This window comes from Streptomyces boetiae (assembly GCF_031845405.1).
In the GTDB taxonomy this organism is placed as follows: domain Bacteria; phylum Actinomycetota; class Actinomycetes; order Streptomycetales; family Streptomycetaceae; genus Streptomyces; species Streptomyces boetiae.
Genome location: NZ_JAVREN010000008.1, coordinates 1 through 54171 on the forward strand (window position 1 = coordinate 1; position 54171 = coordinate 54171).

Annotated in this window: 66 protein-coding genes and 2 pseudogenes (1 of these 68 only partly in view); 46 read left to right on the forward strand and 22 right to left on the reverse strand. The window is 75.3% G+C overall.

Going from position 1 to position 54171, the window contains the following annotated elements:
- From RM780_RS07450 to RM780_RS07515, 14 genes and pseudogenes are all read right to left on the reverse strand, one after another.
- A pseudogene (locus RM780_RS07450) lies at positions 1-817 on the reverse strand (phosphodiesterase); the annotation flags it as partial.
- Between the two features lie 137 nt (positions 818-954).
- Positions 955-1911: a 2-hydroxyacid dehydrogenase gene (locus RM780_RS07455; protein ID WP_311629737.1), complete on the reverse strand. Its 957-nt coding sequence runs from the start codon at positions 1909-1911 to the stop codon at positions 955-957.
- A gap of 119 nt (positions 1912-2030) precedes the next feature.
- Entirely contained in the window at positions 2031-5081 is a 3051-nt protein-coding gene (locus RM780_RS07460) for an ATP-binding protein (RefSeq protein WP_311629738.1), read from the reverse strand.
- Positions 5082-5131: 50 nt separating this feature from the next.
- A complete protein-coding gene (locus tag RM780_RS07465) occupies positions 5132-5368 on the reverse strand; it encodes a hypothetical protein (protein WP_311629739.1) in 237 nt (78 codons plus the stop codon).
- 164 nt (positions 5369-5532) lie between these two features.
- The gene (locus RM780_RS07470; RefSeq protein WP_311629740.1) at positions 5533-8550 is read right to left on the reverse strand and encodes a helix-turn-helix transcriptional regulator; all 3018 of its coding nucleotides are present in this window, start codon (positions 8548-8550) and stop codon (positions 5533-5535) included.
- Between the two features lie 77 nt (positions 8551-8627).
- Complete coding sequence (locus RM780_RS07475) at positions 8628-8795, reverse strand: hypothetical protein (RefSeq protein ID WP_311629741.1); 168 nt, start codon at positions 8793-8795, stop codon at positions 8628-8630.
- 258 nt (positions 8796-9053) lie between these two features.
- Positions 9054-10562 (reverse strand): Asp-tRNA(Asn)/Glu-tRNA(Gln) amidotransferase subunit GatB, encoded by a 1509-nt coding sequence (gene gatB / locus RM780_RS07480; RefSeq protein WP_311629742.1) that lies wholly within the window; start codon positions 10560-10562, stop codon positions 9054-9056.
- A gap of 16 nt (positions 10563-10578) precedes the next feature.
- Positions 10579-10815, reverse strand: coding sequence for a hypothetical protein (locus RM780_RS07485; RefSeq protein ID WP_311629743.1), 237 nt, complete (start codon positions 10813-10815; stop codon positions 10579-10581).
- Complete coding sequence (gene gatA, locus RM780_RS07490; protein ID WP_311629744.1) at positions 10812-12305, reverse strand: Asp-tRNA(Asn)/Glu-tRNA(Gln) amidotransferase subunit GatA; 1494 nt, start codon at positions 12303-12305, stop codon at positions 10812-10814. Before gatA ends, RM780_RS07485 begins: the two co-directional genes overlap by 4 nt.
- Positions 12306-12310: 5 nt before the next feature.
- Positions 12311-12607 (reverse strand): Asp-tRNA(Asn)/Glu-tRNA(Gln) amidotransferase subunit GatC, encoded by a 297-nt coding sequence (gatC, locus tag RM780_RS07495; RefSeq protein WP_311629745.1) that lies wholly within the window; start codon positions 12605-12607, stop codon positions 12311-12313.
- A gap of 208 nt (positions 12608-12815) precedes the next feature.
- Positions 12816-14906: a putative bifunctional diguanylate cyclase/phosphodiesterase gene (locus RM780_RS07500; protein WP_394812911.1), complete on the reverse strand. Its 2091-nt coding sequence runs from the start codon at positions 14904-14906 to the stop codon at positions 12816-12818.
- Positions 14907-15081: 175 nt separating this feature from the next.
- Positions 15082-17316, reverse strand: coding sequence for an NAD-dependent DNA ligase LigA (gene ligA / locus RM780_RS07505; protein ID WP_311629746.1), 2235 nt, complete (start codon positions 17314-17316; stop codon positions 15082-15084).
- A 15-nt stretch (positions 17317-17331) separates the two neighbouring features.
- A complete protein-coding gene (locus RM780_RS07510; RefSeq protein ID WP_394812919.1) occupies positions 17332-18300 on the reverse strand; it encodes a methionine synthase in 969 nt (322 codons plus the stop codon).
- A 165-nt stretch (positions 18301-18465) separates the two neighbouring features.
- Complete coding sequence (locus RM780_RS07515) at positions 18466-19158, reverse strand: SDR family oxidoreductase (protein WP_311629748.1); 693 nt, start codon at positions 19156-19158, stop codon at positions 18466-18468.
- A gap of 68 nt (positions 19159-19226) precedes the next feature.
- On the opposite strand from RM780_RS07515, the gene RM780_RS07520 reads away from it, so the two are divergent.
- Positions 19227-20027, forward strand: coding sequence for a carbon-nitrogen hydrolase family protein (locus RM780_RS07520; protein ID WP_311629749.1), 801 nt, complete (start codon positions 19227-19229; stop codon positions 20025-20027).
- Between the two features lie 66 nt (positions 20028-20093).
- Here RM780_RS07520 and mnmA read toward each other — a convergent pair whose 3' ends face one another.
- Positions 20094-21236: a tRNA 2-thiouridine(34) synthase MnmA gene (mnmA, locus tag RM780_RS07525; RefSeq protein ID WP_311629750.1), complete on the reverse strand. Its 1143-nt coding sequence runs from the start codon at positions 21234-21236 to the stop codon at positions 20094-20096.
- 28 nt (positions 21237-21264) lie between these two features.
- Positions 21265-22434: a cysteine desulfurase family protein gene (locus RM780_RS07530; protein WP_311629751.1), complete on the reverse strand. Its 1170-nt coding sequence runs from the start codon at positions 22432-22434 to the stop codon at positions 21265-21267.
- 150 nt (positions 22435-22584) lie between these two features.
- Between RM780_RS07530 and RM780_RS07535 the strand changes: the two genes are divergently transcribed.
- Positions 22585-23283: an N-acetylmuramoyl-L-alanine amidase gene (locus RM780_RS07535; protein WP_311629752.1), complete on the forward strand. Its 699-nt coding sequence runs from the start codon at positions 22585-22587 to the stop codon at positions 23281-23283.
- Between the two features lie 118 nt (positions 23284-23401).
- On the opposite strand, the pseudogene RM780_RS07540 reads toward RM780_RS07535, so the two are convergent.
- Positions 23402-24019, reverse strand: a pseudogene (locus RM780_RS07540) (peptidoglycan recognition protein family protein); the annotation flags it as partial.
- A gap of 174 nt (positions 24020-24193) precedes the next feature.
- On the opposite strand from RM780_RS07540, the gene RM780_RS07545 reads away from it, so the two are divergent.
- From RM780_RS07545 to RM780_RS07590, 10 genes are all read left to right on the forward strand, one after another.
- Positions 24194-24586, forward strand: coding sequence for a small secreted hydrophilic protein (locus RM780_RS07545; protein WP_311629753.1), 393 nt, complete (start codon positions 24194-24196; stop codon positions 24584-24586).
- Between the two features lie 139 nt (positions 24587-24725).
- Entirely contained in the window at positions 24726-26156 is a 1431-nt protein-coding gene (locus RM780_RS07550) for a sensor histidine kinase (RefSeq protein ID WP_311629754.1), read from the forward strand.
- Positions 26153-26878 carry a response regulator transcription factor gene (locus RM780_RS07555; RefSeq protein WP_311629755.1) on the forward strand — a complete coding sequence of 242 codons (726 nt, stop codon included), beginning with the start codon at positions 26153-26155 and terminating at the stop codon, positions 26876-26878. The genes RM780_RS07550 and RM780_RS07555 overlap by 4 nt, the downstream gene beginning before the upstream one ends.
- A 56-nt stretch (positions 26879-26934) precedes the next feature.
- Complete coding sequence (locus tag RM780_RS07560) at positions 26935-28356, forward strand: SLC13 family permease (RefSeq protein ID WP_311629756.1); 1422 nt, start codon at positions 26935-26937, stop codon at positions 28354-28356.
- Between the two features lie 27 nt (positions 28357-28383).
- Positions 28384-29601 (forward strand): glycerate kinase family protein, encoded by a 1218-nt coding sequence (locus RM780_RS07565; protein ID WP_311629757.1) that lies wholly within the window; start codon positions 28384-28386, stop codon positions 29599-29601.
- 73 nt (positions 29602-29674) lie between these two features.
- Positions 29675-30925, forward strand: coding sequence for a helix-turn-helix domain-containing protein (locus RM780_RS07570; RefSeq protein ID WP_311629758.1), 1251 nt, complete (start codon positions 29675-29677; stop codon positions 30923-30925).
- A 96-nt stretch (positions 30926-31021) separates the two neighbouring features.
- The gene (locus RM780_RS07575) at positions 31022-31447 is read left to right on the forward strand and encodes a hypothetical protein (protein ID WP_311629759.1); all 426 of its coding nucleotides are present in this window, start codon (positions 31022-31024) and stop codon (positions 31445-31447) included.
- A gap of 46 nt (positions 31448-31493) precedes the next feature.
- Positions 31494-31730 carry a hypothetical protein gene (locus RM780_RS07580; RefSeq protein WP_311629760.1) on the forward strand — a complete coding sequence of 79 codons (237 nt, stop codon included), beginning with the start codon at positions 31494-31496 and terminating at the stop codon, positions 31728-31730.
- The gene (locus tag RM780_RS07585; protein WP_311629761.1) at positions 31727-31945 is read left to right on the forward strand and encodes a hypothetical protein; all 219 of its coding nucleotides are present in this window, start codon (positions 31727-31729) and stop codon (positions 31943-31945) included. Before RM780_RS07580 ends, RM780_RS07585 begins: the two co-directional genes overlap by 4 nt.
- Before the next feature lie 199 nt (positions 31946-32144).
- A complete protein-coding gene (locus RM780_RS07590; protein ID WP_120760366.1) occupies positions 32145-32489 on the forward strand; it encodes a hypothetical protein in 345 nt (114 codons plus the stop codon).
- A 95-nt stretch (positions 32490-32584) separates the two neighbouring features.
- Here RM780_RS07590 and RM780_RS07595 read toward each other — a convergent pair whose 3' ends face one another.
- The 5 genes from RM780_RS07595 to RM780_RS07615 form a co-directional block, all read right to left on the reverse strand.
- On the reverse strand, positions 32585-33184 hold the full coding sequence (locus tag RM780_RS07595) for a Uma2 family endonuclease (protein ID WP_311629763.1): 600 nt from the start codon (positions 33182-33184) through the stop codon (positions 32585-32587).
- 143 nt (positions 33185-33327) lie between these two features.
- A complete protein-coding gene (locus tag RM780_RS07600) occupies positions 33328-33621 on the reverse strand; it encodes a GntR family transcriptional regulator (RefSeq protein ID WP_311629764.1) in 294 nt (97 codons plus the stop codon).
- Between the two features lie 47 nt (positions 33622-33668).
- Positions 33669-34940 carry a tyrosine-type recombinase/integrase gene (locus tag RM780_RS07605; protein ID WP_311629765.1) on the reverse strand — a complete coding sequence of 424 codons (1272 nt, stop codon included), beginning with the start codon at positions 34938-34940 and terminating at the stop codon, positions 33669-33671.
- On the reverse strand, positions 34924-35136 hold the full coding sequence (locus tag RM780_RS07610) for a hypothetical protein (RefSeq protein WP_311629766.1): 213 nt from the start codon (positions 35134-35136) through the stop codon (positions 34924-34926). The genes RM780_RS07605 and RM780_RS07610 overlap by 17 nt, the downstream gene beginning before the upstream one ends.
- 77 nt (positions 35137-35213) lie before the next feature.
- Positions 35214-35651 carry a helix-turn-helix transcriptional regulator gene (locus RM780_RS07615; RefSeq protein WP_311629767.1) on the reverse strand — a complete coding sequence of 146 codons (438 nt, stop codon included), beginning with the start codon at positions 35649-35651 and terminating at the stop codon, positions 35214-35216.
- A 220-nt stretch (positions 35652-35871) separates the two neighbouring features.
- Between RM780_RS07615 and RM780_RS07620 the strand changes: the two genes are divergently transcribed.
- The 34 genes from RM780_RS07620 to RM780_RS07785 form a co-directional block, all read left to right on the forward strand.
- Positions 35872-36135, forward strand: coding sequence for a helix-turn-helix domain-containing protein (locus RM780_RS07620; protein WP_311629768.1), 264 nt, complete (start codon positions 35872-35874; stop codon positions 36133-36135).
- A gap of 254 nt (positions 36136-36389) precedes the next feature.
- Complete coding sequence (locus tag RM780_RS07625) at positions 36390-37046, forward strand: hypothetical protein (RefSeq protein ID WP_311629769.1); 657 nt, start codon at positions 36390-36392, stop codon at positions 37044-37046.
- Positions 37043-37681: a hypothetical protein gene (locus RM780_RS07630; protein WP_311629770.1), complete on the forward strand. Its 639-nt coding sequence runs from the start codon at positions 37043-37045 to the stop codon at positions 37679-37681. Before RM780_RS07625 ends, RM780_RS07630 begins: the two co-directional genes overlap by 4 nt.
- The gene (locus RM780_RS07635; RefSeq protein WP_311629771.1) at positions 37678-38082 is read left to right on the forward strand and encodes a hypothetical protein; all 405 of its coding nucleotides are present in this window, start codon (positions 37678-37680) and stop codon (positions 38080-38082) included. The genes RM780_RS07630 and RM780_RS07635 overlap by 4 nt, the downstream gene beginning before the upstream one ends.
- A 2-nt stretch (positions 38083-38084) precedes the next feature.
- Positions 38085-38744: a hypothetical protein gene (locus tag RM780_RS07640; RefSeq protein ID WP_311629772.1), complete on the forward strand. Its 660-nt coding sequence runs from the start codon at positions 38085-38087 to the stop codon at positions 38742-38744.
- Positions 38745-38937: 193 nt separating this feature from the next.
- Positions 38938-39390 carry a hypothetical protein gene (locus tag RM780_RS07645; protein ID WP_311629773.1) on the forward strand — a complete coding sequence of 151 codons (453 nt, stop codon included), beginning with the start codon at positions 38938-38940 and terminating at the stop codon, positions 39388-39390.
- On the forward strand, positions 39390-39596 hold the full coding sequence (locus RM780_RS07650) for a hypothetical protein (RefSeq protein ID WP_311629774.1): 207 nt from the start codon (positions 39390-39392) through the stop codon (positions 39594-39596). The genes RM780_RS07645 and RM780_RS07650 overlap by 1 nt, the downstream gene beginning before the upstream one ends.
- A complete protein-coding gene (locus RM780_RS07655) occupies positions 39593-39976 on the forward strand; it encodes a VVA0879 family protein (protein ID WP_311629775.1) in 384 nt (127 codons plus the stop codon). The genes RM780_RS07650 and RM780_RS07655 overlap by 4 nt, the downstream gene beginning before the upstream one ends.
- A complete protein-coding gene (locus RM780_RS07660) occupies positions 39973-40593 on the forward strand; it encodes a hypothetical protein (protein WP_311629776.1) in 621 nt (206 codons plus the stop codon). The genes RM780_RS07655 and RM780_RS07660 overlap by 4 nt, the downstream gene beginning before the upstream one ends.
- Complete coding sequence (locus tag RM780_RS07665) at positions 40590-41048, forward strand: hypothetical protein (RefSeq protein ID WP_311629777.1); 459 nt, start codon at positions 40590-40592, stop codon at positions 41046-41048. Before RM780_RS07660 ends, RM780_RS07665 begins: the two co-directional genes overlap by 4 nt.
- Positions 41045-41251, forward strand: a complete 207-nt coding sequence (locus RM780_RS07670) for a hypothetical protein (RefSeq protein ID WP_311629778.1) — start codon at positions 41045-41047, stop codon at positions 41249-41251. The genes RM780_RS07665 and RM780_RS07670 overlap by 4 nt, the downstream gene beginning before the upstream one ends.
- On the forward strand, positions 41248-41769 hold the full coding sequence (locus RM780_RS07675; protein ID WP_311629779.1) for a Holliday junction endonuclease: 522 nt from the start codon (positions 41248-41250) through the stop codon (positions 41767-41769). Before RM780_RS07670 ends, RM780_RS07675 begins: the two co-directional genes overlap by 4 nt.
- A complete protein-coding gene (locus tag RM780_RS07680; protein ID WP_311629780.1) occupies positions 41766-42572 on the forward strand; it encodes a hypothetical protein in 807 nt (268 codons plus the stop codon). The genes RM780_RS07675 and RM780_RS07680 overlap by 4 nt, the downstream gene beginning before the upstream one ends.
- A gap of 5 nt (positions 42573-42577) precedes the next feature.
- Positions 42578-43210 carry a WhiB family transcriptional regulator gene (locus tag RM780_RS07685; protein ID WP_311629782.1) on the forward strand — a complete coding sequence of 211 codons (633 nt, stop codon included), beginning with the start codon at positions 42578-42580 and terminating at the stop codon, positions 43208-43210.
- Positions 43207-43467 carry a hypothetical protein gene (locus tag RM780_RS07690; protein WP_311629783.1) on the forward strand — a complete coding sequence of 87 codons (261 nt, stop codon included), beginning with the start codon at positions 43207-43209 and terminating at the stop codon, positions 43465-43467. Before RM780_RS07685 ends, RM780_RS07690 begins: the two co-directional genes overlap by 4 nt.
- Positions 43464-43844, forward strand: coding sequence for a hypothetical protein (locus RM780_RS07695; RefSeq protein ID WP_311629784.1), 381 nt, complete (start codon positions 43464-43466; stop codon positions 43842-43844). The genes RM780_RS07690 and RM780_RS07695 overlap by 4 nt, the downstream gene beginning before the upstream one ends.
- Positions 43845-43846: 2 nt before the next feature.
- Entirely contained in the window at positions 43847-44656 is an 810-nt protein-coding gene (locus RM780_RS07700) for a DUF2303 family protein (RefSeq protein WP_311629785.1), read from the forward strand.
- An 82-nt stretch (positions 44657-44738) separates the two neighbouring features.
- Positions 44739-45653, forward strand: coding sequence for a hypothetical protein (locus RM780_RS07705; RefSeq protein WP_311629786.1), 915 nt, complete (start codon positions 44739-44741; stop codon positions 45651-45653).
- A complete protein-coding gene (locus tag RM780_RS07710) occupies positions 45653-45994 on the forward strand; it encodes a DUF6011 domain-containing protein (protein WP_311629787.1) in 342 nt (113 codons plus the stop codon). Before RM780_RS07705 ends, RM780_RS07710 begins: the two co-directional genes overlap by 1 nt.
- A complete protein-coding gene (locus tag RM780_RS07715; protein ID WP_311629788.1) occupies positions 45991-46152 on the forward strand; it encodes a DUF6011 domain-containing protein in 162 nt (53 codons plus the stop codon). The genes RM780_RS07710 and RM780_RS07715 overlap by 4 nt, the downstream gene beginning before the upstream one ends.
- Positions 46149-46397 (forward strand): hypothetical protein, encoded by a 249-nt coding sequence (locus RM780_RS07720; RefSeq protein ID WP_311629789.1) that lies wholly within the window; start codon positions 46149-46151, stop codon positions 46395-46397. The genes RM780_RS07715 and RM780_RS07720 overlap by 4 nt, the downstream gene beginning before the upstream one ends.
- Positions 46390-47022 (forward strand): hypothetical protein, encoded by a 633-nt coding sequence (locus RM780_RS07725; RefSeq protein WP_311629790.1) that lies wholly within the window; start codon positions 46390-46392, stop codon positions 47020-47022. Before RM780_RS07720 ends, RM780_RS07725 begins: the two co-directional genes overlap by 8 nt.
- Positions 47019-47660: a hypothetical protein gene (locus tag RM780_RS07730; protein WP_311629791.1), complete on the forward strand. Its 642-nt coding sequence runs from the start codon at positions 47019-47021 to the stop codon at positions 47658-47660. The genes RM780_RS07725 and RM780_RS07730 overlap by 4 nt, the downstream gene beginning before the upstream one ends.
- Positions 47661-47760: 100 nt before the next feature.
- Entirely contained in the window at positions 47761-48450 is a 690-nt protein-coding gene (locus RM780_RS07735; RefSeq protein ID WP_311629792.1) for a hypothetical protein, read from the forward strand.
- Between the two features lie 20 nt (positions 48451-48470).
- Complete coding sequence (locus tag RM780_RS07740) at positions 48471-48812, forward strand: hypothetical protein (protein WP_311629793.1); 342 nt, start codon at positions 48471-48473, stop codon at positions 48810-48812.
- A gap of 128 nt (positions 48813-48940) precedes the next feature.
- Positions 48941-49954, forward strand: coding sequence for a hypothetical protein (locus tag RM780_RS07745; RefSeq protein ID WP_311629794.1), 1014 nt, complete (start codon positions 48941-48943; stop codon positions 49952-49954).
- 63 nt (positions 49955-50017) lie between these two features.
- Positions 50018-50545, forward strand: coding sequence for a hypothetical protein (locus RM780_RS07750; protein ID WP_311629795.1), 528 nt, complete (start codon positions 50018-50020; stop codon positions 50543-50545).
- A 103-nt stretch (positions 50546-50648) separates the two neighbouring features.
- Positions 50649-51020 (forward strand): hypothetical protein, encoded by a 372-nt coding sequence (locus RM780_RS07755; protein ID WP_311629796.1) that lies wholly within the window; start codon positions 50649-50651, stop codon positions 51018-51020.
- A 49-nt stretch (positions 51021-51069) separates the two neighbouring features.
- Entirely contained in the window at positions 51070-51357 is a 288-nt protein-coding gene (locus RM780_RS07760; protein WP_311629797.1) for an HNH endonuclease, read from the forward strand.
- A 122-nt stretch (positions 51358-51479) separates the two neighbouring features.
- Entirely contained in the window at positions 51480-51782 is a 303-nt protein-coding gene (locus RM780_RS07765; protein ID WP_311629798.1) for a DUF7352 domain-containing protein, read from the forward strand.
- 14 nt (positions 51783-51796) lie between these two features.
- Positions 51797-52051, forward strand: coding sequence for a hypothetical protein (locus RM780_RS07770; protein WP_311629799.1), 255 nt, complete (start codon positions 51797-51799; stop codon positions 52049-52051).
- On the forward strand, positions 52014-53555 hold the full coding sequence (locus tag RM780_RS07775; protein ID WP_311629800.1) for a terminase large subunit domain-containing protein: 1542 nt from the start codon (positions 52014-52016) through the stop codon (positions 53553-53555). The genes RM780_RS07770 and RM780_RS07775 overlap by 38 nt, the downstream gene beginning before the upstream one ends.
- Before the next feature lie 14 nt (positions 53556-53569).
- Positions 53570-53758 (forward strand): hypothetical protein, encoded by a 189-nt coding sequence (locus RM780_RS07780; protein WP_311629801.1) that lies wholly within the window; start codon positions 53570-53572, stop codon positions 53756-53758.
- On the forward strand, positions 53755-54171 hold the 5' portion of the coding sequence (locus RM780_RS07785; protein ID WP_311629802.1) for a phage portal protein. It continues 789 nt past the right edge of the window; only the first 417 of its 1206 coding nucleotides appear in the window; its start codon is at positions 53755-53757; its stop codon lies off the right edge, out of view. Before RM780_RS07780 ends, RM780_RS07785 begins: the two co-directional genes overlap by 4 nt.

Sequence of the window (54171 nt, forward strand, 5' to 3'; positions counted from 1 at the left end):
GCTCGGCCGAGCGGGGCAGTATCCCCATCCACCGCGCCCCGGCCAGGAGGAGGGACCCGGCGAACCACCCGGCGTCCAGGAGCTGGCCGGAGCTGTACCGCTCGCGCAGGACGGGGGAGGTGAACAGCGCGTCGCACAGCACGGTCAGGGCGAGCGCGGCGATGGCGGCGTTGATCGCGGCGCGGTGGGCGGGGCTGCGCCGGAAGTGCAGCACGAGGACCGTGCTGACCAGGGCGATGTCCAGCAGGGGGTAGGCCAGGCCGAGGGCGGAGCGCAGCACGGACTCGCCCTGGCGCTGGGCGGCCTGGGTGAGCGCGACGCTCCAGGAGAGCGTCATCAGGGAGCCGCCGATCAGCCAGGTGTCCAGCGCCAGGCAGATCCAGCCGGAGGGGGTCACCGGCCGTTTCGCCAGGAGCAGCAGGCCGACGATGGCCAGGGGGGCGAAGAGCAGGAAGCAGGCGTCGGCGGCGGTGAGGCAGGGCACGGGGCGGCCCTCGACCACCTCGTACCAGCCCCAGATGGCGTTCCCCAGGCTCATGGCGAGGGAGGCGACGCCGAAGAGGATCCAGGCGGCGCGGGGCTCGCCGGCCCAGCGGCGGGCGTACCACAGGCAGGAGGCGGCGGCGAGGAGGGCGGCGGCGGCCAGGCCGAAGTCGCCCATCGCGAGGGCCAGGCGCGGGGAGCCCCAGCCGAGGACGGCGCCGGTGGTGTAGGCGGCGCAGACGGCGCCCAGGAGGAGCTGGGGCAGCGGCCCTCCCAGCGCGGAGGGGGCGGCGGGGTCGCCGGGCGAACGCGCGGCGTCCGGTCTTGCGTCCATGGGTGAGCGGCCCCCTCTCTCAACAGGTCTGCCCCGCCGGGGCCGGTCTCCCTTCCGGCCCGCTGGGACGATACACCAGGATCGTCACTCAGTGGCATATGAGTTCTACCGAAAGTAACGGAAAGAGTGAACGTCCCTCAGGGGCTTTGGGGTTGGCCGCCCGTGGCCACCACGTGGCGGACGGGCTCCCCGGCCGCGAAGCGGGCGAGCTGGGCCCGCAGCAGGCGTTCCGCGCGGGGGCGGAAGGCGGTGGAGGGGCCGCCGACGTGCGGGGTGATCAGGGCGTTCGGGGCCCGCCACAGGCGGTGGTCCGGGGGCAGGGGCTCGGGGTCGGTGACGTCGAGAGCCGCGCGCAGCCGGCCCGAGGCCAGCTCGGCGAGGAGGGCCCCGGTGTCCACGAGGGCCCCGCGGGCGACGTTGACCAGCAGGCCGCCGTCGGGCATCCGGGCGAGGAAGGCGGCGCCGGCCAGGCCGCGGGTGGCCTCGGTCAGGGGGGCGCACAGGACGACGATCTCGGCGGAGGGCAGCAGCTCGGGCAGCTCGTCGACGCCGTGGACGGGGCCGCGCGGGGCGGTCCTGGGGCGGGAGGCGACGCGGGTGACGGAGGCGACCTCGAAGGGCAGCAGGCGCTCCTCCACGGCCGCGCCGATGCCGCCGTAGCCGACGACGAGGACGTGCCGGTCGGCCAGCGAGGGGCGCATGGCGGTGGACCAGCGGCCCTGGTCCTGGGCGCGGACGGCGCCGGGAATGTCCCGCTGGGCGGCGAGGATCAGGGCCAGGGCCAGCTCGGCGGTGCTGGTGTTGTGCAGCCCGCCTGCGTTGCACAGGACGGCCCCGTCGGGCAGGCCGGGGGCGGCCGGGAGGATGTCGTCCACGCCGGCGGTGAGGGTCTGCACGACGCGGACGCCGGTCATGCGGGGCAGGGGGCGCAGGGAGGTGGCGGTGCCCTTGAGGTAGGGGACGGCGTAGAAGGCGCAGCGGGCCGGGTCGGCGGGGAAGGCGGGCTGCCCGTCCCAGTGGTGGTAGGTCAGCCCTTCGGGCAGCGGGGCGAGCTCGGCGGGCGGGAAGGGCAGCCAGACCTCCGGTGCGTGCATGGACGCCAGGCTACGACGGGGCGGGCCGGGGCCCGCCCGGCGCTCCGCGGGGGGGTACGTCCCGGGTCCGGCGGGAGCCGGACGCCGCGGGCCGATGCGGAATGCCGGCCGGGCGGGCCCTACGCGGGGGCCTGGGCGCGGGCGGCGCCGACGATGCCCAGGCGGTGGGCGAGGGCGGCGGCCTCGCCGCGCCCCGAGACCTCCAGCTTGGCCAGGATGTTCGACACGTGCACGCTCGCCGTCTTCGGAGAGATGAACAGCTCCTGCGCTATCTGACGATTGCTCCGCCCCGCCGCCACCAGCGACAGCACATCCAGCTCCCGCCGGGTGAGGCCGAAGGACTCGGGCGGGCCGCCGTCGCCCGCGCGGGCCGCGCCGCCGGGGGCCAGGGGGAGCCGGGCGCGCTGGGCCAGGCGCCGGGCCTCCTCGGCGAGGCCGGCGGCGCCGAGCGCGGTGGCGGCGGTGTGGGCCTCGGTCAGCAGCTCGGCGGCCCGGTCGCGGTCGCCGTCCGCCAGGACCGCCTCGGCCCAGCGGACGCGGACCAGCGCGGGCTCCAGGGGCCGGTCCAGGCCCTCGAAGGCGACCGCGGCGGCGGCCCAGTCCCCCGCCCGCGCGGTGCCCTCGGCGCGGCGCAGCTCGGCCTCGGTCAGCGCGCCGTAGGCGGCCCAGACGGGGTAGCAGCGGCGCAGGGTCTCGGCGTAGGCGCGGACGCGGGCGATGGCCTCGGCCCGGCCGGGGGCGGCGGCGGGGACGCCCAGCGCGCCGGACTCGGCGCGGGCCGCGGCGTACACCAGCGGCCAGGTGTAGCAGGCGGAGCCGGTCTCCAGGCCGGCGTCCGCGGTCTCGGCCAGCACCCGGCGGGCGTCGAGGACGCGACCCCGCGCGGCGGCCAGGGTCAGGCGGAACTCGGCCAGCGGGTGGGCGTACTGGGGCGCCAGCCCCCGGTAGACCGGGTGGTGCTCGGCCATGGCGGCGATCTCCGCCTCGGCGGCGTCCAGGTCCCCGCGGGCCAGCGCGAGGCGGGCCAGGCGCTGCGCGCCCAGCGCCCGGGTGACCGGGGTCTGCGCCCGGCGCTTGGCCTCCTGCGCGGCCTCCTCGGCCTCGGGCCAGCGGCCCAGGGAGTAGAGGGCGTCCGAGCGGTTCCCCTGGATCCAGGCCTGGGTGTCGCGCAGGCCGTACCGGACGGAGAGGGCCAGGCCCTCCTCGGCGACCTTCAGGGACTCCTCGGAGCGGCCCATGGACTCCAGCAGGGACTGGAGGTTGACGTGGCTGCGGGTGCAGACGCCGACCAGGCCCTCCTGGACGACGCGGGCGGCCACCGCGCGGAGCACGGCCAGGCCGTCCTCGCCGCGGCCGGTCTCGATCAGCAGCCCGCCGCGGCTGAGCAGCCCGGCCAGCTCGACGATGTCGTCCCCGACCTCGCGGGCCAGCTCGATGGCCCGGTCCGCGATGGCGAGGCTGCCGGGGCCGGGCGAGAAGACCGCGCCCCACAGGGCGGCCTCGGTCAGCACCCGGGCGTGCACCGGCGAGGGCGGGAAGCCGCGCAGCAGCTCCTGGGCGGTGGCCAGCTCCTGCCAGCCGTCGCCGCGGCCGAGGTTGCGCACCAGGCGGGAGCGCTCGGTCCAGAACCAGGCGGCGCGCAGCGGGTGCCCCAGGCCCTCCAGGGCGCGCAGGGCCCGGCTGATCACCGACAGGCCGCGCTCGGGCTCCCCGGCGTACCGGGCGGCGAGGGTCATCTCGGCGAGCATGTCGAGGAAGCTGAGGGCGTCGTCGGAGCAGGCGCACAGGGGGTAGGACTCGGCGTCCTCGGCTATCCGCAGGCCGCGCTTGACCTGGGCCGGGGCGCTGTCCCACAGCTCCAGGGCGCGCTCCAGCAGCTTCAGCTGCTCGGCGTAGGCGTGCCGGCAGCGGGCCCCCGAGGCGGCGGCGAGCACGGCGGGCAGGGCCTTGGCGGGGTCGTGCGCGCGGTACCAGTAGGTGGCGAGGCGGGCGGAGAGCTCGTCGGCGGGGACCAGCGAGGGGTCGGCCTCCAGCGCCTCGGCGTACCGGCGGCTGATCCGGGAGCGCTCGCCGGGCAGCAGGTCGTCGTCCACGGCCTCGCGGACGAGGGCGTGCCGGAAGCGGTACCCGCCGTCCTCGCCGGCGCGCAGGATGCCGGCGCCCACGGCGGCGCGCAGGGCCTCGATCAGCCGGTCCTCGTCCAGCCCGGCGACGGCCCGCAGCAGGCCGTACTCGACCTTGGAGCCGCCCTCGGCGGCGATCCTGACGACGGGCTGGGCGGTCTCGGGCAAAGCCTCGACGCGGACCAACAGCAGGTCGCGCACGGAGTCGCTGATCATGCCGGGGCGGCAGCCGCCGGAGAGGGAGGCCAGCTCCTCGACGAAGAAGGCGTTCCCGTCCGAGCGGCGGTAGACCTGCTCCAGCAGCTCCTCAGGGGGCTTGGAGCCGCGGATGCCGGCGAGCTGGTCGCGGACCTCCTCGCGGGTGAACCGGGCCAGCTGGTGGCGCCGGACGGTGCGCAGCCGGTCCAGCTCGGCGAGGAACGGCCGCAGCGGGTGGCGGCGGTGGATGTCGTCGGAGCGGTAGCTCGTCAGGAGGAGGATGCGGCCGTGCTGGAGGGTGCGCAGCAGGTAGGCGAGCAGCTCGCGGGTGGAGGTGTCGGACCAGTGCAGGTCCTCGATGACCAGGACCAGCAGCCGGTCCTGGGCCAGGGTCTCCAGCAGCCGCAACGTCATCTCGAACAGCCGCCCGCGGACCTCGACGTCCCGGGCGGGGCGCAGGGCGGCGTCGGGCGTGCCCAGCTCGGGCAGCAGGCGGGCCAGCTCGCCGCCGAAGCCGGCGGCGGCGTGCGTCAGCTCCTCGCCGAGCTGCCGGTGCAGGGACCGCAGGACGGTGGAGACGGGGGCGAAGGGGAGGCCGTCGGCGCCGACCTCCACGCAGGCGCCGAGGGCGGTGACCGCTCCCCCGGCGGCGGCCCGGCCCAGGAACTCCTCCAGCAGCCGCGTCTTCCCGACCCCGGCCTCGCCCCCGACCAGCACCGCCTGCGGGCGCCCCGTGCCGGCCTGGGCGAGGGCCTCGTCCAGCGCGGCACGCTCGGCGGCGCGGCCGACGAAGACGGGGCTGACGGTGCGGTTCTGCATGCCTCGCAGCATCGCATATGCCACTGACATCCCGGCAGGGTCGCCGGTCCCGCGACGGGCCGCCGCCCGGGCCACGCGGGTCAGGCCCCGAAGCGGCGGAGGAGGATGCGGCGCAGGCCGCGGGTCGGGTGGAGGATGCGGGCGAAGCGGAGGCCGCGGGCGGGGGGCGGGGGTTCGGGGTGGGGGCGGCGGGCCGCCCTGGCCGCGCGGCGGGCCGCCGCCGCGTGGGCGGCCAGGCGCGCGTGGTCGGCCTCGGCGCGCAACTGCGCGATTCTCGCCTCGGCGTGGGCGATCTCGTGAAAGGCCCCGTGGGCCATGGTGTGCTCCCTGGCTGTCGCGGATTCCCGCCGGAGGCCACAGTCCCCCCGGTGCTCCCGGGTGTCTCCCGGTATACGCAGCCTCGGCCGCCAGGGGGGCGCGCGGCATCGGGCAGGCTCCCGATTTCCCCCGTGCGGGGGGCCTCAGATGCCCGGGGGGGACCTCAGAGGCTCAGGCCGAGGCGGTGGGCGAGGGCGGCGGCCTCGCCGCGCCCCGAGACCTCCAGCTTGGCCAGGATGTTCGACACGTGCACGCTCGCCGTCTTCGGAGAGATGAACAGCTCCTGCGCAATCTGACGATTGCTCCGCCCCGCCGCCACCAGCGACAGCACATCCAGCTCCCGCCGGGTCAGCCCGAAGGGGTCGGCCGGCGCGGAGGCGGGCGCGGGCTCCTGGGCCGGCGGGTCCAGGGACAGCCGCCCGCGGGCGGCCAGTTGCTCGACGCGCCGCAGCAGCGTCCGCGCCCCGAGGGAGCGGGCTGCGGCCCGCGCCGGCCGCAGCACCGCGGCGGCCCGCTCCCGCGCGGGCCCCGACGGGCCTTCCGCGCCCAGCAGCGCCTCGGCCCAGCAGCGGCGGGCCTCGGCCAGGTGGTACGGCAGCCCGGCCGGCTCCAGCGCGGCCACCGCCTCGGCCCAGACCCCGGGAACGTCCCGCCCCTCGGCCCGCGCGAGCTGCGCGTCGACCAGGCGGCCGAACGCGGCCCAGGTGGTCCCCCCGCGCCGCACCGGCCGCATGGCCGCCCGGATGCGCTCCAGCGCCTCGCCCCGCCCCGCCCCGGCCCCGGGCAGCCCCCGGCTCTCCGCCTCCGCGCCCGCCGCGGCGAACAGCAGCCCCCACACCAGGCCGGCGGTGAAGGAGGGGAACGGCTCGCCGGTGACCGCCCGGAACGCCTCGCGCGCCGCGTCGATCCGCCCCTCGGAGGCGGCCACCTCCACCTCCAGCCGGGCCAGCTCGATGGTGAACGACGGCCTCAGGTCGGGCGTTCTGATCTCCGCCCGCGCGCCCGCCAGCTCGGACCTGGCCAGCGCCTCGTCCCCGCGCAGCACGGCCAGGCGGCCGGCCTGGAGCATGGCGCCGGCCCTGGGTCTGACCGAGGCGGGCACCCGCCGGGCGGTGGCCACGGCCGCGTCCGCCTCGTCCCAGCGGCCCAGGTCCACCAGGACGTCGGACTGGTTCGCGGCCAGCCAGCCCTTGGTGTCCTCCAGGCCGTACCGGTCGGCCACGGCCATGCCCTCGGCGCCGGCGTCGGCGGCCTCCCGCAGCCGGCCGACGGCGGCGAGGATGGCGCTGCGGTTGACCAGGCAGCGGCCGATGAGGCTGACCTCGCCGCGCCTCAGCAGTCGGTCGAGCACGGCGGACAGCTCGGCCAGGCCCTCCTCCGCCTCCCCGGCGTCCGCCCGCAGGCAGGCCAGCGTGATCCGGGCGTACAGCTCCGTGGTCCGCGCGCCGACCGCGCGGGCCAGCTCCACGGCGCGCTCGGCCGTGCGGAAGGTCTCGGGCCCGGGCCGGTCCATGGAACGCCAGGCGGCGTCGTGCGCGAGCACCTGCGCGTGGACGGTGGACGGGGGCAGGCCCCGGACCAGCTCCCGGGCCCGGTCCAGCTCGGGCCGGCCGTCGCTGCGGCCCAGGCCCTCGGCCATCCGCGCCCGCTGGAGCCAGAACCACGCGGCCGGCAGCGGCTCCTCGCGCTCGTCGATCAGCCGCAGCGCCCGCTTGCTCATGGCCCGCGCCCGCTCGGGCTGCCCCGAGAGCAGGCCCGCCATGGTGGCCTCGGCCAGGACGTCCACGGCGCCGACGGGGCCGCCGGTGCCGTTCCCCGGATACCCCCAGACCGGCTCGGCGGGGCGCAGCGCGGCGCGGACCTCCTCGGGCGCGCCGTCCCACAGCTCCAGGGCGCGCTCCAGCAGCCGCAGGGCCTCGGCGTAGGCGTACCGGCGGCGGGCCTGGGCGGCGGCGTCGAGCACGGCGGGCAGGGCGCGGGCGGGGTCGCCGGCGTGGTACCAGTAGCTGGCGAGGCGGGCGGCGTGCTGGTCGGCGGGGACGAGGTGCCCGGCGCGCTCCAGGGCCTCGGCGAAGCGGCGGTTGAGCCGGGCGCGCTCGCCGGGCAGCAGGTCGTCGACGACGGCCTCGCGCATCAGGGCGTGCCGGAAGCAGTACCCGTCGCCGTCGGCGGTGGGGGTGAGCAGGTGGGCGCCGACGGCGGCGCGCAGCGCAGCCAGCAGGTCGCCCTCGGGCCGCTCCGCGACGGCCGCGAGCAGGCCGTGCTCCACGGAGGAGCCGCCCTCCGCGACGATCCGCAGCACGTCCTGGGCCTCCTCGGGCAGCGCCTCGACCCGGACGAGCAGCAGGTCGCGCAGGCTCTCGCTGATGCCGCGCGAGGGGGAGTCGCTGGCGGTCAGCTCCTCCACGAAGAAGGGGTTGCCCTCCGAGCGCTCGAAGACCGAGTGCAGCAGGGCGGGGGCGGGCCGGCTGCCGGTGATCCCGGCGATCTGGGCGCGGACCTCGCCCCGGGTGAAGCGGGCCAGCTCGATGCGGCGGACGCTGCGCAGCCGGTCCAGCTCGGCGAGGAACGGCCGCAGCGGGTGCCGCCGGTGGATGTCGTCGGTGCGGTAGGTGGCCAGGACGAGGAGGCGGGCGTTCTGCACGGAGCGGAAGAGGTATCCCAGCAGCTCGCGGGTGGAACGGTCGGACCAGTGCAGGTCCTCGACGGCGACGATCAGCGGCCGGTCGGCGGCCAGCCGCTCCAGCAGCCGCGTGGTCAGCTCGAACAGGCGGGCGCGGCCCAGGGCGTTGTCCCCCGGCGAACCGGCCTCGCCCAGCTCGGGCAGCAGCCGGGCCAGCTCGCCCTCCCGGCCGCGCGCCGCGTCGGTCAGCGCGGGCCCGAGCTGCCGGTGCAGGGAGCGCAGCACGGCGGCCACGGGGGCGAAGGGCAGGCCGTCGGCGCCCAGCTCGACGCAGGACCCGACGGCGGTCACCGCGTCCGTCGGCCCGGCGAGCGTGAGGAACTCCCCCAGCAGCCGGGTCTTGCCTATGCCGGCCTCGCCGCCGATGACGAACGCCTGCGGCTCGCCGACGCGGGCGCGCGCGAGGCCGTCCGCCAGCTCGGCCAGCTCCCGGCCTCGGCCGACGAACACCGGACTGACGCTGCGGCTCTCCACGCCGTCGAGGATGACACGGGGCACTGACAGCGCGGTATCGCTTATCCGAACGGCAGAACGAACGAGGCCGGCCGAACGAACGGGTCCGGCGGGCGGCGGGCTCAGGCGGCGGTGGTCCAGCGCTCGTCCCGGCCGGTGCCGGCACTCCGGGCGGAGCGCCGGCGAGTCTGGCGGCGGGCCCGCCGCGCCTCGGCGGCGAGGCGTTGTTCCCGGGCGGCCCGCTCCAGCTCGGCCGCGCGGTATCGGTGCAGTGCTTCGTGATTCAGCATGCGTCCAGCCTGCGCCGCCAGCCCCCCTCGGCACATCGGGCAATCGCCCACACCCGGCGGACCCCCCTGCCTTAGACCGCCGTCGTAGGCCGGGCGCCGGGGGTCCGGGACTAGGACGCCCCCGGAAGGAGGGCCTCAGATGCACGAGCCCCGGCCCGCGCGGGGCCTTAGGCCGCCGGGGCCGGGGCAGCTCCGCCCCCGAGAAGCCTCAGTGCCCGCCGCCCCCGAGGGGACGACGGGCCCTGGCAGCCCTCGGCCTCAGCCCTGCGCGCCCAGGCGCTCCAGGATCAGCTCCCGCGCGCGCCCGGCGTCCGCCTGCCCGCGCGTGGCCTTCATCACCGCGCCGACCAGCGCGCCCGCCGCCGCGACCTTGCCGCTGCGGATCTTCTCGGCGATGTCCGGGTTCGCCGCGATGGCCTCGTCCACCGCCTGCCCCAGCGCACCCGTGTCGGAGACGATGCGCAGGCCGCGCTTCTCCACCACCTCGTCGGGCTCGCCCTCGCCCGCCAGCACGCCCTCGATGGCCTGCCGCGCGAGCTTGTCGTTCAGCGCGCCCTCCGCGACCAGGGCCGCGACGCGCGCCACCTGCGCCGGGCTGATGGCCAGCGCGGCGGGCTCCACGCCCTGCTCGTTGGCGCGCCGGGCCAGCTCGCCCAGCCACCACTTGCGCGCGGCGGCCGGGTCGGCGCCCGCCTCGACGGTGGCGACGATCGGGTCCAGCACCCCGGCGTTGAGCACGGACTGCATCTCGTGCGCCGGGATGCCCCACTCGGCCCGCAGGCGGCTGCGGCGGGCCAGCGGCAGCTCCGGCAGCGAGCCGCGCAGCTCCTCCACCCACTCCCGGGACGGCGCCAGCGGCACCAGGTCGGGCTCGGGGAAGTAGCGGTAGTCCTCCGCCTCCTCCTTGACGCGGCCCGAGGTGGTGGTGCCCTTGTCCTCGTGGAAGTGCCGGGTCTCCTGGACGATCGTGCCGCCGTCCTCCAGAACGGCCGCGTGCCGCTGGATCTCGTACCGCACCGCCCGCTCGACGCTGCGCAGCGAGTTGACGTTCTTGGTCTCGCTGCGGGTGCCGAACGCCTCCCGGCCGTGCAGCCGCAGCGAGACGTTGACGTCGCAGCGCAACTGCCCCATCTCCATGCGCGCCTCGGAGACGCCCAGGGCGCGGATCAGCTCGCGCAGCTCCGCGACGTAGGCGCGGGCGACCTCGGGGGCGCGCAGGCCGGCGCCGGTGATCGGGCGGGTGACGATCTCGATCAGCGGGATGCCGGCGCGGTTGTAGTCCAGCAGCGAGTGCGAGGCGCCGTGGATGCGGCCGGTCGCGCCGCCGATGTGGGTGGACTTGCCGGTGTCCTCCTCCATGTGGGCGCGCTCGATCCCGACGCGGAACACCTCGCCGTCCGAGAGCTGCACGTCCAGGTACCCGTCGTACGCGATGGGCTCGTCGTACTGGGAGGTCTGGAAGTTCTTCGGCATGTCCGGATAGAAGTAGTTCTTCCGGGCGAAGCGGCACCACTCGGCGATCTTGCAGTTGAGGGCCAGGCCGATCCGGACGGCCGACTCCACGCCGGTGGCGTTCACCACCGGCAGCGCCCCGGGCAGGCCCAGGCACGTGGGGCAGGTCTGGCTGTTGGGCTCGGCGCCCAGCGTCGTGGCGCAGCCGCAGAACATCTTGGTCCTGGTGCCGAGCTCGACGTGCACCTCCAGGCCCATGACGGGGTCGTAGGACTCCAGCGCCGTCTCGTACGGCACCAGCTCGGTGACGGTCACAGTCGTTCTGCCTCCGCTACTTCCCGTCGCCGGCCGGTACGGCGGCGCTCTCGCTGTTCATCCGGCGCAGGTCACGGGCGAGCAGAGCGATGCCGGTGACCACGGCCGCGGCCGAGACCAGGGCGTCGGCGAACCGCAGCCGGTCCCCCTCCACGCGGGCCTCCTTCAGCCTGCGCACGGTGCCGAAGGCGCCGAAGAGGGTGGAGCCGAGGGACAGGTAGGTGCTGGCCTTGGACTTGGGCTTCTTGCTCATAGCGCGGGTGCCTCCTCCAGGATCGGGTGCCCCCAGCGTGCCTGGAAGGCGGCCTCGACGGCCGCTCCGACGCGGTAGAGGCGGTCGTCGGCCATGGCGGGCGCGATGATCTGGAGCCCGACGGGCAGGCCGTCCTCGGGGGCCAGCCCGCAGGGCAGGGACATCGCGGCGTTCCCGGCCAGGGGCGAGGGAATGGTGCACAGGTCGGTCAGGTACATCGCAACGGGATCGTCCACGCGTTCCCCGATGGGGAACGCCGTGCTCGGCGTGGTCGGGGAGACCAGCACGTCCACGCGCTCGAAGGCGGCGGCGAAGTCCCGCACGATGAGGGTGCGGACCTTCTGCGCGCTGCCGTAGTAGGCGTCGTAGTAGCCGGCGGACAGGGCGTAGGTGCCCAGCATGATCCGGCGCTTCACCTCGGGGCCGAACCCGGCCTGCCGGGTGAGGGAGGTGACCTCCTCGGCGGAGCGGGTGCCGTCGTCCCCGGCGCGCAGGCCGTAGCGGATGGCGTCGAACCGGGCCAGGTTGGAGGACGCCTCCGAGGGGGCGATGAGGTAGTAGGCGGCCAGGCCCTTGTCGAAGGAGGGGCAGGAGACCTCGACGATCTCGGCGCCCAGCTCGCGCAGCAGCTCGACGGACTCCGCGAACCGCTGCCGCACCCCGGCCTGGAAGCCCTCGCCGTCGAACTCCTTGATGACGCCGACCCGCAGCCCGGCCACGGAGCCGGTGCGCGCGGCCTCGACCACGGGCGGGACGGGGGCGTCGATGGAGGTGGAGTCCAGCGGGTCGTGCCCGGCGATGGCCTCGTGCAGCAGCGCCGCGTCCAGCACGGTGCGGGCGCAGGGGCCGCCCTGGTCGAGCGAGGAGGAGAAGGCGACCATCCCGTACCGGGAGACGGCGCCGTAGGTGGGCTTGACGCCGACGGTGCCGGTGACGGCGGCGGGCTGCCGGATGGAGCCGCCGGTGTCGGTACCCAGGGCCAGGGGCGCCTCGAACGCGGCCAGCGCGGCGGCCGAACCCCCGCCGGAGCCGCCGGGGATGCGCGTGAGGTCCCAGGGGTTGCCGGTCGGGCCGAAGGCGCTGTTCTCGGTGGAGGAGCCCATGGCGAACTCGTCCATGTTCGTCTTGCCCAGCAGCACCACGTCGGCGGCCTTCAGGCGCCGGGTGACGGTGGCGTCGTAGGGCGGGATCCAGCCCTCCAGGATGCGGGAGCCGCAGGTGGTGGGGACGCCCTCGGTGGTGAAGATGTCCTTCAGCGCCAGCGGAACGCCCGCCAGCGGGCCCAGGCGCTCCCCGCGGGCGCGCTTGGCGTCCACGGCGCGGGCCTGGGCGAGGGCGCCCTCGCGGTCCACGTGCAGGAACGCGTGGACCTTCTCGTCCACGGCCGCGATGCGGTCCAGGTGGGCGGTCGCGACCTCGACGGCGCTGACGGTCCCCTCCGCGATGGCGCCCGCCAGCTCGGCGGCGGTCAGCCGGGTCAGATCGGCCATCTCGCTCACTCCTCCCCCAGGATCTGCGGCACCTTGAAACGCTGCTGCTCGCTCGCCGGGGCGCCGGAGAGCGCCTGCTCGGCGCTCAGGCCCGGGCGGACCTCGTCGGCGCGCATCACGTTCGTGAGCGGCAGCGGGTGGGAGGTCGGCGGAACGTCCTCGGTGGCGGCATCGGCGACGCGGGCGACCGCGCCGATGATGTCGCCGAGCTGTCCGGCGAAGTGGTCGAGCTCTTCTGCCGTCAGCTCCAGACGCGCCAGCCGGGCGAGGTGGGCGACCTCCTCGCGCGTGATGCCAGGCATGTGGCGATCCTCTTGCTCGTCGCGGGCTGGGTTCTTCCTGCGCCCTAGCCGTGCGCAAGGGACTACAGGGTACTTACGCCAATCCTAGGGCGACGGCACGACGGCCCGCGCACCGTATTCCCCCGGCCTCCCCGCGCCTGGGCCTCTCCGTCCCGGCCCGCCCCGGGCGTTCGCGGCCGTCCCCCGTCCCGCGGGCCGCGGGGCCGGGTCAGCGGACGGGCTCGCGCACGTCCCGGGGGGCGGCGTCGTCGGGGGTGTGGGGGATGCCGCGAGCGCGCAGCCAGCGGGTGGTCTCGGCGGCGGGCATGGCGGCGGCGACCAGCCAGCCCTGCACGGCGTCGCAGCCCAGGGCCTGGAGGCGGTCCCAGGTCTCGTCGTCCTCCACGCCCTCGGCGACCACCACCAGGCCCAGGGAGTGGGCGAGTTCGACGGTGCAGCGGACGATCTCGGCGTCCTCGCTGTCCACGGTGAGGCGGGCCACGAACGAGCGGTCGATCTTCAGCTCGCTGACGGGCAGGCGGCGCAGGTGCACCAGGGAGGAGTACCCGGTGCCGAAGTCGTCCAGGGACATCCGCACGCCGTGGCCGGTGAGCCCGGCCAGGGTGTCGGCGGCCTGCTGCGGATCCTCCAGCATCACGTGCTCGGTGATCTCGAGCTGGAGGGAGCCGGCCGGGACGCCGTGCCGGGCCAGGCGGGCGGCGACCGCGCCCGCGAAGCCGGGGGTGTAGACGTCGCGGGGGGAGACGTTGACGGCGACCGGGACGGTCAGCCCGGCCTTGCGCCAGCGCGCGACCTGGCACAGGGCCGTCTCCAGCACGTACTCGGTCAGCCGGGGCATCAGCCCGGAGGTCTCGGCTATGGCGATGAACTCGTCGGGCGGAACCCGGCCGCGCTCCGGGTGCTGCCAGCGGACCAGGGCCTCAAGGCCGGCCACCGAGCCGTCGAAGCAGACCTTGGGCTGGTAGTGCAGCTCCACCTCGCCGTTGTCCAGCGCGCGGCGCAGGTCGCCCAGCAGGGCGAGGCGGTCGGGGGTGTTGCCGTCGCGGCTGGCGTCGTAGACCTCCACGCCGCTGCGGTCCCGCTTGGCGGCGTACATCGCCACGTCGGCGCGGCGCAGCAGGCCCTCGGCCTCGGGGGCGTGCTCGGGGAAGACCGCGACCCCGGCGCTGGCCTCCACTACGAGGGTCAGACCGTCCAGTTGGAGGGGGGCGCCCAGGGAGCCGACGATGGCACGGGCGGCGCGCTGGGCCGCGGTGGCGGAGGCGACGCGGGGCAGCAGCACGGCGAACTCGTCCCCGCCCAGCCGGGCCGCCTCGGCGTCGCGGGGCAGCTCGCGCTGGATGCGGTCGGCGGTCTGGAGCAGCAGCCGGTCGCCGGTGAGGTGGCCGAGGGTGTCGTTGACCGTGCGGAAGCTGTCGAGGTCGATGAGGACCAGGGCGGCGCGGTCGCCGCCGCGGGCGGCCTCCTGAAGGGCGGTGCGGGTGCGCTCCAGGAGCCACTGGCGGTTGGGCAGGCCGGTGAGCGGGTCCAGGAGCTGCTCCTCGTCGCGGGCCCTGGCCATCCACACGGAGGAGTCGAGCGCGATCAGCGGCACGGCGAACAGTGGCAGCAGCAGCGGCCGTTCGGCGGCGACGACGACGATCAGCGGGGCGATGCACAGCAGCGCCACCGCGACCAGGCCCTGCCGCAGCAGGGCGGTGCCGGCCAGGGAGGCCAGGCCGCCGGGCGGGGCGGAGGAGAGCCACAGCAGGGTGCGGGAGATGGCCAGATAGGCGCAGGCGCCGAGGAGGAGCTGGGGCAGGGTGGAGGACTGCCAGTCGGCCGGGGCCCAGGGGTGCTCGACGCTGGGCCGGGTGCCCCAGGCGGCCAGGACGAGCGCGGCGGCGCCGACGCCCAGCATGTCGATGGCGCCGTGCAGGAGGGCGTCGGGCCAGCGGTCGCGGCGGGCGGCGCCGACGAGGGTGACGACGGAGAGGCTGACCAGCACGGCGGGGACCCAGCCGTAGAGCAGCAGCATGGCCAGGGCCAGGGCGGCGCCCGAGCCGGAGCCGCCCCACCAGCGGTCGCGGCCGAGGGCGACGAGGTGGGCCACGATGACGCCGGTCAGCACGGCGAAGCCCCAGCCCGGCCGTTCGCCAGGGAAAAGGGCGCGGCCCTCGGCGAGCACGCGGATGACGCCTATGAGGAACGCGATGCCCGCGCCGGCCAGGATGGCGGGCCGCAGGTACCGCGTGAACGCCGCCATCACCGGCGCGGGGTCGCGCTGCGGGGCCGGTCTCCCCTGGGGGGCTGACTGCATGCGGGATCCCTCTCACGGCCGGTGTCGCCCGCGCCCGGAGCCGGGCGCACCTGACCACCCTAGGCCGACCTGGCGGGGGAAGGGCAGGGAACCCCTGGGCTTGCTGAAAGGCCCTCACATACGGATATGCCGTGGGAATATGACGTATTGCCTTGCCATCGGGGGTCCTTCCACGTCAGGCGGGTGCGGGCTCCTCGGGGGGCAGCGCCGCCTCCCGCGCGGCCTCCGCGCCGTGCTCCAGCAAAACCGTGAAACCCGCTTCGTCCAGGATGGGCACTTTCAACGCCACGGCCTTCTCGTACTTCGAGCCGGGGCTGTCGCCGACGACCACGAAGTCGGTCTTCTTCGACACCGAGCCGGTGACCTTGGCACCCCGGCTCTGCAGGGCCTCCTTGGCGCCGTCCCGCGTCCAGCCCTCCAGGGTGCCGGTGACCACGGCGGTGACGCCGGCCAGCGGGCGGGGCGCGGCCTCGGCCTCGCCCTCCTCGGCCAGCCGGACCCCGGCGGCCCGCCAGCGCTCGACGATCTCCCGGTGCCAGTCGACGGAGAACCATGCCTTCAGGGAGGCCGCGATGGTGGGGCCCACGCCCTCGGTGGCGGCCAGCTCCTCCTCGCCGGCGGCGGCGATGGCGTCCAGCGAGCGGAACTCGCGGGCCAGGGCCTCGGCGGCGACGGGCCCGACGTGCCGGATGGACAGGCCGGTGATGATGCGGGCCAGGGGCCGCTCCCTGGCGGCGCGAATGGACTCCAGCATGGCCAGGGTGTTCTTCTTCGGCTCGCCCTGCTGGTTGGCGAAGAAGGTGACGACCTTGGGCTCGCCGGTCTCGGGGTCCCGCTTGGGCAGGCCGGTGTCCTGGTCCAGCACGTAGGACTTGATGGGCAGCAGCTCCTCGACGGTGAGGTCGAAGAGCCGGCCCTCGTCCCGCAGCGGGGGCTCGGCCGGCTCCAGCGGCTGGGTGAGGGCGGTGGCGGCGACGTACCCGAAGTGGTCGATGTCCAGGCTGCGGCGGCCGGCGAGGTAGAAGATCCGCTCGCGGAGCTGGGCGGGGCAGGAGCGGGCGTTGGGGCAGCGCAGGTCGACGTCCTCCTCCTTCATGGGCCGCAGCGGGGTGCCGCACTCGGGGCACTCGGAGGGCATCACGAACTCCCGCTCGCTGCCGTCGCGCAGGTCCGCGACGGGGCCCAGGATCTCGGGGATGACGTCCCCCGCCTTGCGCAGCGCCACGGTGTCCCCGATGAGGACGCCCTTGGCCTTGACCACCTCCTGGTTGTGCAGGGTGGCGAACTCCACCTCGGAGCCGGCCACGGTCACCGGCTCGACCACGGCGTAGGGCGTGACGCGGCCTGTGCGGCCGACGCCGACGCGGATGTCGAGGAGCCTGGTGTTGACCTCCTCCGGGGGGTACTTCCAGGCCAGGGCCCAGCGGGGGGCGCGGGAGGTGCTGCCCAGGCGGCCCTGGAGGGGGATCTCGTCCAGCTTCACCACGACGCCGTCGATCTCGTGCTCCACGGCGTGCCGGTGCTCGCCGTAGTACGCGATGAACTCCCGCACGCCGTCGAGGGATTCGACGACCTTGGCGGCGCGGGCGGTGGGCAGGCCCCACTCCTTGAGCAGGCCGTACGCCTGGGAGAGCCGGTCGATGGAGAAGCCCTCGCGGGCGCCGATGCCGTGCACCACCATCTGGAGCGGGCGGCTCGCGGTGACCTTGGGATCCTTCTGGCGCAGGGAGCCCGCCGCGGCGTTCCTCGGGTTGGCGAAGGGCTTCTCGCCGGCCTCGACCAGGCGGGCGTTCAGCTCCTCGAAGCGCTCCATGGGGAAGAAGACCTCCCCGCGGATCTCCACGAGGTCCGGCACGCGCTCGCCCGTCAGGCGGTCGGGGACCTCCTCGATGGTGCGGACGTTGGGCGTGATGTCCTCGCCGGTGCGGCCGTCGCCGCGGGTGGCGGCGCGGGTGAGGCGGCCGTGCTCGTAGGTGAGGTTGACCGCGAGGCCGTCGACCTTCAGCTCGCACAGGAAGTGGTACGGGATGCCGCGCAGCTCCTCGGCGACCCGCTCGGCCCAGGCGTCCAGCTCGGCGTCGTCGAAGGCGTTGTCCAGCGAGAGCATGCGCTCGCGGTGCTCGACGGCGGTGAACTCCGTCTCGTACCGCCCGGCGACCTGCTGGGTGGGCGAGTCCGGGGTCCGCAGCTCGGGGTGCTGCTCCTCAAGCCGGGTGAGCTCGCGCAGCAGCTCGTCGAAGGCGGCGTCGGAGATGACGGCCGTCTTCACGTAGTACCGGAAGCGGTGCTCCTCGACCTGCTCGGCCAGCCACTTGTGCCGCTCGCGCGCCTCGGCGGGCACGGCCGAGGCCGGCCCGGCCCCGGCCGTCAGATCCTGGTGTCCGGCCCGTGCGCCCCGTTCGCCAGCCATCCGTCTGCTCTCCCGTCACTCTGGGTCATTCGCGAGAGATCTCGCGGCCCGGACGCAATGGGCGAGCGCGGCCCGCGCGTACGCCGGGGAGGCGCCCGCGAGGCCGCAGGAGGGGGTGACCGTGACGGACTCCGCGAGGGAACCGGGGGCCAGCCCCAGCCTGCGCCAAAGCGACCTGACTCCCCCGACAGTACCGGCCGGGTCTGACAACGCCCCCTCTCCGGCTCCGGCGCCCGGCACCACCCCGGCCAGCAGCCCGGTGCCCGCCTCCACGGCCTCACCCAGCGCGTCGTCGTCACGCTCGGTGAGAAGGCGGAAGTCGAACGAGACGGCCGCGGCCCCGGCCCGGCGCAGCAGCCCGAACGGCACCCCGGGCGCGCAGCAGTGCACCACCGCCGGGTCCTCTCCGGCCCCCTCGCGCAGCACGCCGCGCAGCGCCTCCTCCACCACCCCGCGGTCCACGGCCCGGTGGGTGCGGTAGCCGCTGGCGGTGGGCACCCGGCCGGTCAGCACGGCCGGGAGCGAGGGCTCGTCGAGCTGGAGGACGACGCGGGCGCCCGGCACACGCCGCCGCACGTCGGCCAGGTGCCCGCGCAGCCCCTCCGCCAGGGAGGCGGCCAGGTCCCGGCAGGCGCCCGGGTCGCCCAGCATCGCCTCGCCGTTGCGGCGCTCCAGCGAGGCGGCCAGCGTCCAGGGCCCGACGGCGGCCACCTTCAGCGCCCCGGCGTACCCCTGGGTGAACTCCTCCAGCGCGTCCAGGTCCGCGCTCAGGTAGGACCGGGCCCTGCGGGTGTCCCGGCCCGGCCGGTCGCCCAGCCGCCAGCCGCTGGGCTCGACCCGGGCGTACAGCTCGGCGAGCAGCCCGGCGGTGCGCCCGGTCATGTCGGCGCCGGGGCCGCGGGCGGGCAGCTCGGGCAGGAAGAGGAAGCTCTCCAGGGTCCCGGCGACCGTCCTGGCCGCCTCCCTGGGGTCCTCGCCCGGCATCGAGCCGACGCCGGTGGCCGCGGCCGTTCCCCAGGGGAACGCCTGCCCTCCGGCGGAGCCGCCCGTGGCCGCCTCGTCCGTGGCCGGTCCGCCGTCGGTCGCGCTGGTGTGTTCGGTCATTCCGTGCGTCACTCCTGGTCCGAGCCGTCCGAGCCGTCCGCGCCCTCAGCCCGCCTGCGGGCGGACGGTCAGGTCGGTGACCTCCGCGCCGCGGGGCAGGCCCAGCGCGGTGAGCACCGTGGTGGCCACCGCGTCGGCGGGGATCCACCGCGCGGGGTCGTACTCCTTGCCCTCCTGCCGGTGCACCTTCTCCTGCATCGGCGTGGCGGTGCGGCCCGGGTAGACGGTGGTGACCCGCAGGCCGTGCGCGGCCTCCTCGGCGCGCAGCGCGTCCGCGAGCGCCCGCAGGCCGTGCTTGCTGGCGGCGTACGCCGACCACTGGGGGTGGGCGCGCAGCCCCGCGCCGGAGTTGACGAAGACGACGTGGCCGCGGGCGGCCCGGAGCTGCGGCAGCAGCAGGCGGGTCAGCTCGGCCGGGGCGACGAGGTTGGCGGCCAGTGTGGCGCGCCAGATCGCGGGGGTCAGCTCGCCGACCTCGCCCAGCTCGACCACGCCCGCGATGTGCAGGAGGGAGTCGACGCGGTCCGGCGGGGCCTGGTGGCCCAGCGCCCAGGAGAGCCGCTCCGGCTCGGAGAGGTCGCCCACCAGCGTCCGCGCGCCGGGGAAACGCTCCACCAGCTCCTTGGCGCGCCCCGCGTCGCGCGCCCAGAGCCAGAGCTGGTCCCCGCGCTCGGCCAGCCGGGCCGCCACGGCGGCGCCGATGCCCGAACCCGCTCCCGTGATCACATGCGTTGCCATAGCACCATGGTCCCCTACGCGGTGACCGCCGACGAGCCGCGGGCGACCGCGGCGGAGAAGGAGCGCGCATGCGGATCGCGGCCTGCCAACTGGCCTCCGGGGTCTCGCCGGAGGAGAACCTCGCGGCCCTGGCCCGGGAGACCGCGCGCGCCGCGGCCGAGGACGCGGACGTGGTCGTCTTCCCGGAGGCGGCCATGGCCCGCTTCGGGGTCCCGCTCGCGCCGCTGGCCGAGCCGCTGGAGGGCCCGTGGGCGACGCGGGTGCGGTCGGTCGCGGACGCGGCGGGGGTGCTGGTCGTGGCGGGCATGTTCACCCCGTCCGGGGACGGCCGGGTGCGGAACACGCTGCTGATCACCGGGCGCGGGATCGACACGCACTACGACAAGGTGCACCTCTACGACGCGTTCGGCTTCGCGGAGTCCGCGACGGTGGCCCCGGGGGACCGGGCCGTGACGGTGGACCTCGACGGCGTGCGGCTGGGGTTCGCGACCTGCTACGACGTGCGTTTCCCCGGCCTGTTCACGCGGCTGGCCGGGGACGGGGCGCGGGTGGTGCTGCTGCCGGCCTCCTGGGGCGCGGGGCCGGGGAAGGCCGCGCAGTGGGAGGTGCTGGTGCGGGCCAGGGCGCTGGACGCGACGTGCTGGGTGGTGGCGGCGGGCCAGGCGGACCCGGCGACCGTGGGCGAGCCGCCCGCGACGAGCGCGCCGACCGGCATCGGCCACAGCATGGCCGTCTCCCCCTTCGGGGAGGTCCGCGCCCGCCTCGGCGCGGCGCCGGGCCTGCTGCTGGCGGACGTGGACCCGGCCGAGGCCGACGACGCCCGCCGCACGATCCCGGTCCTGGCCAACCGCCGCGACGACCTGCGCTGACGGGCGTTCCCCGCCAGGGACGTTCCGGCGGCGCGGGCGTTGCAAGGACCGGTGGCCAACGCCCCCTCAGCCCACGCCCGCGCCCGCGCGCTCCGTCGTCGCGATCGTCGCGGACCCGACCACGCGCGTGCCGTCGTAGAGGACGACGGCCTGGCCGGGGGCCACCCCGCGCACGGGCGCGTCGAAGCGGACGTGCAGCGTGTCGTCCGCCAGCTCGGCCGTGACCGGGGTCTCGCCGCCGTGGGCCCGGAGCTGCGCGGTGTAACGCCCGGGGCCGGCCGGGGCGGGTCCGCACCAGCGGGGGGCGGTGCCGGTCAGGGCGGTGACGCCCAGGGCCTCGGCGGGGCCGACGGTGACGGTGTTCGTCACCGGGGAGATGTCCAGGACGTAGCGCGGCTTGCCGTCCGGCGCGGGGTGCCCGATGCGCAGGCCGCGGCGCTGGCCGATGGTGAAGCCGTGCGCGCCCTGGTGGCTGCCGACCTTGCGGCCGTCCTCGTCCACGATGTCCCCCTCGGACGCGCCGAGGTGGCGGGCGAGGAAGCCCTGGGTGTCGCCGTCGGCGATGAAGCAGATGTCGTGGCTGTCGGGCTTCCTGGCCACGGCCAGGCCCCGGCGCTCGGCCTCGGCGCGGATCTCCTCCTTGGTGGCGCGGGTCTCGCCCAGGGGGAAGAGCGCGTGCGCGAGCTGACGGTCGTCCAGCACGCCCAGGACGTAGCTCTGGTCCTTGGCCGCGTCGGCGGAGCGGTGCAGCTCGCGGCGCCCGCCGGGGCCGGTGACCACGGAGGCGTAGTGCCCGGTGCAGACGGCGTCGAAGCCGAGGGCCAGGGCCTTGTCCAGCAGCGCGGCGAACTTGATCTTCTCGTTGCAGCGCAGGCAGGGGTTGGGCGTGCGGCCGGCCCTGTACTCCGCGAGGAAGTCCTCGACCACGTCGCGGCGGAACCGCTCCGCCAGGTCCCACACGTAGAAGGGGATGCCGATGATGTCGGCGGCCCGGCGGGCGTCGCGGGCGTCCTCGACGGTGCAGCAGCCGCGGGCGCCGGTGCGGAAGGACTGCGGGTTGGCGGAGAGGGCCAGGTGGACGCCGGTGACCTCGTGCCCGGCCTCGGCGGCGCGGGCCGCGGCCACGGCGGAGTCGACGCCGCCGGACATCGCGGCCAGCACGCGCAGCCGGGGCCCGGGAGCGGAAGCGGGGACAGGGGTCTCGGTCATAGCCCCTCCAGAGTAGGCCAGCCCGCTGTCAGCTCAGCCCGGCCGTGCGCGCCCGCTCCACGGCCGGGCCGATGGCCTCCGTGACGGCCTTCACGTCCTCCTCGGTGGAGGTGTGCCCGAGGCTGAACCGCAGCGTGCTGCGGGCGAGTTCGGGGTCGGCGCCGGTGGCCAGCAGCACGTGGCTGGGCTGGGCGATGCCCGCCGTGCAGGCCGAGCCGGTGGAGCACTCGATGCCCTGGGCGTCCAGGAGCAGCAGCAGCGAATCGCCCTCGCAGCCGGGGAAGGCGAAGTGCGCGTTGCCCGGCAGCCGCCCCGCCGGGTCGGGGTCCCCGCCGAGGACCGCGTCGGGAACGGCCTCGGTGACCGCCGCGATCAGCCGGTCCCGCAGCCCGCCCACCTCGCGCGCGAACTCCTCGCGCCGCTCCGCGGCCAGCCCGGCGGCGGCGGCGAACCCGGCCACGCCGGGAACGTCCAGCGTTCCCGAGCGCACCTCCCGCTCCTGGCCGCCGCCGTGCAGCAGCGGGGTCGGGGCCCACTCGCGGCCCAGCAGCAGGGCGCCGATGCCGTAGGGGCCGCCGAGCTTATGGCCGGATACGGTGAGCGCGGCCAGCCCGGAGGCGCCGAAGTCCACCTCGGTCTGCCCCACCGCCTGCACCGCGTCGGCGTGCACCGGCACGCCGTACTCGGCCGCGACGGCGGCCAGGGCGGGGACGGGCAGGATCGTCCCGATCTCGTTGTTCGCCCACATGACGGAGACCAGGGCGACGTCCTCGGGGTCCCGCTCGATCGCCTCCCGCAGCGCCTCGGGGTGGACCCGGCCGTGCCGGTCCACCGGCAGCCACTCGGCGCGCGCCCCCTCGTGCTCGGCCAGCCAGGCGACCGCGTCCAGCACGGCGTGGTGCTCGACGGGACTGGCCAGGATGCGGGTGCGGCGCGGGGCGGCGTCCCGGCGGGCCCAGAACAGGCCCTTGACCGCGAGGTTGTCCGCCTCGGTGCCGCCGGAGGTGAAGACGACCTCGCTGGGGCGCGCCCCCAGCGCGGCGGCCACCGCCTCGCGCCCCTCCTCCACCGTGCGGCGGGCCCGCCGCCCGGAGCCGTGCAGCGCGGAGGCGTTGCCGGTGGCGGTGAGCTGAGCGGTCATCGCCGCGACGACCTCCGGAAGCATCGGCGTGGTGGCGGCGTGGTCCAGGTACGGCATGGTGTGCCGATTGTACGAGCCGGTCCGGAACAAGCCGTCCGGCCCGCCCGTTGTTCCAGCCAGGCGCGGGCATCGCCGGCTCCCGGCGGGAGCGGCGGGTCCGGGCCCCGGCGTGCGGTCGGCAAGGTGTGCGAGGGGGACGGAAGAGCGATGGGCGAGCATTCCGCCGGCGGCGGGGGGCGGCTGGGCCGCCGGGGGCTGCTGCTGGGCGGCGCCGCGGGCACGCTGGGCGTCGGGGTGGTGGCCGGGTGGGACAGCCTCTCCCGCCTGTGGTGGCGGCATTCGGGCGTCGCGGAGATCCCGCGCGAGGAGGGCGAGGTGGACCTCGGCACCGCCGAGTGGATACCCGCCTCCCCCGCCAACTACCGCCGGGCGAACCGCCCCCGGGACTACACGATCGACCGCGTCGTCATCCACATGCCCGAGGCGACGTACCCCATCACCCTGCGGGTCTTCCAGGACCCGGGCCACGGCTCCTCCACGCACTACGTGCTGCGCTCCTCCGACGGGCACGTGGCGCAGCTTGTGCGCGAGCTGGACGTGGCCTACCACGCGGGGAACCGGTCGTTCAACGAGCGCAGCATCGGCATCGAGCACGAGGGCTGGGCCGACGAGCCGTCCTATCTGACGGACGCGATGTACGAATCCTCCGCTCGGCTGGTGGCGGACATATGCCGCCGCTACGAGATCCCCGTGGACCGCGAGCACATCCTGGGCCACAACGAGGTCCCGGACGTCATCCGCACCTGCCCCGGCCCGCACTGGGACTGGGACCGGTACATGGGCCTGGTCCGGCGGGAGGCGGAACGGCCGGGCCCGGCGCGGTCCGGGGACCCGGCGCAGACGTAGGGCTTCGGACGCGGAGCACGGCGAGGCGCCGGGCGCGGGGACGTCGCCGCGCGCCGGGACGTTCCCGCGCCGCCGCCTCAGCCGGCCGTCGGGCTCCTCAGCCGGCCGTCGGGCTCCAGTCCGCGTCGTGCTCCAGGCGCTCGGCCACACGCCGCCGCACGTCCGCCAGGTCCATGCCGGGCCCGCGCGGGTCGCTCTTGCCCGGCTGCCACTCGACGTGGCCGATGACCGGAACGCCCCCGCCCCCGTCCCAGCCGTGCGCGCGGCACAGCGCGGCCGAGGCGCGGACGACGGCCTCGACCTGCTCGGGCGGCCAGGTGTCCTTGCCGTCCCCGAGGTTGACGCATTCGAAGCCGTAGAAGTGGGTGTTGCCGTCGGTGTCGGTCTCCCTGTCCTCGGGGAGCGAGGTCTCGCGGGCCTGCACGGCGGCCAGCACGTCCCCATCGCCGGGGCCGGCGTGGTTGGCCCGGCCGTGCCCGACGAGGTGAATCGTTCCGTCCTTGGCGACGACGCCGTGGCACAGGGGCCCCGGGAGGCCCGAACGGCCGTCGTAGCACAACTTCACGGTGGCCTCGGTGCCCTCGGTGACGGTGTGATGGAGCATCACGCCGTGCACCGGGCCCCAGGCCCCGGCCTCGTCGCGGTTGTGGGTGCGCCAGGACTTGTACTCCTCGACCCGGGCGCCCTCGTCCCTGAGATGGGAGAGCAGGCTGTCTGCTGTCAGTGGTGTGTCCATAACTCCCGGTGTAGGCAGGCCGCCTGACGAGGGGCAAGGCCGAGGGGGACGCACCCGGGGGCGAACATGGTGAAAGAGGTGATTTCACCCGTTCGGTTCAACATCGCGCCGGATGAGTCTTCCCTCATCCTGCTTTCATGCAGCCCACCGCGGTCCGCCCCGAGCCTGGGAGCCATGGCCTTTTCGCACCGGATGGCGACCCTCGCCGCCGTCGTCCTGATACCCGTCGGCATCGCGGGGACCAGCTTCCTGCTCAGCGACGACCCCGAGCCGCCACGGGTCCCCGCCGACATCGAGCTGCGGGACCCGGCCCCGCCGGCCGCCCCGCCCCACGAGGAGATCGTGCCCGGGCCCTCCCCCACCGCGGGATCCATCGATGACACCGATCCACAGGACGACGACGGCGACCGGGACGCTCCGGATGACGGGCTGGGCGAGGCCGGAGAGGAGGACGGCGCACAGGCCGAGGATGACGACGGCGAGGACGCGGAGGACCTCGGAGAGGGAGAGGGAGACGAGGAGGACGGCGAGGACACGGCAGACGGGGACGACGGCGACGACGGCTGACCGCGCCCATGGCGGAACGCCCGCCCGCGCCGCCGCGCACGCCCCCGGACGCTCCCCCCAACGCGCCCCCGGCCGCCCCCCGCGCCGACCGTTCCGCGACTCCGCGCGCCTGCGCATCCTGCTGTGGCTGCTGGTGGTGATGGCCGTCGCCCTCACCACCGTCGTTCTCACCACGCGCTCCATCCTGCTGCGCGACGTGACCGAGCGGACCGGGCGGCTGCTGTCCCAGGAGACCTCCGAGTTCGGCAGCTTCGTGGAGCACGAGGTGGACCCGGCCACGGGCGCGCCCTTCACCGACGCGCGGCGGCTGCTGACGGCGTTCCTGGAACGCCAGTACCCGGACACCGACGAGGAGTTGCTGGGGCTGGTCCGCGAGGAGCCCCGGCCCGTCCTCATCCGCCAGCCGCGGGAGGTGCCCGCCCCGCTGCCCCTGCACGAGGACCCCGCCGCGCTGGAGCGGATCGCCGAGGCCCCGGGCCGCACCGGCACGCTGCGCCGCGCCTCCGGCGAGATCCGCTGGGCCAAGGTGCCCATCGCCCCGGCCCGTTCCGGCGACGCGGAGGCGGCGTTCATCGTGGCCCTGCACGCCGACCGGGCGCTGGGTCAGGCCGAGGACGTGGTGCGGCTGCTCGTGGCCATCTCCGGCGTCGCGCTGCTGATGACCTGCGCCGGGGGCTGGGTGGTGGCCGGCCGCATCCTGGCCCCGGTGCGGCTGGTACGCGCCACGGCCGCCCAGCTCACCGAGCTGGACCTCACCCGCCGCATCCCGCTGCGCGGCCGGGACGACATCCAGGCCCTGGCCGAGACGTTCAACGCCATGCTCGACCGGCTGGAGCGCGCCTTCGCCGCGCAGCGCCGCTTCGTGGACGACGCCGGGCACGAGCTGCGCACCCCGATCACCATCGTGCGCGGCCACCTGGAGCTGATGAGCCAGGACGCGGACGCCGGGGGTGCGGCGGAACGGCGGGAGACCGTACGCCTGGTGACGGAGGAGCTGGACCGGATGAGCCGGCTCGTGGAGGACCTGCTGCTGCTGGCCAACGCCGAGCGCCCCGGATTCGTGGACCCCGGCCCGGTGCAGCTCGCGGAGCTGACGGCGGACGTGTTCGTCAAGGCGCGGGCCCTGGGCGAGCGGCGCTGGGAGCTGCCCGAGGCGGCCGGCTGCGAGATCCGCGCCGACGCCCAGCGCATCACCCAGGCGATGGTCCAGCTCGCGCAGAACGCCGTCCAGCACACCGGCCCGGGCGCGCGGGTCCGCATCGGCTCGCGGCTGGTGACCCCGCCGGGCGGCGGGCCGCCCCTGGCCGAGCTGTACGTGGCGGACGGCGGGCCCGGGGTGCCGCCCGGCGAGGCGGAGCTGATCTTCGAACGCTTCCGGCGGGGCAGCGCGTCCCGGCGCGGCGGCGGGCTGGGCGGGGGCGGCGGGCTCGGCCTGTCCATCGTGCGGGCCATCGCCGAGGGCCACCGGGGGCGCGTGGACCTGCGCCCCACCCCGGGCGGCGGCGCGACGTTCGTCCTGGTCCTGCCCACCCAGCCACCCCTGCCGTCCCCCCAGGAGGCCCCGCAGTGAATCGCATCCTGATCGCGGAGGACGAGGAGCGGATCGCCGCCTTCGTCGAGAAGGGCCTGCGGGCCAACGGCTTCGTCACGGCCATCGCGCCCGACGGTGACGCGGCGTTCGCGGCGGCCGGCTCCGGGCGTTTCGACCTGGTGGTCCTGGACATCGGGCTGCCGGGCCGCGACGGGTTCACCGTGCTGCGGGAGCTGCGCGAGGCGCGGGTGCAGGTGCCGGTGATCGTGCTGACGGCCCGGGACTCGGTGCGGGACACCGTGGCCGGTCTTGAGGGCGGCGCGGACGACTGGATGACCAAGCCGTTCCGCTTCGAGGAGCTGCTGGCCCGGGTGCGGCTGCGCCTGCGCACGGCCGCCCGCGCCCCGGAGGTAACGGTGCTGCGCTGCGGGGACCTGAGCCTGGACCTGCGCACCCGCCGGGCGCGCACCGGCGCCTGCCAGGGACTCGTGGACCTGACCGCGCGGGAGTTCGTGCTGCTGGAGCTCTTCCTGCGCCACCCCGGGCAGGTGCTCTCCCGCGAGCAGATCCTGTCCCACGTGTGGGGCTACGACTTCGACCCCGGCTCCAACATCGTGGACGTCTACGTCCGGGCGCTGCGCAAGAAGCTGGGCGCCGGGCGCGTGGAGACGGTCCGCGGGATGGGGTACCGGCTGGCGGGTGACCCGTCCGGGGGGTCCGGGGAGCCCGCGCCGGGCACGGGCGTTCCCCCGTGCGGATGAACTTCCCCTCATGACCGGCTCATCGGCGGCTCACCGGGCGTTCCGAGACTGGCGGGGTGACGCTCCGAAGTCTCCCGCGGACGGCCGCCGTCTGCGCGGCGCTGACGCTCTGCGGCCTCCTCCTGGTCCCGCGGAACTTCCCGGGCCTGGGCGGCGAGGGCCGCATCACGCTGGCGGTCTTCGCACTGGCCACGTGCGCGTGGATCGCCGGGCCCCTGGAGGACACCTACGTCGCCCTGGGCGCCGGACTGGTCCTGACGGTCTCCGAAGTGACCAGCACCCAGGCGCTGTTCGCGCCGCTGGGGGACGCCACGATCTGGCTGCTGATCTGCGCGTTCGTGCTGGCCGCCGGGGTGGCGCGCACCGGCCTGGCCGGGCGGGCCGCGGCCTTCCTGGTGACGGGGGCGCGCACCGTCCGGCAGCTCTTCCACCTGACCGCGGCGGTGCTGGTCGTCTCGGCCTTCGCCGTCCCGGCCACCTCGGGCCGGGCCGCGCTGGCGCTGCCCGTCTTTCTCGCGCTGGCCCGCACCCTGGCGGGCCGTCCGCGCCTGGTCGTCGCGCTGGCCCTGCTCTTCCCCACGGTGATCCTGCTCTCGGCCGTGGCCACGCTGACCGGCGCCGGCGCGCACCTGATCACCGTCTCGGTGCTGTGGGAGACCACGGGCGAGCGGATCGCGTTCCACCAGTGGCTGCTGCTGGGCCTGCCCCTCGCGGTGGCCTCCTCGCACCTGGCCGCCGAGGCGGTCCTGCTGACCGCGACCCGGCGCGCTGACCGGCGCGGGCCGGTGCGGATCGCGGCCGAGGCCGTTCAGGAGCACAGCGACCGGCCGGTGACCGGGCCCCTGACGGCCGTCGAGTCCCGGTGCGCGGGCCTGCTGGCCGGGGTGGTGACGCTGTGGTGCAGTGAGCCGCTGCACGGGATACCCCCGGCGGTGGTGGCCCTGCTCGGCGCGGTCCTGATCACCGCGCCCGCGCCGCTCGGCACGATCCGCCTGAAGGACGCGCTGGCCACCGTCCCCTGGTCGCTGCTGCTGTTCATGGCCGCGACGATGGCGATGGGCGTCGCGCTGGCCGACTCGGGCGCGGCCGACTGGCTGGTCTCCCGGCTGCCGGGCGGCGAGGCGGTCCCGGCCTGGGCGTTCCTGGCCGTGGTCGTCGCGGTCAGCACCGCGGCCCACCTGCTGCTCCAGTCCCGCTCGGCCCGCTCCTCCGTCCTGGTCCCGCTGGTGGTGGCCGCCGCGGCGGCGGCCGGGGTGGACCCGGTGGCCGCCGCGCTGGCCTCGACGGCGGCGGCCGGGTTCTGCCACACGCTCCCGGCGTCGGCCAAGCCCGTGGCTCTCTTCGCGGCAGTCCCCGGAACGCCCACCTACACCCCCGCCGACCTGCTGCGCCTGTCCGCAGTGCTCGCGCCGCTGAGCGCGGCGCTGGTGCTGGCGTTCGCGCTGGGCGTGTGGCCGCTGTTCGGCGTCGCGCCCTGATTTCCCCCCGCTCCCCGAGGAGGCCCCTTGTCGCCCCTGTCCCGTTTCGCGGTCGCACCCAGCGGCCTGAAGGAGTCCCTGACCGCCCCGCAGGCCGCGCAGGCCATCGCCGCCGGCCTGCACCGCGTGGCGCCGCGCGCCGAGATCGACCTGATACCGCTGGTGGACGGCGGCGAGGGAACGGCCGCGGCGCTGGCCGCCGCGTCCGGCGGGCGGCTGATCGCGCACACCGCCACCGGCCCGCTGGGCGAGGCCGTGCCCGGCCACTACGCCCTGCTCGGCGACGGAACGGCCGTGGTCGAGATGGCCGCGGTCGCCGGCCTCTCCCTCATCCCGCCGCGCCTGCGCGACCCGGGCCGCACCACGACCTTCGGCGTCGGCGAGCTGATCCGGGCCGCGCTGGACGCGGGGGCGCGCCGCGTCCTGGTCGGCTGCGGCGACTCGGGCACCTCGGACGGCGGCGCGGGCGCCCTCCAGGCCCTGGGCGCGCGCCTGCTGGACGCCTCGGGGCGCGAACTGCCGCGCGGCGGCGGCGCATTGGTCCACCTGTTCCGGATCGACCCCACGGGTCTTGACCCGCGGCTGCGCGCCACGGAGCTGCTGGTGGCCTGCAATCCGCACAACGTCCTGTGCGGGCCGATGGGCGTGGCGCGCGTCTTCGGACCGCAGAAAGGGGCGGGCCCCGCCCAGGTGGAGCACCTGTCCGCCGCCCTCGAACGCTGGGCCGCGATCCTCCACCGCGACCTGCGCCCGGCCGCCCCCAACCTGCGCACCGCCCCCGGTACGGGCGCCTCCGGCGGCCTCGGCGCGGGCCTCGCGGCGCTCGGCGCCCGCCTCCTCCCCCGCTTCGACGTCCTCCTCGGCCACCTCGACCTCGACGCGCGCCTGGCCCGCGCGGACCTCGTCATCACGGCGGAGGGCGCCCTCGACCACCAGTCCCCGCGCGGCAAGATCCCCGGCGAAATCGCCCGCCGCGCCCGCGCGTTGGGCGTCCCCGCCCTGGTCCTCGCCGGCATCCTCGGCGAGGGCGCCGACGACATCCGCTCCGCGGGCGCCGCCGCCTACTGCTCCATTCTCCCCGCCCCCCTCCCCCTCCCCGAGGCCCTCGCCCGCGCAGCGGAATTCCTCACGGCCGCGACGGAACGCGCCCTCCGCCTCGTCGCCTTGGGCCACGACCTGGCCCTCACGGGCCCCCGCCCCCCGTGGCCGCACCTGGCCCACTCCGCGTCGGACTCGGGGGCGTAGGCCCCCGGCGGGTGAAGCGTGAACAGCGCGACCCCGCGCGTCAATTCTGCGGCCTATCCTGGCGAGTGACCGGATGTCCGACAGGACGGGGATCGCCATGTCCGGGCCTGCTCTTCCCGGGGACCGCCTGCGGGACCTGCGGCTGCGTCGCGGGTTCACCCAGGAGAGCCTGGCCGAAGCGGCCGGGCTCAGCGTGGGGGTGGTCAAGAAGATCGAGCGCGGCGGCAACGCCCGGATCGAGACGTATCACTCGCTCGCCCGCGCGCTGCGCGTGCGGACCTCGGCGCTCTTCGACGCGGGCGGTCCGCACGAGACGCGGCGCAAGGACGACGACAAGCTGTCCCTGATGCCGCTGAGGCAGGCAATCGCCCCGCCGGTCACCTTCGGCGGCTCCGTCGCGGCCCCCGGGGAGGCCGACCCCGAGCTGGATCTCGGGCACCTGGCGGACGCCGCCCGGCACGTGGCCCACGCCTACCACGGGGACGACTACCGGCAGGTGGCCGGGCTGCTGCCGGGCCTGGTGCGTTCGGCGCACGCGGCCGTCGAGCGTTTCGACGGCGGCGCCGAACGCGTGCGCGCGCTGGCCCTGCGGTCCAACGCCCTCCAGATGGCCGGGCGTTACCTCACGCAGGTGCGCGCCTACGACCTGGCCCACGTCGCCCTGCGGGACGCCGTCACCGACGCGGACGAGGCGGAGGACCGCGCGGGCGTGGCCGGGGCGGTGTACCAGCAGGGCTGGCTCCTCATGCGCCAGGGCAGGCTGGACGAGGCCGAACGCGTCAGCGTGGCAACGGCCGAGGCGATCGAGCCGCGCATCTCCCGCGCCTCGCGCGAGACGCTGGGCGCGTGGGGGAAGCTGCTGATCCACGCCAGCGCGGCAGCGGCCCGCAACAACCGGCCCGCCGAGGCCCGGGACCTGCTGCGCATGGCCCGCACGGCGGGCGCGGCGCTGGGCGGCCGTTCCGTGGTGGAGCCGTCGAGCTGGGGACGCTTCGACTGGCGCACCGTCGCCTTCCAGGGGATCGAGAACTACCTCGTGACGGGCCGCCCCCGCCGGGTGCTGGCCTTCGCCGAACGCCTGGGGTACGGCGCGGACAGCAAGCTCGCGCGCCGCCACCTCCTCGACGTGGCGCAGGCCCACGCGCAGCTCCGCCAGGGCTCCGAGGCGACGGCGATCCTCTCCGGGCTGCTGGACGAGACGCCGGAGTGGCTGCGGCACCAGCGCATGGCGGCGGGCACGTTCCGGGACGTGCTGCGGCACAGCAAGCGCAGGCGGCTGACGCCGCAGCAGCGCCGCCTGGCGGCGTTCTTCGAACTCGCTTAGCAGGCACGTTCCGTGCCGGGTGGGGGCGCGGCGCGACGGCCGGATTCCCACGCCGCATATCTGTGACGGCTCACTCACCAAACGTAACTTCGGCGCATGGATCGAGTACAGGACTCACTCCCCCTGTGGCTGCCGTCCGCAGGACAAGGCGTGCAAGTGGTGCCCTGTCACCGCTGGTTCGACGCCGTGCGCGTGCCCGGGTTCGTCGGGGTGCGGGTGGTCGCGCTGTTGCGGCGGGCGCAGTTGGAAGGGGCGGTGATCGAGGATCAGGTGGGGGACAGCCTCACGTGGCTCGTGCGGGTGGGGGCCGCCGATGGGTGGGACGCGTTCGGGGCGGAGGTGCTGGGGGCCGGGCAGAGCGTGGCCGTGCCGCCGGCGCGGTTCGTGGCCGGGGCCTTCACGGGTGGGGCCGGGCTGCGGTGGCTGATCGCGCCGTCGGGGGTCTGCCTGGCCGAGCCGGGGGCGTTGCGGGCGGCGGTGCGCGGGGCGTTCTGGGAGGTGCGGCGTGGGCGGACGGCGTGAACTGCCGCCCGCGCGGCGGCTCGTGGGGTGCGGGGGGTGTCCGGCGGTGTACCCGGAGGGGGACGTGCACGTGTGCGGGCCGCCGCCGGAGCTGGCGGGCGTCGATCTGGAGGCACGGCTGAGTCCGGGGCAGTGGGCGCAGGCGGAGTGCGTGCGGTGCGGAACGTCCCTGGCGGGCGTCGCGGAGGAGGGAACCCGCGCGCTGGGGCCGGTGTTCGACCGGGTGGGGCGGGCGTTCACCCTGCGGGCCTGCGCGCCCGGCTGCGGCGGGGTGGGGCGGTGAACGTGCGGCCGGGCGTCGCGCACGGGCTCGTCGTGGACGCGCAGTCGGTCCGGTGCGGCGATCAACTGCTCGTCGGCGGGCAGGCGTTGACGGTGGTGGACATGGCGGCGCTGCCCCGGGGCGGGCGGCGGCTGACGTTCGGGACGGGCGAGACGTTCACGATGGGTCCTGCCACCGTGGTGTGGGCGACTCGGACGATATCCGTCCGGCGGTGAATTCCCGGCCGAATGCAGGTGGAATTCCGAGGATTCACGAGGGCGGAAAATGCGAAAGAATGTTCTCCGGAATTTCCGGCCAATTCCCGGGTGCGATTGGCGAAAACGCGCCTGGCTCCCGGGTGTTGGGCGCTTCTACCGTGAGGGCGGCCGGTTTGCATCAGGCCGGTTCACGGGAGACAGGAAAGGGAGATCGACCATGCGGAAATTTCCGAAGAATCTGTTCAGGACCGGAGCGGTTCTGAGCGGTGCGTTCCTGTTCGCGATCACCACGGCCACCTCGGCCTCCGCCACCACGCTCTCGCACGGCTCGGACCGGGCCCAGGCCACCGCGTACGCGATGCGCGCCTACGACGGCGAGAGCGACGGCAACGGCGTCTACGCCGACGCGTATCTCGCCAACGGCGCCCACGTCTCCCAGTGGGACGGCAACGGCTCGGACGGAAACTGGGGCCCGTGGGCCGAGTACTCCTCCCGCATCGCCCGCTTCCGCGTCTGCGAGGACCACGTCGGCTGTTCGGGGTGGGTGAACAACCCGAGCTGACGCCTTCGCACTGAGGAACGAGAGTTGACGCGCCGGGGCCCGGAAAGGGAAATCCCTTTCCGGGCCCGTACGCCGGTCCGCAGGCCCGCTCGGTGTCAGCCGGTGGTGTCGGAATAGCGCGGCAGGTCCGCGGTCGAGATCGTCCACTCGCCGATCGTGATCTCCTCGCCGTACACGAAGTCCTTGCGGGTCGCGTACCGGGGGCCGCTCGGCGTGGGGTGGATGTCGGACATGACGGCCCCCTCGCCCGTACGCGGGTCGAAGATCACGTAGACGGGAATGCCGAGCAGCGGGTAGTCCCGCATCTTGCCCACCCAGTCGTTATCCGGGTTCGACCGGGAGACCACCTCGATGGCGGCCATGACCGTGCGGGGGTCGAAGGAGCCCTCGACCTCCATGTCGGCCCAGGCCATCACCATGACGTCGGGGTGACGGAGCACGCCCTCGTGCAGGCTCTCCACGTCCGGCGTCCCGGTGTGGGCCAGCAAGTCGTCGGGCATGACCCGCTCCAGACGGCGGCTGATGCGCGCCGCCGTCATCTCGTGAGGCCCCCCGGGCGACACCATGTCGTGGACGATCCCTTCCTTGGTGACCTCCAGCTTGCCGGGCACGCCGTCCTGTATCCGCTCGACGATGTCGCGCATCGCCTGGTAGCGGACCGTGTCGTTCCCTGCGTGCTCAGGGGCGATCGTCATGACGTTCGCTCCTCCCTTTCCGCACGCGCCTGCCACGCGGCGCCGACTCGTTTCATGGTAGTGAAACGCCAGAGAGTCACCGACTGGCTACTCGGATCACGCCGAGGCCGGGACCGGCCAACGCCCGCCCCGCGGGTGGTCGTTCAGCCCTCCTCGCCGTCCGGGGGCGGGGAGGAGGGCGGGGAGGCCACGCGGGGCGGGCCCTGATCGGGGCGTGGGGTGTCCACGAGGCCGCGTTCGCTCAGCTCGCGCACCGCCTCGCGCGCCGTGCGCGGCTCCACGCCGTACGCCTCCGCGAGCGCCGGCTCCTCCGGGAGCGGCGCGCCGGGCGGCAGGCGCCCGGCGCGGATGTCCGCCGCCACCGCGTCGGCCACCTCCGCGTACGCGTCCCGCGGCAGCGCCGCCGGGCTCACGCCGCGGGACCCCCGGGAGCGCATCTCAGCTCCCGTTCTCCGCCTGGAACATCCAGTGGTGAGGTCACTGATCATGCTCCTACCATGGTCAGAGCCCTGACAGGGGCTTTGGATTCCGGAATCCTTCCGCCCGATGCGGAGGATTTCCGGTCCGTCCCCTCCATGGTCGCCCCTCGGGCCTTCCTGCGCGCGTCGGCGAGCACGTCGCGCGTCCGGCTGTCCGCCTCGGCCCACAGGTGGGCGTAGATCCGCATCGTGGTCGCCACGTCCTTGTGGCCCAGCCGCTCCTGGACGACTCGCGGGTTCTCCCCGCCCGCGATCAGCACGCTGGCGTAGTGGTGCCGCAGCTCGTGCCAGTGCCGCGGCACGGTGCGCGCCTTCCGGCAGATCGACTTCAGCGCCCAGTCCGCGGTGCTCTCGCCTACCGGCTCACCTCCCGGCATCGTGAAGAGCAGTCCCTTCCAGGGCCCGGCCTTCGGCGGCCGGTGCTTCGCGACGTAGGCGGCCAGCAGGTCCACGGCCTCCTGCGGCAGCGGGATCACGCGGCGGCCGGCGCCGGTCTTCAGGTCCGCGAAGTACAGGCCCTCCCCGCGCTCGTACACGAGCTGCTGGTGGACCCTCAGCGCGCCGTTCAGGAAGTCGACCTTGTCGAGCACGAGCCCGCGCAGCTCGCCGGACCGCAGGCCGGTCATGGAGGCGAGGTCGAGCATCACCCGCCAGCGGTCGTGGTAGGCAGCCTCCACCAGCCTCAGCACCTCGGGCAGGTCCGGCGGGTCCACGGCCACCGGGTCGTACTTGGGCGCAGGCACCCCCGCGAAGGGCGTGACGGCTATGACCCGGTCCAGCACCGCCAGGCGGAAGACGCTGCGGGCCTTGCTGGCGACCTTCGCCGGGTACTCGCCGGACAGCTCGTACTTCGAGACCAGCAGCTTCTGCCAGGTCTTGGCCTCGGACGGCTTCACGCTGTGCATCTCCCGGGTCCCCCACTCCGGGATCAGGTAGCGCTCCAGGATGCCCCGGTACTCGATCTCCGTGCGCCGTCCGATCTCCTGCGCCGGCAGCCATGTCTCCAGCGCGAAGGTGCCGACCTGGATCTTCCCTGCCTTCGGGTCGATCCAGCTCCCCGTCAGCTTCGCGGCCTCCTGCTTGACGATCTCGCGCTCGGCCTCAGTCAGGGTCCTGTGGAGGCTCGTGCGTTCCTTGCCGTCCGGCCCGTCGTAGCGGGCCTGCCACCGCTTCCCCTTGCCGTGGGCCTGGCTTGGGACCTTCCCCTTGTGCTCGCCGCACTCCGGCTCCCCCGGCTCCGGCCGGGTCTTGTGCCAGCGGTCAGCCACGTACCCCATCAAGCACCTCGCGTATCGCCTGCCGGTCTATCCCGGCGCGCGTCAGGGCCCGCATGATCTCGGCGTGGCGGCTGCGGTCCGCGGCGGCCGTCCGGCTCACCACGCCGTACGGCCGCCCCTCGACGCGCATGGTCACCACCGAGACGCTGGCCGGAAATTCGTCCGTGACGAGGACTGGTGTCGACTGCCGGTGCATGTCCCTCCCCGTGCTTCCCAGGCGCCGTTGCCCAGATCGCGGAGCCTACCCGGGTAGATACCTCGTCACTAGTCGTCTCACATCGTCTGATTTGGTTGTACGTCGTCAGGCTCATTGAGGACACCGTGTCGACGCAGCTCGTCCACGGCGATGGTGACCGCCCGCCTGATTTCAGCCGCTGTCGCTTGGTTGGTGGCGGTGACCATGGCCTGGGTCATGACTGTCTCGACCAGGCCGGCGTCGAGCCGGGCCGCGGGCTCGGTCCAGCCTCCGGGCGGATCAGCGCCCTCCAGGATCGTTTCGATCGCTCCTGCCGGCCAGCCGAGGGCGCGAGCGATCTTCGGCAGGGTCGGCGGCATCCGCTTCTCTGGCGGCTCGCCCTTCTCCGCAGCCCCGACCGCGGCCAGCGATACCCCGGCCAGCGAGGCGAGGTCGGCCTGGGTGAGCCCCTTGTGCCCCCTGGCCTCGCGCAAGGCGCGCGACAGCCTCTGCCATGCCCGTGGATCTCGATTCATGAGTGACCTCTCCCGGTGACTGCGCCTGCGCCACCCGACATGGCGCAGGCAACAGCAGGCAACAAGGTAGCGGGCCATCAGCGCCGACACGAGACGAGTGCGCGCCATCCCCGTGTGATCTGCACGTGCCCTCCGCATCGTCACGACCTCCGATCGGCGTCGTTGAGATTCGGTAGGCATCGTCTTGTCTCGTTGCGCATCCCTGTGTATCGTCGCTGGCGTGCAGGCCGATGGACCGAAAATCCGGCGGCTCCGCGAGCTGGCCGGCTTCCGGTTGCGTCGGTTCGCTGAGGCCGCCGGCCTCTCCCCCGCCCACCTCTCGCGCATCGAGCGCGGCGAGCGCCACCCGACACCTGAAGTGCTCGCCCGCATCGCGTCCGGCCTCGGACGCGAGATCACCGAGATCGAAATCCCCCGACAGGAGCAATCCCATGAGCAGGACGGGCGACGCCCCGCAGTTCATGACGACCAAGGAAGTGGCTGAGCTGATCCGTCTGACTCCCGCTGCGGTGCTTCAGATGCGGCACCGAGGGACCGGCCCCAAGGGGCGCCGCGTGGGTCGGCGGGTCCTCTACGACCGCGCCGACGTCCTGGCCTGGCTGGAGCGCAAGACCCAGGCCGACGCCCTGGCCGCGCGCGCCGTCGCCTGATCACTCCCCCGGGCCGGGGCCGCCGGAGAGCGCCGGCGGCCCCGAGTGGCCCATCCCCCCTACAACCCAGAAGAGAGAGGAGTAGGCCGTGAACGAGCCTACCCAGCACCTCAGCGGAACGGCGCCCGCGCCGTCCGCCCCCGACGACCCGCTGGCCGGGCCGACGATGACCGTCCGCGTCTGCGACCGCGGCTCCGGCCGCGACTACGTCGGCGTGACGATCCGCACCGTCACCATCTCCGCCCACTGCCCCACGTGCGGCGGCCCCCGCGGCGCCGCCGCCGGGCACCGCTTCTGCGAGGACGGCGCCTGGTACGCCGTCGACCGCTGGGACAACCCCTGCGGCCACATCGACTACTACTCGGCGGTGCTCGCCGAGGCCGCCGCCCGCGACGCCGTCGCCGCCGAGCGCGCCGCCGCGGCCGAGGAGACCCGCGCCCGCCTGGTGGCGGCGATCGCCGCCACCTCCCGCATCATCGCCCAGTCCCCGGCCGCCCCCTCCTCCCTGGCGATCGAAGCGGCCGGGCTCCACCCGCAGCTGAAGCTGTACTTCCACAACAACGCCGACGCCGTCACCGAGTTCGCCGAGCACTTCGGCGGCACCGCGAGCGCCCGCCCGCACACCGACCGGCCCGACAGCAGCATCTACACCTCCGCCACCGGCGAGCTGGACGGCGTCCGCTACGAGGCGTGGTCCCTCACCGCCCCGCAGGCCGACGAGGCCGGGACGGAGACGGACCGGTGAGCGCCCCGGCCGCCCCGCTGCCCGCCGTCCCCCCGGACCCCGCGCGCCGCGTCGCACACGCCGCCCGTGACCTCCTCGCCCGGCACGGCCTCGGCCCCGACGATGCCGACCGAATGGCCGAGGTCTTGCACTGCGCCGGGCTGCTGTTCGACCCGGAGGAGGCGCAGGACATCGCGACCGCCACGCACGACCAGGCCATCGCGACCGCCGAGGCCGCCGTCCTGGCGTACAGGGAAGAGGACGCGTCCGCGACCGCGCGGGCGATCACCGCCCGCTGCGCGCAGATGGTGCGCGCCCTGATCACCACGGACCCCGGCGGCGGCCCGCGCGAGGTCACCGTCTACCGCGCCGCCTACGAGGGCGAGCCGGGCCCGCTCGGCACCTATCTCTCCCGCCGCGCCGCCCGCGCCCACTGCCAGGCCCTGCTCCATGCGGAGCGGCCCGGGGCGGCGGTGACCTGGGTCCCCGACAGCGGGGACGAGGACGCCGCCGAGGAGCTGTGCACCATCGAGCCGCTGACCGGGCCCCGGGACCCCGAGGACCCGCCGGACATGACGCACGACGTCGTCGGCACCGGCTACACCGTCACCCCCGTCCCGGTCGCCGCCGCCTACGACGCCGAGGCCGACTCGTGAGCGGCCTCGCGGCCCTGGCCGCCGCCCTGCTCCTTCTGTGGACCTGGTGGTGCGCGCTGCGGGAGGCCGAGCTGCGCGCCGCCCGCCCCGCCCCCCCCGCGCCCCGCCCGGAGGACGTGCTGACCGCGCTGGCGCGGGAGTACGCCCGCAGGCCGGGCGTCACCGGCCACCGCCTCGCCTGCCTCGCACTCGCCGCGCGGGAGGCCGCGGCCACCTCCGCGCTGGGCGGCCACGCCCAGGGCCCGGCCACCATCCGGGACCAGCACCTCGCCGCCCTGCTCCGCGCCGCCGTGCCCGGCTACACCCCGTACAGCCTGCCCGGGAAGGTCACCGCCCCCCGGGGCGGCGGGATCACCCAGGCCACCACCCCGCCCGCCCCTGCCCGTAGAGGAGGCCGCTGACCATGTGGCCGTTCACCACCCCCCGCCGCGCCTTGGAGGCGGAGATCACCGGCCTGCGTAAGCGCCTGCGGCTCTCGCAGGAGCGGTGCGCCGAGCTGGAGCGCCGCGACCGCACGACCGTCCAGCAGCTCACCGGCCTGGCCGAGCGCACCGAGAAGGCGGAGCGGGCCTCCGCGACCGCCCGCTCGGACCTGCACCGCGCCGAGGAGCGTTCCACCGCGCTGGCCGACCGCCTGGACGCTGCGCAGAAGGCGACCGAGACGCTGTCCCTGGAGTTGATGCGCGCCGCCGGCACCGCGACGGCGCCCCCCGGCTTCTTCCAGCCGGGCCGCGCCTACCACTACCACGGCCTCCACGGCGTGCACGTCGAGGTCCGGGTGCTCGTCGTCGCCCCCAGGCCCGGGACGGAGGAGCTGCGGGCGCTCGGCTGGGCACTGTCCTCCGACCGGCCGACCTGGTGCCTGGAGATCCTGACCCCGGCCGACTGGGCCTCGGGCCAGTGGGCCGAGGAGCAGGCGAACGTCCCGGCCAACGCCGAGGCGGCGCAGCCGTCCGCCGAGCAGGCCGGGCGCGCCGAGCAGGAGCCGGAGAAGAGGACGTCGCTGCCGACGCGCCCCGTGCCGGGCCCGGCCCCGGCGCCGTACCGGGACCACGTCTCGTGACCGTCCCCGGCGCCGCGCTCGCCGCCCTCGGCCTCATGGCCGCCGCGGCGGCGGTGCGGGCGTGGCTGTGGGCCTGCCCCCGCGGCTGGCACCGCCGCCGCTGACCACCTCCCCCCGAGACGCCCCGCCGGGGCCGCAGGCACCCCTCACGCCCGGCCCTGGCGGCGGCCAACCCCCAGGAGACGACCCCTTCATGACGACCTTCATCCTTCAGCCCACCCCCGACGAGGCCGCCCTGGGCATCACCGCCGAGACACTGGGCGTCCGCGCGCTGGGCCCGGACGTGACCCCGGCCCAGCGCGCCCACGCCGAAGCCGTCTGGCGCCCCGCCGACCCGGGCCAGCCCTGCCGCTGCTCCGGCACCGACTGCGTCCATGGCCAGCCCTGCGACGACGACTGCGACGGCTCCCTCGTCCACCGGGACCGCTACCCCGGCTCCCTGTGGGAGATCACCGTGTGGGCGGACGACTACCAGTGCAGCCACTGCGGCGTGGGCGCCGACGCCTGCGGCGTGATCCTGCCGGACCTGCCCTGGGGCGAGATCGCCACCGACGAGCAGGGCAAGCACATCGTCATCTACGAGGGCATCCGCCACCCCAACTTCGGCAACGACGGCGGCACGCTCCGCTCGGGCGGTGACGCCTGATGGACCGCACCCCCTACCGCTCCCGGCCCTGGCACTGGGCCGTGGTGACCGGCGTCCTGGCCACCGCGCTCCTCGGCGCCGCCGCCGGGCTCCACTCAGACAGCGCCGCCCGGCCCCCGGCCCCGCCCAGCCCCGCCCCAGCCCCCGCCGCTCCGGCCGAGGGCGGCGCGGGCGGCGCGGGCGGCCTGGAAGGCGGTGCCCGGTGAGCCGCGCCGCGACCGGACACCGCCGGCTGACCCAGGCCGAGCTCGTCGCGCTCTGCCGGGAACGGTTCGGCGACGACCCGATGCTGTGGGCGTTCCGCTGCCCCTCCTGCGGCGATGTCGCCACCGGGCAGGACATGAAGGACGCGCTGGCCGCGCACCCGCGCACCGGGCGCGACGGCCAGCCCGTCACCGCCTCCGGGATCCTCGGCCAGGAGTGCATCGGCCGTACCCTCGGCGCGCTGTCCACCGGGACCCGCCGCGGCTGCGACTGGGCCGCCTACGGCCTCCTCCCCGGCCCCTGGGAGATCGTCCTGCCCGACGGCCGCAGCGCCTACAGCTTCCCCGTCGCCGACGCCCCGATCACTGGGAGCGCCCAGTGAACGCCCGCCCGTCCGGCGCCGCCGGCCAGCCGCTGCCCTGGGCCGACCAGCTCGTGGCGGATGGCTTCCTGGCCGACTTCCTGGACGAGCTGCTGTCCGCCGCGCTGCGGCGCTGGTACCGGGAACCGGACGTCCCGGACGAGACGGTGCTCGCTGACGTGCGTGCGGTCCTCGCCCGCTGGGAAGCCGAGACCACCGACACGCCCGCCGCGCCCTCGGTGGGCCGGCTGGAAGGCACGGTCACCGCGGCCGCCGAGGTCGAGCGGCTGCGGGTGATGTACCGCGTGGTCAGTGAGCGGGAACACGACCTCATCAACGAGCGTGACCGGCTGCTGACCGAGGCGGACGCAGCGCAGGCCCGCATCGCCGAGCTGGTGGCGCAGCGGGATGACGCGCTGCGGGACCTGGCAACGGGTGACCTGCCGGACGCGGTCCCGGCTGAGGACCGCGCCGCCGTGCTGCGGGAGGCATACGAGGTCGCCCATGAAGAGGGGCACCGCATCGAGGCTGTAGCGGGGATCCAGGCTGCCCGCGGCGCGCGCTGCGTCGCCTACCGGCTGCGCCGCATGGCCGAGGCCACCCAGGCCGACGCCGCCGGGGCGGGTGAGGAGCTGTGAGCCCCAAGTCGTCCGCGACGGCCGGACAGCGGGCGTGGAACGGCGGCCTGGCCGGGGAGCCAGCGCCGGGCCGCGTCATCGCCCGCCCGAGCGCGCCGTGCACGGCCGAGCGGTGCGGGCAGGAGGCCGCGGCCCGCGGCCCCCTCCCGGCCGGGATGGTCCGCGTCCCCGCGCACGCCGGCCACCCGCCCCGTATCTACTGCGCGGGCTGGTGCGCCCTCTACGCCCAGGCCCTCGCGGACGTCCGCGGCCTGCCCGGCACCACCTGGGGCCGGGGCCCTCAGGTCCCGGACGTTCAGGCCGTGGCTGTGCAGGCCCCGGGCCGTTGCTGCGAGGGAGACCACAGGGCGTACCTGCGCCACATCCGCCGCCGCGAGAGGCCGTGCCCGGAATCGAGGAACGCGGCCCGCCTCTACGAGCAGCAGCGCGTGGCGCGCAGGAAGGGCACCTCATGATCACGACCGCGCTGATCATCCTGGGCGCCTGGATCGCCGCGTTCGCCGCCGCCTTCGGCCTGCTGGTGCTGCGCACCCGCCGCCGGGCCACCGAGGCCCCGGCGGTGGCCGTGGCCGTGCCGATCGGGCCCGGCGTCCAGGGCGCCATCCCCGGCGTCGTCCTCGCCCGCACCGACCACCCGGCGGGAGGTGAGCGGCGGTGACCGCGCGCCCCCCGGCCGTCGTGGGCCTGGACCTCTCCCTCACCGGGACCGGCATCGCCCAGGCGGACGGCTCCACCACCACCGTCCGCACGCGCGCCTCGGCCGGGGACCGCCGTCTGCTGACGATCGCCCTGGCCGTCCGCGACGCCGTCAGCATCACCGACGGCGTGGACCTCGTCGTCATCGAGGACTTGCCGAAGCACGCGATGGCGGCCGGGATCACCGGCATGGTCCACGGCGTGGCCCGCGCGGTCCTGCTGGAGACCGGCACCCCCTACGTCACCGTCGCCCCGGCCACCCTCAAGGCGTACGCCACCGGGAAGGGCAGCGGCGACAAGACCGCAATGGCCCTGGCCGCGTTCAAGCGCGCCGGCGCCGAGTTCGCCGACGACAACCAGTGCGACGCGTGGTGGCTGCGCGCCGCCGGGCTGGACCGGCTCGGCGCGCCGCTGTTCGGCCTCCCCGCCGCGCAGCGCGACCGCCTGGACCGCGTGGCCTGGCCGGAGGTGTCCCGGTGAGCCGGGACCGCGCCGAGGTGGTGGCGGCGCGCCGCGCCGAGGTCGCCCGCCTCCACGCCAGCGGCCACTCCGGCCGGGCCATCGCCGGGCGGCTCCGCGTCGGGCAGGGCACCGTCCGGCGCGACCTGGAATGGCTCGCCGAACAGGAACGCGCCTCCGCGCCGGAGGCCGCGCCACCCGCGCCGCCGCAGGCCAGCGCCGCGCCTGGCCCGGCTGCGCCGGAGCCCGCGCCGCAGGACCCGGACCCGGTCGGCGCACCCCAGCCGCCCCGCGCCACCGCCCCGGCGCGCCCCGCCGAGGTAGTGGCGCAGCGCGCCCCGGCCGTTCCGCCCCGGGGTGGCGCGCTGACGGCCGCGCTGCGCGGCCTCGGCAAGCGGGCCGCCACGCGGGCGACCGGGGTGGCGCGGGCCGCCCGCGGCCCGGCGGTGCGCGCCGCCGCCGCGCTGCTGACCACCACGCAGGTGGCGCGGCCCGCGCCGCCTGCCCGGCGCGCGGGCGGGACCGGCCCCACACCGGCCCCGCCCGCCGCCACCCCCTCGGCGCTGGACACACCGTCCGGGGCGCACCCGGGCGTGCACCCGGCGGCCGTTCAGCTGACCGCCGCCGCCCGCGCGGCGGCGCGCGCCGCGAACGCCGGGCACCTGACCGGCGCGGACCGGCTGTACCTGATCGCCGCCGGCCGCGCCCTGGCCAACGCCCTGACCGCGCTCGGCCCCGGCGAGCCGGCCGAGGCCGCTGGCATCGCCGCGCTCGCCGCCCGCCTCCACGCCCTCGCCAGCTCGACCAGCACCACCCGGAGGTGACCCCCGTGACCCGTGCCCGCACCGCCTCGCTGACGGACCCGCGAGAGCGCCGCGCCCAGCTCGTCCTCCGCCTCACGGCCGGCCGCACCCACCGGCAGGCCGCGGCCGACCTCGGTATCAGCCCCTCCACCGTCTGGCGCGACCTCAAGCACCTGCGCAAGGCGGAGGCCGACCGCGCCGCACAGCGGGCCGCGTCCCGGGCGGGCCGCCGCGCCGAGATCCACCGCCTCCTCGCCGCCGGCCAGGACCGCCGCGCCGTCGCCGCCGCCGTCGGCGTCAGCACCGAGACCGTGCGCCGTGAACAGCAGCTCCTCCTCCAGCGCCACGCTGCCGCCCGCCTCGCCCGCGGACGAGCCGCCGCGCCGCGCCCCCCGGACAGCGGGCGGGGGCACTGGAGCGAGCGGGCCGCCTGCCGCGGCAGAGACCTGGATGTCTGGTTTTCCGAGGCGGGGGCCGTGCGGGCCACGGCCGCCGCCGTCTGCCGCGGCTGCCCCGTCCGCGACGCCTGCCTCGACCTGGCCATGAAAGCTGAGGCCGGAGGCCACAGGTACGGGATCTACGGCGGGCTCACCCCCGCGCAGCGCAAGGCGCTCGCCCGCCGCAGCGCCGAGGCCAGCGCCCGGGGCGACCCGTCATGACCGCCCCGGACCGCCGCACGGTCACCGCCTGGCTTCACGTGGTGGACGCCCAGCGCACGCGCCGCGGCGTGGAGATCCAGCCCGCGAGCGCGGACTACGTGTGCCTGCGCTGCGGCGAGATCACCAGCGCCAGCGGCGACCAGGTCCCGGCGTTCGTCAGAACCTGTCGCACCGACCACGCCCGCACCTGTCCCTGCACCCCCGCAACCGTCCGGGCCACCTGCCCGGCCGACCAGAAGGAGAACACCACCAGATGAGCACCAGCCCGAAGACGAGGGAGCCGCGCGAAGACCGGGCGGAGCCCGCGGAGTTCGCCGCGTTCCTCGTCGGCCACCTCAACGGCCGCGTCCACGCGACCATCAGCGACGAGTTCTCGGCCCTGCTGACCGCGGTCAGCGAGCACGGCCGCAAGGGCGCCCTCGTCATCAAGGTCAACGTCGAACCGTCCAAGGGCCACGTCGAGGGCGACCCCCTGGCCATCTCCGTCGAGACGGCCCTGAAGGCGCCCAAGAGCGTCCCGCCCGCCGCCATCTACTTCGTGGACGACGACGGCCGCCCCACCCGCAACGACCCCAGACAGATGGCCCTGGAGTTCCGCACCGCCCCGACCACCAACGAATTCAAGGACGCCTGATCGTGACCGACACCAGCCTCCAGCCCGTCATCGACACCGCCACCCGCGCCGCCGAACCCCACCAGCTCCAGCCCGGTGGCTACTACATCGTCAACACCCCCGCCGGCGTCCGCGAAATCGACCTCACCGGCGACCAGTACAAGGACGCCCCCACCCGCAAGACCGGCACCACCACCGTCCGCGACGTCGCCGGCTTCACTACCTACTACGGCAAGCACGCCGACGACGCCACCGAGGTCTACGCCGACGCCGAACGTCTCACCGTCACCGCCGTCCTCGACGCCCACCGGGCCGACGCACCCCGCTGGGCCGGACACCGCCTCACCCTCGCGCTGCGCACCACCGACGCCTGGCGCCAGTGGCTGGCCAAGGACGGCGAACTGAGCGGACAGGAGGAGTTCGCGGAATTCATCGAGGACCACCTTCCCGAGCTGCTGGAGCCCACGGCCGCCGAGATGCTGGAGATAGCCCAGTCCATCCAGGGCGCCACCAAGGCCGAATTCCAGTCCTCCACCCGCCTGGTCAGCGGGCAGCGCCAGTTCCAGTTCGTGGAGACCACCACCGCGAAGGCCGGGCAGAAGGGACAGCTCACCGTCCCCGAGACCTTCACCATCGGCCTCGTCCCGTTCGAGGGCAGCGAGGGCTACAGGGTCAGCGCCCGCTTCCGCTACCGCCTCGGACGGGACGGCGCCCTCAGCCTCGGCTACAAGCTGGAGCGCCCCGGCGACATCCTGCGCACCGCGTTCGCCGACGTCGTCACGGCCATTGGCGAGCAGATCACGCAGCCGGTCATGAACGGCACCCCTGCCTGACCCCGTGTGGTGGCCGGCCCGCACCAAACGGCCGGCCCACCACACCCCGCCGCACCCCAGCACCCCGCACCTCCTCGGCGAGATGAGCCCCGTGACCCACCCCGACGACGGCACCGGCCGCCCGGCGCCCGGCAGCGTCCCCCACGCCTGGAGGAACGCCCTGTTCTGGCGCTGGGCTCCCGCGCTGCCCCGGCCGCTGCGCGACGGCTTCCTGAAGATCCTCCAGGCCGCGGGCGCCGCCGCCAACGCCGCCGGGCAGCTGCGGTTCTCCGACACCGGCCGCCCGATCCGGCTGCGCGACCTCGCCGGGGCCGCGTGCGTGGACGAGAAGGACGCCCGCCGCTACCTGGCCGCCGCCGTCGAGGCCGGAGTCATGGCCGTGGAGGGCGGACGCGGACGGGGCCGCTCCACCCTCTACGCCCTCGTGATGACCCTGCACCCCGACTGGGACGCCGCCGCCGAGGCCCTGCGCTCCACCCGCCGCGCCCCCCGCAAACCCCCGCCCTGGACCGAGGAGAACGGGGGACCCGCCCCCGAACCCACCCCCGGCCCGGGCGACGGGAGTTCGGGGGACACACCCCCGAACCAGAACGGGGGACACACCCCCGAACCTGAGCCCGTTGGGGCGGACGAGGTTCGGGGGACACACCCCCGACCGGGTTCGGGGGACACACCCCCGACCGGTTCGGGGGACACACCCCCGAACATCCCAGGGGTACCCAGGGAAACCCCCCACGACGAGGTGTCTGTAGGACCGCAACCACCCACCGCCCCGGGCCCGGCCGTCCCGCCGGCGCCTGCCGAGTCCCCGCCGCCGCCAGCCGCCGACGCCCCGGCGGCCAGTCCCGGCGCGCCGACTCGCTGCCCCGGCTGCGGCGGCGCCCTGATCGCCCTGGCCGGCCGCACACCCCGCGCCGTCTGCGGCGCCTGCTCCCGAACCTCCACGCCCCGACCCCGGCCGCGCCCCGGCCGCCGACGCACCCCGAGGACCGCCTGATGACCACGCACCTGACCCCCGCCAACTTCACCCTCCTCCAGGCCGAGGCCGCGCTGGAGGAGCACCGCCGCGGCCTGGACGGCCCGCACACCCACCTCGCCCGAGTACAGGCCGCCCTTGAAGCCGACCCCGGCACCGCGCGCCGCCGGTTCGCGGACTTCGCGATCCGCTGCTGCCACTGCGGGCGCACCCTGCACGACGACGCGTCCAAGGTGTTCGGCATCGGCCCCGAATGCCGCAAAGGGCTGTCCCCCCAGGCCCTGGCGGCGATCTTCGCCCCCGCCGTAGCACAGGCCCACGCCGCCCACGAACATGACCGGACCGCCGGAGGCCGCCGGTGAACGCCCAGCTCCCCCTCGACGATGCCGCGGGCGCGGGCCGCGCCTACTGCTCCGTGTGCGGGCGCCGCCTGCGCTCCGCCGTCTCCCGCGCCCGCGGCACCGGCCCCGACTGCGCCCGCAAGCTCCGCGGCCCCCGCCGGAAGACGACCGGCCGATGAGCGCGACTGTCACCCTCCACTGCGACCGGGTGGGGCACTACAGCGCTTGCGCCACCCAGGTGTTCGTCTCCGGCGCCGCCACCGTCGCCCAGGCCCGTGCGGCGGCCGACCGGCACGGCTGGCACCACAGCGCCGGCCACGACCTGTGCCCGGAGCACTGCGGCCGCCCCGGCCTGTGGGGCACCCAGGCCATCACCACCCGCCCCACCCCGACCACCAGCACCCAGGAGACCCCCCGTGCCTGACCAGCCCACCACCACGCCCACGCCCACGCCCGCCCGGGACACCGCCCGCCTGCGAACCTACGCCCGCCTGCTGCGCCAGCTGCCCCGCCCGGCCGCCGCCGCGCTCGCCGCCGCCATGGCCACCGACCCCGACCCCCAGGTCCGCACCACCACCATCAACCAGGCCGCCGTCCTCGTCTCCGCCGCCCACGGCCTGGGCTGGATCACCCCCGCCTCCGAGGCCGACGGGCTGCGCGAGGAGATCGCCGAAGCCATCCACGCCACCAGCATCTGCGAGGGCACCAACGCCGCCCACTGCACCGGGGCGTGCGACACCGCCGCCGCCGCGACGCTGGCCTTTCTCGCCCCGGCGCGGCGGGGACCCGAGCTGACCGAGATGCGCACCACCGCCCGCGTCGGCCTCGGCCTCCACGAGGCAGCCCACAACGAGGCCGAGCGCTGGCGCGAACGCGCCGAGACCGCCGAGGCCCTGCTGCGCCGCGCGTCCCACCTCACCGAGACCACCCACGCCCTTCGCGGCCAAGGCGGCCACGACCAGCTCGGGCCTGACCTCACGTGCGCCGGCTGCGCGCTGGTCTCCGAGATCCGCACCCACCTCAACTCCCCGAAGGAGAACACCCGATGAGCAACCTGCCCCGCCGGTTCCACCTCCAGCGCCACACCGATGTCGTCGGCGCCACCGGCACCGGCCACGTGGCCGATGGCGTTGTCTGGCCTGACGGCACCGCCACCGTCCACTGGCGCGGCGAGGACAACTCAGACGCCTTCTGGAGCACCGGAATCCCCGGTATCCGCCGCCGGAGCTGCCACGACGGCGCCACCGAAATCGTCTGGGACGACCCCGCCAGCGACGAGACCGCCGACGACGAGGCCGTCCGGCCCCGGCGGGCGACCGACCCGCGCCGCCCCGGCGGCAGCATCGCCGGCCCCGGCGGCCCCCGCGACCGGCACGGCGTCATCCTCAGCGCCGACCGCGCCGTGCTGCTGGACGCCTCCATGGTCTGCGAGGTCGAGGCCGGAGAGCAGGGCACCGTCCTGGCCATGTGGCTCGGCGGACGCATCAACCGCAGCACGGAGCGCGCCCAGATCCTCTACCTCCTCGGCGCGGACGGCGCCGCCGCCATCGTCACCGAACTCCTCGCGCTCGCCTCCCGCATCGGCCCGGACTTCGAGCGGCAGCTCGCCGAGCGCGTGCAGCGCCTGACCGACGAGGGCGCCACCGGGCCCGCGGACAACGAGGCCGAGGAGGACGGCACCTCCTGACCAACGCGAAGGGGCGCCCCACCCGGCCGGCCAGCCCGGGGCGCCCCTTCCAACACGCGGCGGAATCACCGTACACCCGCACCGCCAGGAGCCGTTCGCGATGACCGCCACCAGCCCCACCAGCACCGACCCCGCCGCCACACACCTGCAACTCCTCCTCGACCACTGGCCGGACCTGGAGGACGCCCTGACCGCCCGCCAGGCCACCGACTGGCCACCCTCCATGGGAATCCAGCGCCTCCGGGAGCCGGATGAGACCGGCGACGGCCGGGTTGGCGACGTCCAGCGCCTCCCCATCCGCGCAGACGTCTTCGACGCCATGCAGGAGATCACCCGGGCCCTGGTCGACCTGGCCGACCAGATCGCCGCCGAGATCCAGCGGCCCCCGGCCGCGCCCTTCCGCCCCGCCAGCTCCCTGGACGAGACCGGCCGCCGCCTCGCCGCGCTCGCCGGACACGACGCTGCCGACGCCCGCCGCTGGCGCTACACCGGGCAGCGCACCGCCACCCAGGCCGCCACCTGGCTCAACGCCCGCTACACCAACCAGCCCGGCCCCGCCGCGCCCCTCCGCGACGCCCACCGCACGGCCATCGCCGACGTCGCCGCCGCCTGCGCCGTCACCACCACCCGCCTCCTGCGCACCGCCCGCCTGACCACCCCTACCGGGCGCCAGCACGACGGCTGCGGCGGCCAGCTCATCGTCTCCGGCGGCGACGGCCAGATGCCCGCCGTCGAATGCGACCGCTGCCACCGCACCTGGAAACCCGGCACCATCCCCAACCGCCATTGACCCGCGAGAAGATGCCCCTCATGACCGACGACCCCGCCAGAACCGAGCCACCCCCGCGCCGCCGCGTCCTCGACCGGGCGCTCCTGACCACCGCGCTCGCCCTCGTCGCCGCCGCCGGCTTCGCCGTGGGCCGCGCCACCGCGCCCGCGGACGCCTCCGGCAACGCCGCATGCGAAGACGCCCAGGCAGCTTTCCGCGCCGCCCTGGACGACGCCGACTCGGCCCCCGCAGACGACATCGAGGTCAGGTTCTACACCGCCGTCGCCGCCAACACCGCCGTCCAGAACCCGGATTGCTTCACCGCCGAGGACCGCGCCGCCGCTCAGACCTACCTCGACGCCGTGGAACGGACCAGCCCCTGACTTGCACAGGTCGGCGATCATGCCGCACACTGGGCCGCAAGTCCGGCGTGCCCGGACACCAAAGCCACCAGGAGGCCCCGCCCACCAGCGGGGCCTTCCGCATGTCCGGACCGCCCGGGAGGTGCCCGATGCCCCTGCCCCCCGGCGCCACCACGGTCGTCCTGACCGACGTGCGCACGCACCCCGACGGCACCCCCGTACGCGGCGCCATCACCCTCGTCCCCGAGACCCACACCCAGACCGTCACCGCCGCCGACGACGGGCAGACCGTACAGGGCCCCGTCACCGGCCGCTGGATCGACGGCGTCCTCACCAGCGCCGCCGGAACGCCCGGCCTGACACTGCTGTGCGCGGACAGCCCCGGCATCACCCCCACGGGGTGGACCTACCGCGTGCACGACCAGGCGGACGACGCCCCCGGCCGCACCTACAGCCTCCTCCTCACCAGCGACCTCGGCCCAAGCGTCGCGCTGGCCGAACTCGCGCCCGTGGACCCGGCGCTGGGCGACTACATCACCGTGCCCGGCCCCGAAGGCCCCACTGGACCCACCGGGGCGACCGGAGCAACCGGCCCACAAGGCGAAACCGGTGCCACCGGAGCGACCGGCCCCGCCGGCGCAGACGCCGCCTGGGCCCCCGCCCGCCAGGGCTACACCGCGTGGAGCATCAACCCCGACAGTTGCTCCACCACGCTGGCGCTCCAGTCCGGCCGCCTGTACCTCTCCGGCCTCTACCTCCCGGCGGCCCTCACCCCGGCCGCGCTCGACTGGTACGTCTCCGTCGCCGCCACCAGCCCGACCGCCGGTCAGTGCTGGATCGGGCTCTACTCCGCCGCAGGCACACGGCTCGCGCAGGCCGCAGCCGAGACGGACATGAGCAGCGCCGGCGCCAAGACCCTGCCCCTGAGCGTCGGCGCACTGGCCAGCGGCCTGTACTGGGCCGCGGTCCTCTTCAACGGGGGCACCGGGCCGCAAATCCCCCGAGGCACAGGCACCAGCGGCGGCCCCGCCCTCACCAACATCGGGCTCACCCCGGAGACCTACCGCGCCGCGTACAACGGAGACGCGAACGCCGCGCTCCCGGCCCCGATCACCCCCGGCTCGAACTCGGCCTACGTGCCCCTGTTCGCCGCCATCCGCTAGCGTCCGGTCACAACGTGATCACACAGTCAACACTCGCCCCACGCAGGCGACATGCTGACCCCTATGACACGAACCCGCACCGCCACCACCCTGGCCGCCCTCCTCCTCGCCACCGGCACGGCCGCGTGCAGCAGCTCCGACGACGGAACCGACGGCAACACCCCACCCCCAGCCGCCTCCGCCACCGAACAGCCCGACACGCTGCCCTTCGGCCAGACCCACACCGTCGCCGGCCTGAACGTCACAGCAGAGATCACCGAAATCTTCGCCCCCAACGACTACGCCAACTTCGACGACAACAACCCCTACGCCCTCATCACCATCACCGCCACCAACACCGGCGACGCCGACACAGACACCGCCGCCTACGCCATGCACCAGTGCCAGCTCGACGGCAACCCCACCACCTACGAGCAGTTCCAGGGCATCACCGACATGCCCCCCGGCCTCATCCAGGCCGGCGCCGACTCCACATGGCGCGCCGCGGCCTGCCCCGTCACCACGGCCGGGGACCCCGGCACCGCCCTGGAGTACGGCATAACCCTCGGGGAAACCACCGTGTGGTACACGGGCGACGTCCCCGCCGAGTAGAACCACACCACAGACCACCGTGGCGGGTGGACGAGGGAGGGCCGCGGCCCCGGGCACCGAGCAGGAGCCCGGGGCCGCAGCACACCACCGGAAGGAACAGCCCATGCCCACGGACCACAAGCTGACCTTCGAACGCGAAGTCCTCGACCTGCCCCCGAAGGACGGGTGGGCGCGCTACGCTCCCGGCTCCCACGCCCGCACCAGTTGCACCTGCGGCCTCGACACCGGATGGGTCCCGCGCCCCGAAGCCACCCAGGCCCGAACCACCCACGCCCAAGAGGTCTGCCCGCACCCGGAGACCACCGACACCAGCGCCTTCGCTGACGGCCCGGACGCGCTCCACTACTGCACCGCCTGCGGCGCACACCTCCAGCGCACTGAGGACGGGCACCTCGTCCCGGCAACGCAAGGCAGGTACCGGTCCGCCCCCACCCTGGGCGCGAGCAACGCCGAAACGCGGGCCCCTTCGACCTGACCTCCCCCCTACCCCCCACCCCCCTGGCCCGCGGAGGGAGGCACGCCCGGTGGCCAAGCGCACCGAGCTGACGAGCTACGCCTACCGCCAGGTCCGCGCCCGCGTGCTGGCCGAGTCGGACGTGTGCCTGCTGTGCGGGCACGGCCGCGCGGACGCCGTGGACCACCTCGTGCCCGTCGCCCGCGGCGGCGCCCGGCTGGACCCGGACAACCTCGCCCCCATCCACGGGGTGGCGGGCTGCCCGACCTGCGGACGGAAGTGCAACAACGAGAAATCGGATCGGCCGTTGTCGCAGGTCACGAGGCTGAACACGTCGCGTGACTGGTACGCGGGCTGACCCGGCCTGGCCCGGGCGCCCGGATTTTTAGAAATCGGACATTTCGCAGCCCCGCGCCCACCTTTTCTTTTTCTCTCCCCGGGCCGATGCCCCCGGGAATGATCTTGCACGGAGGGTGGCCGATGACGGTGCGCCGCATGCTCAGTTACCGGGTGTACGTGAACGACACGCCGCAGCGCATCGCGATCGGAGGCGACCCGGTGCACGTCTCGGCGATCCGGCTCGGCTTCGGGCCCGACGCGCCGCACGTCGTCCAGTTCTGGGCGGAGGGCTCCCTGGAGGAGCCGGGCACGCCCCGGACGTTCCAGGTGTTCGGCACCGGCCACCCGCTGCCGCCCGGCGCCCGCTGGCGCGGGACGACGGAGCGGACCCCGGAGGGCCTGGTGTGGCACCTGTACGAGCTGCCCGACCCGGGCGAGAGCTGACGGGGGCGGTGGTCATGGACCGGGAACGGGGCCCCGTGGAGAGCGCGGTGCGCGAGGACATCGAGCAGCTGGGCGACCTGGTCGGCGTCGAGCCGTCGCTGTCGGAGATGGCCTACACGCTCGCGCGTGAGATCGACGCCGGCGGCGGGGAGGACGGCCGGCAGCTCGCACAGCTGACCCGGGAGTTGCGGCAGACCCTCACGCAGCTGCTGGAAGGACGGGCCGACGACGATGACGACGACCTCGGAGACCTGGACTCCCCCGAGTAGCTTCGCCGCGGACCTGCACGAGCGGTACGGGCTGACGTGCCCGCCGTGGTGGGGCACGCCGCGGCGGCCGGAGCGGAAGACGCTGGGCCCGCGGGTCGCGAAGATCATGACCAGGCTCGGGTATCCGCCGATGCCGTGGCAGCGGTACGTCCTGGACGTGGCGCTGGAGATCGACCCGGCGACGGACCGGTTCGCCTACCGCGAGGTCGGACTGTCCGTGCCGCGGCAGCAGGGGAAGACGCAGCAGATCCTCGGCGTGATGACGCACCGGATCGCAGCCTGGAAGCGGCAGAACGTCGTGTACGCGGCGCAGACCCGGGGCATGGCGCGTACCCGGTGGGAGGACGAGTTCATCGAGACGCTGGACGCGAGCTCGCTGGCGGGGAAGTACCGGACGCGGAAGAACAACGGCAACGAGGCGATCATCTGGACCTCGACCCGTTCGAAGCTGGGGATCACCTCGAACACGGAGAAGGCCGGCCACGGTCCCGCCCTCGATCTTGGTGTCATCGATGAGGCGTTCGCGCACGAGGATGACCGGCTGGAGCAGGCGATGTCCCCGGCGATGCTGACCCGGCCGAAGGCTCAGCTGTGGTGGGCATCGGCGGGCGGCACGGAGAAGTCGGCCTACCTCAACCGGAAGCGGCAGCGCGGCCGGGAGCTGATCGAAGAACTGTGGGAGACCGGGGAGTTCCCCGCCGTCGCGTACTTCGAGTGGTTCGCGCCGGACGACATGGACCGCACCAGCCCGGCGACGTGGCGGGCGTGCATGCCGGCGCTGGGGCACACGGTGGACGAGGCGACGGTGCGCGCCGAGCTGGACAAGCTGGAGGCTCCGGAGTTCGACCGGGCGTACCTCAACAGGACGAGGAAGGCGACGCCGCCGCAGGACCCGCACATCCCGGTGAAGGCGTGGCCGGGCCGGGCCGACCCGGGCTCGCGGGCGGGTGGCGAGGTGGCGCTGGCGCTGGACGTCTCCGCCGACCGGGCGCACTCCTCCATCGGGCTCGCGTCGGTGCGGGGGGACGGACTGCTGCACCTGGAAGTGGTGGACCGCCGGGCCGGTACGGACTGGGTGGTCCCGGCGCTGGTCCGGCTGCGGCGGCTGCACGGCCCGGTCGCAGTGGCCGTCGCGGCAACCGGCTCGCCGGCCACCAGCCTGATCAATGACCTGGTGGCCGCAGGGATCGACACGCCGGAGGACGCCGAGCACCCGCAGCGCGGGGACCTGGCGATCCTGCGCACGGGCGATCAGGTCGAGGCGTGCGCGCAGTGGGCGGACGCGGTGAAGCAGGACCAGGTCATGCACATCGAGCAGGCCCCGCTCACCGCCGCGGTGACCGGCGCCCGGACGCGGTCGGTGGGGGATGCATGGGTGCTGCACCGCACGTCGTCGCTGACGGACATCAGTCCGCTGTGCGCGGTGGTGTGGGCGCGGTGGGCGCTGCTGACGCGGCTGCCCGCGGTGACGGAGGACTACGACGTCCTGGACTCGGTGTACTAGGGAAGGGGGCGCGTGTGCGTGAGGTGGTGACGACGGCGCTGGACGTGCTGGGGCTTCTGCTGGTGGCCGCCGGCGCCGCGGCCGGGCTGGCCCCGGTGATCGGTGGCGGGTCGCTGGCGGTGGCCGGGGCGGTGGTGCTGGGCGGGTCCTGGGTGGCCGCCCGCGCGCAGCCCCCGGCGGCGGGTAGGGGCGGTGGCGGATGAGCCTGTTCTCCCGCCCGCGCGCCCGCGCCTACTCCGGGCAGAGCGCCGACCAGCTGATCCCGCCCCGGCCTGCTGCGGCGGCCGGGACGGCAGTGGTCACGAACGACACTGCCATGAGGCACAGCGCGGTGTGGGCGTGCCTGCGGCTGCGGGCCAATCTGGTCTCCACGATGCCGGTGGACGTCTACCGCTGGGTGGATGGAATCCAGGTGGAGGTGCCCAAGCCACCCGTTCTGGTGACCCCGGGCGGGGAGCGGGTGGGCATGCAGGAATGGCTGTACTCCACGCAGGTGGACCTGGACCGGGCGGGCAACGCGGTGGGGCTGATCACCTCGCGGGACGGGCTGGGGCTGCCCGCGAGGATTGACCTGGTGCCGCTGGCGGAGGTGATGGTGCGCTGCCGCAAGGGGCAG

Coding starts and splice junctions, on each gene's coding strand:
- RM780_RS07590 (WP_120760366.1), top strand. CDS start 32,145: ATGCGGAAATTTCCGAAGAATCTGTTCAGGACCGGAGCGGTTCTGAGC.
- RM780_RS07510 (WP_394812919.1), bottom strand. CDS start 18,300: ATGCCGGGCGAGGACCCCAGGGAGGCGGCCAGGACGGTCGCCGGGACC.
- RM780_RS07600 (WP_311629764.1), bottom strand. CDS start 33,621: ATGCGCTCCCGGGGGTCCCGCGGCGTGAGCCCGGCGGCGCTGCCGCGG.
- RM780_RS07500 (WP_394812911.1), bottom strand. CDS start 14,906: ATGCAGTCAGCCCCCCAGGGGAGACCGGCCCCGCAGCGCGACCCCGCG.
- RM780_RS07520 (WP_311629749.1), top strand. CDS start 19,227: ATGCGGATCGCGGCCTGCCAACTGGCCTCCGGGGTCTCGCCGGAGGAG.
- RM780_RS07575 (WP_311629759.1), top strand. CDS start 31,022: ATGGATCGAGTACAGGACTCACTCCCCCTGTGGCTGCCGTCCGCAGGA.
- RM780_RS07610 (WP_311629766.1), bottom strand. CDS start 35,136: ATGCACCGGCAGTCGACACCAGTCCTCGTCACGGACGAATTTCCGGCC.
- gatC (WP_311629745.1), bottom strand. CDS start 12,607: ATGCCTGGCATCACGCGCGAGGAGGTCGCCCACCTCGCCCGGCTGGCG.
- RM780_RS07670 (WP_311629778.1), top strand. CDS start 41,045: ATGATCACGACCGCGCTGATCATCCTGGGCGCCTGGATCGCCGCGTTC.
- RM780_RS07745 (WP_311629794.1), top strand. CDS start 48,941: ATGCCCCTGCCCCCCGGCGCCACCACGGTCGTCCTGACCGACGTGCGC.
- ligA (WP_311629746.1), bottom strand. CDS start 17,316: ATGGCTGGCGAACGGGGCGCACGGGCCGGACACCAGGATCTGACGGCC.
- RM780_RS07515 (WP_311629748.1), bottom strand. CDS start 19,158: ATGGCAACGCATGTGATCACGGGAGCGGGTTCGGGCATCGGCGCCGCC.
- RM780_RS07740 (WP_311629793.1), top strand. CDS start 48,471: ATGACCGACGACCCCGCCAGAACCGAGCCACCCCCGCGCCGCCGCGTC.
- RM780_RS07545 (WP_311629753.1), top strand. CDS start 24,194: ATGGCCTTTTCGCACCGGATGGCGACCCTCGCCGCCGTCGTCCTGATA.
- gatA (WP_311629744.1), bottom strand. CDS start 12,305: ATGGCCGATCTGACCCGGCTGACCGCCGCCGAGCTGGCGGGCGCCATC.
- RM780_RS07710 (WP_311629787.1), top strand. CDS start 45,653: ATGACCACGCACCTGACCCCCGCCAACTTCACCCTCCTCCAGGCCGAG.
- RM780_RS07770 (WP_311629799.1), top strand. CDS start 51,797: ATGGACCGGGAACGGGGCCCCGTGGAGAGCGCGGTGCGCGAGGACATC.
- RM780_RS07640 (WP_311629772.1), top strand. CDS start 38,085: ATGTGGCCGTTCACCACCCCCCGCCGCGCCTTGGAGGCGGAGATCACC.
- RM780_RS07695 (WP_311629784.1), top strand. CDS start 43,464: ATGAGCACCAGCCCGAAGACGAGGGAGCCGCGCGAAGACCGGGCGGAG.
- RM780_RS07465 (WP_311629739.1), bottom strand. CDS start 5,368: ATGGCCCACGGGGCCTTTCACGAGATCGCCCACGCCGAGGCGAGAATC.
- RM780_RS07775 (WP_311629800.1), top strand. CDS start 52,014: ATGACGACGACCTCGGAGACCTGGACTCCCCCGAGTAGCTTCGCCGCG.
- RM780_RS07460 (WP_311629738.1), bottom strand. CDS start 5,081: ATGTCAGTGGCATATGCGATGCTGCGAGGCATGCAGAACCGCACCGTC.
- RM780_RS07475 (WP_311629741.1), bottom strand. CDS start 8,795: ATGCTGAATCACGAAGCACTGCACCGATACCGCGCGGCCGAGCTGGAG.
- RM780_RS07720 (WP_311629789.1), top strand. CDS start 46,149: ATGAGCGCGACTGTCACCCTCCACTGCGACCGGGTGGGGCACTACAGC.
- RM780_RS07535 (WP_311629752.1), top strand. CDS start 22,585: ATGGGCGAGCATTCCGCCGGCGGCGGGGGGCGGCTGGGCCGCCGGGGG.
- RM780_RS07455 (WP_311629737.1), bottom strand. CDS start 1,911: ATGCACGCACCGGAGGTCTGGCTGCCCTTCCCGCCCGCCGAGCTCGCC.
- RM780_RS07485 (WP_311629743.1), bottom strand. CDS start 10,815: ATGAGCAAGAAGCCCAAGTCCAAGGCCAGCACCTACCTGTCCCTCGGC.
- RM780_RS07570 (WP_311629758.1), top strand. CDS start 29,675: ATGTCCGACAGGACGGGGATCGCCATGTCCGGGCCTGCTCTTCCCGGG.
- RM780_RS07765 (WP_311629798.1), top strand. CDS start 51,480: ATGACGGTGCGCCGCATGCTCAGTTACCGGGTGTACGTGAACGACACG.
- RM780_RS07595 (WP_311629763.1), bottom strand. CDS start 33,184: ATGACGATCGCCCCTGAGCACGCAGGGAACGACACGGTCCGCTACCAG.
- RM780_RS07730 (WP_311629791.1), top strand. CDS start 47,019: ATGAGCAACCTGCCCCGCCGGTTCCACCTCCAGCGCCACACCGATGTC.
- RM780_RS07605 (WP_311629765.1), bottom strand. CDS start 34,940: ATGGGGTACGTGGCTGACCGCTGGCACAAGACCCGGCCGGAGCCGGGG.
- RM780_RS07735 (WP_311629792.1), top strand. CDS start 47,761: ATGACCGCCACCAGCCCCACCAGCACCGACCCCGCCGCCACACACCTG.
- RM780_RS07615 (WP_311629767.1), bottom strand. CDS start 35,651: ATGAATCGAGATCCACGGGCATGGCAGAGGCTGTCGCGCGCCTTGCGC.
- RM780_RS07530 (WP_311629751.1), bottom strand. CDS start 22,434: ATGCCGTACCTGGACCACGCCGCCACCACGCCGATGCTTCCGGAGGTC.
- RM780_RS07690 (WP_311629783.1), top strand. CDS start 43,207: ATGACCGCCCCGGACCGCCGCACGGTCACCGCCTGGCTTCACGTGGTG.
- RM780_RS07750 (WP_311629795.1), top strand. CDS start 50,018: ATGACACGAACCCGCACCGCCACCACCCTGGCCGCCCTCCTCCTCGCC.
- RM780_RS07645 (WP_311629773.1), top strand. CDS start 38,938: ATGACGACCTTCATCCTTCAGCCCACCCCCGACGAGGCCGCCCTGGGC.
- RM780_RS07755 (WP_311629796.1), top strand. CDS start 50,649: ATGCCCACGGACCACAAGCTGACCTTCGAACGCGAAGTCCTCGACCTG.
- RM780_RS07550 (WP_311629754.1), top strand. CDS start 24,726: ATGGCCGTCGCCCTCACCACCGTCGTTCTCACCACGCGCTCCATCCTG.
- mnmA (WP_311629750.1), bottom strand. CDS start 21,236: ATGACCGAGACCCCTGTCCCCGCTTCCGCTCCCGGGCCCCGGCTGCGC.
- RM780_RS07650 (WP_311629774.1), top strand. CDS start 39,390: ATGGACCGCACCCCCTACCGCTCCCGGCCCTGGCACTGGGCCGTGGTG.
- RM780_RS07705 (WP_311629786.1), top strand. CDS start 44,739: ATGAGCCCCGTGACCCACCCCGACGACGGCACCGGCCGCCCGGCGCCC.